We start from the raw sequence: 56,542 nt of genomic DNA, 5'->3' as shown, positions 1-56,542 counted from the left end.
GTGACCTTCACCTTCAGCGCCACCGTCGCCGAGCGCGGATTCGACGTCGACCTCGAGATCGAGCCCGGCGAGACCGTGGCCGTCCTCGGACCGAATGGCGCCGGAAAGTCGACGCTGCTCAACCTCATCGCCGGGCTCATCAAGCCCGATGCCGGTCGCGCGATGCTGCAGGACAGGGTGCTGTTCGACCTGTCACCGGCTGCTGTCGGCAGCGGAGCACGCGGAACAGGACGACGCTGGACACCACCCCATGCGCGAGGGGTCTCCCTCCTTGCACAGGATGCCCTCCTCTTCCCCCATCTCAGCGTGCTCGACAACGTCGCCTTCGGGCCTCGCAGTGCAGGCCTCCCTCGAACCGTTGCCGACGCCCGAGCTCTGGAATGGCTGCACCGAGTGGACGCGGCCGCTCTGAGCGCACGCAAACCCGGCGAGCTCTCGGGCGGCCAGGCCCAGCGCATCGCGGTGGCCCGGGCGCTCGCATCCGATCCCGGACTCCTGCTCCTCGACGAGCCGCTCGCCGCCCTCGACGTGACCGTCGCACCGGCGATCCGACGGATGCTGCGCGACGTCCTCGCCGATCGCACGGCGATCATCGTCACCCACGACATCCTCGACGCCTTCACGCTCGCCGATCGCGTCGTCGTGCTCGAGGCCGGACACATCGTCGACATCGGTCCGACGCGCCAGGTTCTCGACCGACCGGTGACGCCGTTCGCGGCCGAACTGGCGGCCCTCAACCTGCTCACCGGAACTGCATCGGGATCTGGGCTCCGAACGGATGCAGGAAGTCGGGTCGGCGTGAGATCGGTGCAGCCCATCCCCGAGGGCGCACGCGCCGGGCTCGCCATCCGTCCGGCCCTGGTGTCGGTCTCGACCGATCCGCCGGCGGATCCCGGGTTGACCGTACTGGCAGGCACTGTGCGGGATCTGGAGACCCGCGGCGACCTGATCCGCGTGCGGACCGTCGAACTCGCTGCCGACGTCCCGCCGGGTGTCGTCGCCGACCTCGACCTCAGCAGCGGCACCGCCGTCTGGCTCAGCTTCCGCCCCGACGACGCGATCGCCTATCCCCTCTGACCAGAAGCCCGTCGGTGCTGGGGCCGGGCTACTCCTTGTTCTTCCCCTTGCCCTTCCCGTTGCCGGTGTCCTTGTCCTTGTCCTTGCCGCTTCCGGATCCGTTCTTCCCGGAGTTGCCGTCACCCGGTTCCGGCTCCGGCTCCGCGGTCTCCTCGTCCACCGGAGCGACGGTCTGGGCCGGTGCCTCTGTCGCGGGAGTCTGGCTCGGGATGCTGGTCGTCGTTGTCGCGGGGGGCGTCGTCTCCGCCTCCTGTGGGGAACTCGCCCCGGAGACCGCGAGGACTGTCCCCGCGACGAGTGCTCCGATGACCACCAGGGCGCCGGCGGCCACGGTGAGCTTCCGATCCGAGCGCGCAGCAGGCGCGGGCGACGGCGGCAGCCCGACGGTCGCTGCAGCGCCAGGTGCGACCGGTGCGAGCAGTCGCGTCGGCTCGAGCATCGCGGCGGTGCTCTCCGTGTCCAGGCCGCCCTCGTGTCGGCCTCCGGCCCACCCGGCGAGGGCGGACCCGTCGCGGCGGGCCTTGGCGGCGACGTCGATGGCTGTGGGGCGCAAAGCGGGGTCACGCGAGGTCATCTGCGTCAGCAGGCTCGCCCACGCCACCGGCAGGTCGGCAGGGATGGACGGGTCGCGCGACGCACGCGCGCTCATGGCTTCGATCACGGTGCCCGGATATGCGCGGCGGCCAGTCAGGCACTCGAGGAGGAGAAGGCCGAAGGCGTAGATGTCGGACGGCGATCCCGGTTCACCGCCGGCGGCCTGCTCGGGGCTGAGATAGGCGGCGGTGCCGATGACGGTGCCGGCCGTCGTGACTCGATCGGCGCCGATGAGATGGGCGATGCCGAAATCGGTGAGCCTGGCGTGGAACTCGGGGGAGGGAAGCCCCGTCGGGGCGAGGAGGATGTTGGCGGGCTTCAGATCACGATGAACGATCCCCTGGGCGTGCACGACGGCCAACGCCTCCGCGATCTCGGCCGCGAGCAGCGCCGTCGCGGAACCGGAGAGCCCCTCGGCATCGAGCACGTCCCGGAGGTCGGGTCCGTCGACCAGTTCCATCACGATGAAGCTCGGCTCATCGGAGTCGGCCGGTGCCAGGTGTGCGTCGTGGAGGGAGACGAGGTTCGGGTGGTTCACCCGTGCCAGCAGGTCGACCTCGGCGCGGCGACGAGCGTCGTCGATCGCCGTCCCGGCAGCGAAGAGCTTCACCGCAACGAAGCGGCCGAGATTCCCGTCCCGTGCTCGGTAGACGGTGGCCATGCCCCCTCGACCGACGACGCCGACCAACTCGTATCGCCCTGCGAGGACTCGCCCGATGCCACGCTGGTCGCCGGAATCCATCATCCGACCATAAGGGGAAGGAGAGGCTGATTCCAGCCCATGGACGACGCGGCAACCCGTGAGTAGCCTCCCAGGTGGAGAAATTCGCTAGAGAATCTAACGAGTATGCGTTTCAGTGGTGGTGTGACGAGTTCCGAGGATGCCGAGGGCCCGCGTGCCGACGCCACAGCGGGTGACACGCCGAACGTCCTCGAGGCGCTGCAGGTCTATCGTGCGGCCGAGGCCGCGATGAGGCGCCGCACAGGGGCGGCGATGGGCCTGGGAGAGAGCGACATCCTCGCGCTCCGCTTCATCCTCGACGCCCACGCCCTCGGCCGTGTCACAGCGCCGAAGGACATCACCGAGTACCTCGGCATCTCGAGTGCGTCGACGAGCGTGCTCCTGACCCGCCTCGAACGCGGCGGCTTCGTGGAACGCCGGCCGAGCGCCGTGGACCGGCGGTCGATCGAGGTCGTGCCGACGGCGGCAGCCGAGGGCGACACCGGCCCCATGCTCGCTGTCGCCAACGCGCAGATGGCCGATGCGACGCACGAGCTGACGCCCGAGGAGGCTGTCGTCGTGACGAGCTTCCTGGCACGGATGCGCGAGACGGTCGATCGGATCGGTCACCGCACCAAGGGCTAGTGCTATGCACGTCGGGCGTGCGTTTGTCAACGCATTGCTAGACAACTGAACTAGCTGTTTGGATGATCATCACCCGAAGCGGGCCGGCAGAGCGCCGAACCCACGTCCAAGGAACGGATCGATCATCATGAACCTTCTCGTCATCATCATCGCGATAGTCGCGATAGTGCTCCTGCTCACCGGCGGATTCGTGCAGTCCCTGAACTTCCTCCTCTGGGTGGGAATCGTGCTGCTGATCATCGCTGCAGTCGTCTTCCTGCTCCGCTTCATCACCGGCAACCGCCGGGTCTGAGAGCCGCGAGCTTCTCAGCACGACGACACGACTCAACGACCCCACGAAAGCAGGAACACCTCATGAGCCTCGGATCAGGAATCGTCCTCTTCATCATCGGCGCGATCCTCGCCTTCGCCCTGAACGTCCAGGTGGAGTGGATCGACCTCCACCTCATCGGCTACATCCTCATGATCGCCGGTGTCGTGGGGATCATCCTCGGCATCGTCCTCATCACGCGCCGTCGCAGCTCGGTCTCGACGACGCGGTCGGCGGTCGACCCCGCCAGCGGCGAGAGCGTCACCCGCCGCACCTCCGAGAGCGACCCTCTCGTCTGACTCGGAAGCGGCTGACGCCCCCACGTTCATGACGAGGGGGCGTCAGCTTCGCTCATGTTCGGGGCCTCGGCGAATGGATCAGACGGCTACTTGAGCACCTTGTACTGGTATTCGACCTTGAATCGATCGACGACAACGTCGGCATATGCGCCGAGTCCCAGCGCGATATCGAGTTGCGCAGGGTTGCCGTTCAATTTCAGCCAGCCGAGATTTCTGACTCCCTTGCCCATTGATCCGACAACGCTGGTGTCACCGTTGTATCCATACAGCCAGGAGGCGCTACCGCTGAGATAGCTGACATCGGCCGAAATTCGCGTCGAGGCAACGCCATATTTGGACGCCGAGCGCACTGCCGAAGGAATTGACACGTCTCCGATCGCGAATAGAGACAGACTCCCTCCTGAGTATGTGCCCCATCCCGAGCACCAGACGGATTCTGCTCTGTCGTAGGTGCATTCGCCCCACTCGTTCATGTCGTAGGGCTCGTAGTCAGTGATGATCCTCTTGGCGGTCACCCAGGTGCTCGTCGTCGTCGTCACCAGCTTCTTGGCAGAGACGTTGACCGTCGTGCTCGCGGTCTTCGTCGCGCCCTGAGGTCCCTTTTCCGAGACTGTGATCGTGTACTTGCCCGGCACCAGCTTCTTGTTGTTCAGGCCATTCCACGTGAACTTCGTCGTCGACGACTTGGTCAGCTTCCAGCTGGTGATCGTCTTGCCGTTCAGGGTGACCTTGACGGTGCCCGTGACGGCGAGAGTTCCCGTCGGTGAGGCCTTCGCGTTGGTCGTGATGGACACGGAGTCGTTGTATCCGTCCTTCGACGGGTACACGGTGGAGACGGACTTGGCCACCGCGACCGAGGTGATCTGGGTGGCCGCGAACGTCGCCTTCACGGATGCACTGACCTTGGCCGCGCCCGCCGGACCCTTCACCGATGCGTACAGGGTGCCCGAGCCCACCGGGAGGCCGGCGACGGAGAAGGTCGTCTTCGAGGTTCCCGTGGCCTTGGCCATCGCGACGATCCGCTTCGTCGTGCCCGAGATGGCGACCAGGGAACCCGAGATCGGGAGCGCGGTGCCTGTCTCGTCCTTCGCTGAGACGCTACCCACGAACGAGTCGTATCGGCCGTCCTTATAGGGGTAGAAGCTCTTCGTCGACGGGGAGAACGAGACGGTCTTGGCTACACCGGAGCCGACGGTGATCGTCGGCCCGTCGGTGGAAGCAGCGGATGGCTCGGACACGGTCCGTGCGACGACCTCATAGGTGCCTGCAGGCATGGCGGACGCCGGAATGGCGACCTCGGCGCCGTAGCCCTCAGCCTCCTCGACCAGCGCGAGCTCGTCCGTGACGGCAGGGAACGCCTCGCTGGTCGTGGTGTCGACGACATCGATGACCACCGATGTAGCCACGTCCGAGAGGATGTGCACGACGCTGAAGTCCTTGTACCCGTCATCGAACGGGAGCGTCAGAACGGTCGACCCGACGGTCGTGACGCTCAGCACGGGCGCAGGTGCCGGCACCTCGATCGGCTCCTCTGCCAGCGTCTCGGGCGATTCCGGAGTCGGCTCGGTACTCGGAGTCGGTTCCGTCGACTCGTTCAGTGCCGGATCCTGCGACTCCGTCTGTGTCGGTTCCTGCGACTCCGTCGGCGTCGGTTCCGGCGTTGGTTCGTTCGTCGAGTCCGAGGGGACCGACTCCTGCGAGTCCGTGGGAGCGAGGGTGGGTTCGTCGCCCTCGACCGCCAACGCGGGTGGAGCGATGGCACCGAGCACGAGTGCTCCGGCCACGAGCAGGCTCGCGGGCGCGAGCGTGCGGAAACGACGGCGTGATGACATTGATCCCCCTGGAAGACGACTGCCCACCTCTTCGATTGGGATCTCCTTGGAGGTTCCTGAGATGGCTCTGATGCACGCTACAGAGACGCGGCCACGCATGGTCGCCCCAGTCCGGGGGCGAGCCGTCAGGAGGACTCGTCGGTGCGGGCCCGCAGGAGAAATGCGTAACGAATTGACCCGATCTCAAACTCGTACAGCCGCATACCATGTAAATGCGATAGATTGATCGAAGTTGTTGTGTTGCGCATTTCTTGTGACCCAAGTCGCGAGCGTGAAAGCGAACTGTGGACACTATGACTTTGAACCCCGAAGTGCGGGGTTCATTGAAGAAGAATGCGAGAAAGACTGTGGCAACTGGCACCGTCAAATGGTTCAACGCGGAAAAGGGCTTTGGTTTCATTGCTCCTGACGACGGCTCTGCCGACGTCTTCGCCCACTACTCGGCCATCGCGTCGAGCGGGTTCCGCTCCCTCGAGGAGAACCAGCGGGTTGAGTTCGAGACGGCACGTGGCCCCAAGGGTCTGCAGGCGGAGAACATCCGTCCCGTGTAATTACGAGACTTCGTAAAGAACCCCCTTCGGCCTTCGGGCCGGAGGGGGTTCTTCGTATGAGCGGCCTGTTCAGGCGTAGCGCTCGACGAAGGCCTTCAGCAGCAGCCGCGGCACCGACACGGATGTCGCAGCCAGGCGCGCCTGCACGATGTGGAGTTCGTGGGCGTCGAAGTATCCGTGGTGCTGATAGATCCTCGCGCGGGCGGCCAGGTCGGCGGCGGTGACCTCGGGGTGGAACTGCACGGCGTGCAGGCTGTCGCCGAGCCTGAACGCCTGCACGGGGCACGCGGGAGAGCTCGCGAGGAGCACGGCGCCGGTCGGGAGCGTGTTCACGGCCTCCTTGTGCGCCACGAGGGCGTCGAAGGCTGGCGGCAGAGACCCGAGCAGCGGATCAGCGACGCCGTCGGCCGTGAGGGTGACGGGAACCGCTGACGTCGGTTCGCCGAATTCGCGGCCGACCGATCCGCCGTAGGCCTCGGCCACGACGCCGATGCCGTAGCAGGTGAACAGCACGGGCAGCCCGTCGTCGACCGAAGCCGCTGCGATGGTGCGCAGGTCTGCTTCGGCGCGGCGCTGGGCCGAGGTCTTCGCCGCATCCGTCACGCTGAACGGGCTGCCGCCGACGATCACGCCTGCCACTGCGTCGAGGGCGTTGCCGAGCGGGTCGGCCGCCAGGAGATGCTGGGACAGAGCGGATGCCGGCAGCCCTGTGGCGGCGAGCATGGAGTCGTACTCGTCGCGCGCTGCATCGAGCTCTGGCCTGATCGTGACCAGGAGGAATCGGGCGGTCATGGCGCTAGCTCCGACGCTTCTTCCCACGGGAGTTCCGGGCGGCGGCGACCCGGATCTCGGCGGCCGTGCGCTGCTTCTTCGCCGGCTGAGATGCCTTCTTCTTCGCTTTCGCAGCCTTCGCCTGGGCCTCGGCCGCTTTCTTCGCCTCCGCCGCCTGCTCGGCACTGGTTCCTCGTGAGCTGTTCGCGGTGCGTCCACGCACGATGCCGATGAACTCCTCGACGTCAGGTGTCGTCGCAGCCGTTGGCCAGACCAGGGCGATCTGGGTGACGGGGGCATCCGTCACGGTGCGCGAGATGACGTCTTTGCGGGCGTACAGTCGGGCGATCGAGTGCGGGACGACGACGATGCCGACGCCGGCAGCGACGAGTTCCATGATCATGTCGCCATCGAGGGAATCGGTGTCGGCGACGCGCTGCTCACCGGCGATGTCGGCGAGGGTGAGGTCGTCGGCGGCCGCGATGGCATGGTCTTTGGGTGCGACAGCGACTGCCACTTCGTCATAGAGACGGATGACGCTCAAACCGCTGTCGTCGTCGATGGGTAGGCGCACGATGGCGAGGTCGGCTCTGCCGTCCCGGAGCACCGCCGTCTGCTCGACGGGCTCGGTGCGGGACGCCTCCAGCGGGTCGCGTGGGCGCCGATCGTTCCAGGCGCGCAACCACTTCGCGGGCGTGACTCCGGCCACGAAGGCGAGCTTGACCATGCGGGCGCCCTTCGTTCGGCCGGTGACGGATGCCCCTCCGCCGGTCTCAGGCTATACGCTGGGCAGTGTGAGCACCGCACCCGAGACACCGCACGACGCCCAGCCCGAGACGCCGCAGTACACCTTCCCCGAGCCCAAGCCGAAGCGTCCGAAGAAGACGCAGACGATGAAGCCCGAAACGGCGGCCAAGAAGCTCGGAATCCTGCTCGCCGCTGCACCCGCCGAGTTCACCGAGGTCGAGATCTCCCGGGAGCAGCTCGATGACTGGTCCGCGAACCCGCCGGCCTGGCTCGAGGAACTCCGCAAGACCGGGCCGCACCCCCGCCCCGTCGTTGCCGGAAAGCTCGGCGTCTCGACATCCGGCCTCGCACGCGCCGGAATCACGGAGCCCCTCACCACTGCCGAGATCAGCGAACTGCTGCAGCAGCCGCCGGCCTGGCTCGTCGCGGAACGGGCCACGCAGGCCGAGGTGCGCGCCGAGCAGGTGCGTGTGAAGGAGCGTGACGCCGAGCGCGCAGCGCGTCGCGCGGCAGAGGAACGCCAGTAGCTCTCGCCCTCTAGGCGTAGCGCTCGCGCAGGAATCGCGTGAGGTCGTCGAGTTCGGCGTCCGACACGGAGTGTCCCAGGCCCTCGTAGATGCGCTCGGTCAACGTCGAGTGGCCAGGCAACCAGGCTTGAGTGCGATCGATGCGATCGCGGGCGATCACGGCGTCGGCCGTGCCTCGTCCCCAGAACACCGGCGGAGCGACCTCCGCGAGGGCGACGTCGTTGGCGTTCGTCAGCTCGGTCACGAATCCGGCCAGCACGGCCGCGTAGGCGAACTGCCCGGGCCGGGCACGCAACAACTCGATCGCCATGGCACCGCCCTGCGAGAAGCCGAGCAGGCCGACGGATGACGGCGCCACCTCGAGGGCGTCGATCCATGCGAGGAGCGCATCCGTCGCCGCAGCGATGTCGGCGGGAGCCGACGTGAAGCCCGTCGCCGACTCCTGCAAGGGGAACCACGCGTTGCCCGGACCCATGGGGATGGGGGCCCGCAGTGACGCCAGCACGGGTTCGAGCGGCAGGTAGGGGGCGAGTCCGAACAGGTCGCCTTCGTGCGAGCCGTAGCCGTGCAGGAGCACGATGAGCGGCCGTCCGGCGCGGTCGGCTGCACTCGCCGACCAGAGCACGGCGCGATCATCGACCACGAGGGGCGGTGGTCCGTCGGATTCGTCAGTCATCTGCTCGCCCTGTCCTCACGTCGACGCCTGGAGTGCGACGACCAGATCAATCCTTCCATTGCCGCGACGTGTTCGGCCCCGCCGTCGGCTCCCGTGCAGCGTGCGGTGCCAGAATGGCTGGCATGAGCGTGCGCACCCCCGACCCCAATCCCGGCTGGCTGACGGATGTGGAGCTCGCCGAGACGCGGCGCCGCCTTCCGCTGCTGTACGTCGAGGCGGTCCCGGTGCGAGTGGACGGGATGGGCCAGGTGACCGAGGTGGGCGCCCTGCTGCGCGCCAACTCCGTGGGGGAGATCACCCGGACGTTGGTGACGGGCCGGGTCATGTACGGGGAGACCCTGCGCGACGCGCTGTTCCGCCACCTGGAGAAGGATCTCGGGCCGATGGCGTTCCCCCAGTTGCCCCTCAGCCCCGTGCCGTTCACCGTGGCCGAGTACTTCCCGCTCCCGGGCATATCGGCCTTCACCGACGAGCGCCAGCACGCCGTCTCGCTGGCCTACGTCGTTCCCGTCACGGGCACCTGCGATCCCCGCCAGGATGCGCTCGAGATCACCTGGATGACGCCGGTCGAGGCCGCATCCGACGCCATAGTCTCCGAGATGGAGGGCGGGCGGGGAGTGCTGCTCCGCCAGGCCTTGGCCTCGGTAGGCGCGCTGCGCTGATCAGACGGCGGCGTCGGCTCGGGGCTTCGTCTCCGGCCGCAGGCTCTTCAACACGCTGAAGCAGCCGAGGCCGGCGAACAGCACTGACACGGCGAGGTTGATGCCGTAGTCCTGCCACAGCTCCGCCGTGCCGAGCACCGAGACGAAGGCCGACCAGAAGTCCATCGAGGTCACTGCGGCGAGAGGCTCGAGGCCCAGCGCTGTGATGATGTCGGAGGCGACGCCGCCGAGGAACGCCAGGGCGAGTGTCACGGCGATCACCGTGATGAGCGACCAGAGGGCGCCCGTCGTCACTCGGGCGCGCGAGCCGAGACGGTAGAGGAGCACGGCTCCCCACGAGATCGCGAACGCGACGACGGAGGTGATGAAGCCGTAGTTCCAGAGGAGAACCCAGGCGACGATGCCGAGGGGGATGATGAGCAGCGAGAGGAGCACGCCGCGAACGACCTTGCCCGTCAGCCTCTCCTGCCGGGCGGGCGCGGCGGCGGGTTCCAGCGCAGCGTCAGCGGGAGTGGCGACGGACGGGAGGTGGTCCTCAGTCAGAGTGTCGACAGCCGGCGCGGCTGGCGAGGGCTCTGGCCAGGTCGACGCGATGAACGCGGGCGTCGCGCCGCCGGCGATGGCGGGAACCGGCGCCGGCAGAGGCGGCGGTCCGTCCAGGACGGCGGTGGCTGCAGGCGGGGCGGATGTCACGAGCGCCGCCGATTCCGCGGCTGCGGTCACGAGGGTCGCCGGGCCGTCCCACGGCGGCGGCGCCCAGACGGAGGCGGATGGAGTCAGCTGAGCTCCGCTGGTCGCGCGGTCTCCGGATTCATCGGGGTGAGGCTGGGTTGGGGCCGTCGCGACTGCTGGGAGGACGTCGGCAGACGGGTCGCCGACTGTGTCGGCGGAGACGATGCGAGCGATCGGGTCGATCGGGTCGATCTCGATCGCATCGGCGGTATCGCCGGCGACGGCCTCGACGGCGCTCACATCGGCGGTCTCCGCAGCCGCGATTTCGACGAGGTCGACCTCGTCGGGCTCGTCCGGGTCGATCTCGATCACGGCGGGCTCCGCCTCCACGGCGAGGGGCTCCACTGGCGCGGGTTCGAACGCTACGGGTTCGACGGTGACAGGTTCGACTGCGACAGGTTCTACCGTCGCGGGTTCAACCGCCGCGGCATCGGCGGCAGGCATGGCATCGGTGCCGAAAGTCTCGAGTGTGATCTGCGCGGGCGGCGCGACGATCGTGGGCTCGGCCTCCACCCTGGCGGGCACTGGTGAGGTCTGGAAGACGGGGGCGGTCGCCTCTGCGACTGGTGTTGCGGGAGCGGGTGACTCCGACTGCAGCGGAGGAGCCGGTGTCGTCGGAGGGAGTGGTGCCTCATCGACCAGCTGCGGGGGAATGATGGCGGATGCGGCAGTGCTCGGGGCGTCGACGGGCACGTCGGGGTTCGCGTGCCGGCCGCGGGGGCGCACAGCGGGGAGCAGGTCACTCACGTCGGACTCCTTCTGTGGGTCATGCGTCGACAATGGCGCAGCGGCCGGGTCCGCCGCGGACATGTTCCCACGCGATCGGGGGTAGGGGGCTGGCTGCGACACGCGGAACGTCCCCGTTCGGGGGGTGTTTTCGGGCTTGTCGGGCCGTGGCTACGGTGCGACTGCAGCGAGGAAGAGCCGGATCATCCGGTCGGCGTCCACCCCCAGCGCCACCTCCACGCCCACTGTCGTGTGCTGGATGCCGTGCAGCAGGTCTTCGCCCGGCACCTCCCGCCGGTCCACGACGGTCTGGCCGCGCGAGTGGCCGGCGAGTTCGACCCGCACCGGCAGCACCTGGGTGTGAACGGCATCCGGATCGACGATCGCGCACACGGCGCCGGCATCGCCGATGAGACCTGAATAGTCGCCGGCGGCCTTGACGCGATTGCCGAGAAGCTCGCCGACGACCCTGCCGCCGACGTCGGTTCGCGCGGCGAGGGAGCTGGCCGTCTCGAACGGCACGGAGACGTGGTTGAACACGTCGAGACCGTACATGTAGCAGGGCACGCCGGAGTCGAGCACGATGGCTGCTGCCTCCGGATCGTGCCAGACGTTGAACTCGGCCACAGCCGTGGCGTTCCCCACGCTCGCCGAGCCGCCCATGAAGACGATGCGCTCGATGTGCGGGACCACCTCTGGGTGGGTGCGCAGCAGGAGGGCGAGGTTCGTCTGCGGCGCGAGCGCGACGAGCGTCATCGGCTCGGCGCTCTCGAGCAGCAGTCGCCGCATCAGGCTGACGGCACCCTCGCTCGTGGCCTGCCTGGCGGATGCCGCCAGCTCGACTCCGCCGAGCCCGTCGGCGCCGTGCACCTGCGACGCCGAGCGCGCGGCCTCGATCAGCGGACGCCGTGCGCCGGCCGCAACGGGAATGTCGGGCGCACCCGCGGCGTCGAGGATCCGCAGGGTGTTCGCGACCACCTGTTCGAGACCGGCGTTGCCGGCGACACAGGTGATCCCGCGTACATCGATGTCGGGGTGCGCGACAGCGAAGAGGATGGCGAGGGCGTCATCGACTCCGGTGTCGACGTCGAGGATGACGGCTGTGCTCATGCTCTAGCGGACGAGCCGGATCTCGTGGATGATCTCGCCGAGGAACGGTTCGTCATGCGAGGCGCCGTCGGCGGCGAAGCCGTTGCGCTCGTAGAAATGGATCGCGTGGGTGTTCGCCTCGGGCACCCACAGGTAGGCAGGGCCCTCGGGAATCACGGCGTCGAAGAGCTGCTGCCCGATACCGTGACCGTGCCAGGCGTCGAGCAGGTGGATGAAGAACAGCTCGCGCGCACGCGGTGCGTCATCGTCGCGGGCCGGTCCGGCACCGGCGAAGCCGACGATCTCGTGGTCGACGAGGGCGGCGACGTGCGTGTACGACTCGCCCTGGTTCATCCAGTGCGTCCACAGTTCTGCCATGCGAAGCGGCGACAGGTTCTCCAGCACGGCGGTGCTCACGAGGGTGTCGTAATCCTCGTGCCAGCAGGTCGCGTGAACTCGCCCCAGCATCTCGGCGTCGACGTCGCGGACGGGGCGAACAACTACTTCGGTGCTCATGGAATGAGACTAGAGCGGCCTCCCGCCAACGCGAAATCGGCCACTCGCCGAGGACACGCAGAACGCGCGGCCCCTCCCGAAGAAGGAACCGCGCGTTCGTGGAACAGAAGGACTAGCCCTGCGCGCGACGCGGGCCGCGGCCCTGCGAGTTCGAGCGCACGACGCTGCCGACGGTCAGGCCGCCGGAGCGACCCGAACCGGAGCGTCCGGTGCCGGTGCCGGTCGAGCGACCCGAGCCGCCGGTCGCAGCGCCGGAGCGCGAGCGCCCCTGACCCTGCTCGGAGGAACGCGAACGGCCGGCGCCGGAGCCCTGCTCCGAGGGGCGACCGGAGCGGTCGCGGCGCGGGCGAGCCGCTGCATCCGTTCCGCCCGTGCGCTCATCGCGGTTGGCGCGCTTGCGCTGGGCGTTGGCGCCCTGCGAGCGACCGCCGCCGCCCTGCTGCTGGGCAGCAGCGCGGGGAGCGGGCTTGACGTAGGCAGCGACCTCGCCGACGAGGGCGGAAACTGCTGCCGACTCGTGCGTGACCTGCTGCGGCTTCACCTGGATGGCGGCCTTGCGCATGAGCTGCTCGACGTCGCGCTTCTGTCCGGGAGTGATGACAGTGACGACATCGCCCTCGCTGCCGGCGCGAGCCGTGCGGCCCGAACGGTGCAGGTACGCCTTGTGCTCCATGGGCGGGTCGACGTGGACGACCAGCTCGACGTTGTCGACGTGCACGCCGCGCGCGGCGACATCCGTCGCCACGAGGACGCGGGCCGAACCCTCGGAGAACGCGGCGAGGTTGCGGTCGCGCTGCGGCTGCGACAGGTTGCCGTGCAGGTCGACCGAGGGGATGCCCGAGTCGGTGAGCTGCTTGGCCAGCTTCTTGGCGTGGTGCTTCGTCCGCATGAAGAGGATGCGGCGGCCAGTGCCGCTGGCGAGGGTCTCGACGAGCTTCTTCTTGGCGTCGAGGTCGCTGACCTCGAAGACGTGGTGCGTCATCGCGGCGACGGGGGAGTTGGCCTCGTCGACCGAGTGCAGGATCTCGTTGTGCAGGTAGCGCTTCACGAGCTTGTCCACGCCGTTGTCGAGGGTAGCGGAGAACAGCATCCGCTGTCCGCTCTGCGGGGTCTTGTCCATGATGCGGGTCACGACGGGGAGGAAGCCGAGGTCGGCCATGTGGTCGGCCTCGTCGAGGACGGTGATCTCGACGGCGTCGAGGGTGATGAAGCCCTGCTTCATGAGGTCCTCGAGGCGCCCGGGGCAGGCCACGACGATGTCGACGCCGGCGTTCAGGGCGTCGACCTGGCGCTTCTGGTTGATGCCGCCGTAGATAGTGGTGCTCTTCAGGCCGTAGGCGTCCGCCAGGGGCTCGATGACGGCAGTGATCTGGGTTGCGAGCTCACGGGTCGGAGCGAGCACGAGGGCGAGCGGGCGCCCCGCGCGGCGGCGACCGCCGGCGAGCTCTCCGCCGAGGCGGGCGACGAGGGGGAGGGAGAACGCGAGCGTCTTGCCGGAGCCGGTCTTGCCGCGGCCGAGCACGTCGCGGCCCTTCAGCGTGTCGGGGAGGGTGTCGACCTGGATGGGGAAGGCGGTGGCCTTCTCCTGCTTGGCGAGCACGGCGACGAGCGGTGCTGGGACGCCGAGCGAGGCGAACGTAGTGGTGTTGTCAGTCAAGGGGAGTGCCTTTCAGGCTGCTCTGAACGCGAACGATCGCATCGAAAGCGACGGCGCTTCGTTCAGAAGTGTGGCGAAGGTGCCAGTGGGCACATCCGTTCGCCGTATGAATTGTCGATCGCTGGATGCAGCGGGGCGGATGGGCCCGGCGCGCATCGCAAAGAAAGCGTTCTACGACGCAAGGAACGCAGCAATACGTTCGCAAGTGATCCCACTCTAGCGGATGAGCCCTGACGGACGGCTGGGAGCGTCGAATCCACCTCCGCGCGTCCTCCGATCGGGGTACGTGAAGGCACGGGGGTCCCTTGGGGTCGGGCGAAGAATCCGGTCATAGCCGGAACGAAATAGACGAGGATCGCTCACTAGTGTCGAAACAGACTCCTGACACGCCGGGATTCAGGGTTCTGCCCGGCGCGTCGCAGCGAATATCTCGCTTCCCGAGCTCGTTCCATGCCACGATCTAACTGCGCTCATCACCCTTACGGGTGTAGCGGGGGCTCCCCTGTCCGTTCGGGTCGGATCAGGGTGAGCCCCATTTTCTTTGCCCGCTTCCGGGTGTTCACGCCGAACCGGAGTAGAGCTCTCCCACGGGGATCGGCGTCGTGACGGTATTGCCGGGTTGAGCGAGCGGGCACTCCCACGATGGGTCGTAGGCGCACGACGGGTTGTACGCGAAGTTGAAGTCGAGCACGAGGGCGTCGTCATCTGCGCCGGGCCCGAGGTCAGCACCCTTGATGGTGTCGAGCAGGTAGCGCCCGCCGCCGTAGGTGCCGCCTGGCTGGCCGGCGAGGCCATCCCGCACGGGCAGGAACAACCCGCCGCCGTACCCTGTGTGCCGCCAGACGTCCAGTGTGCCGACATAGGGAAGGCGCACGGTGCCGACCAAGGCGAAGTTGACGACGCCGTCGGTGCCGGTCTCGACCGATAGTCGATGCGGTTCCTCGGCCCGACGCACCACCAGCTCGAATCGCCAGTCGGGGTCGTAGGCCGCCACGGGCAACCCGGTGAAGGCGGAGCGGTCGTCGGGGAGCAAAGGCGACGACGGATGGCCGGCGAAGAGCTCGTCGCGTCCGGAGCGCCAGAGCTCATGCCCTGCTGCCGGGTCGTGCACGCTCAACTGCCTCACGCCGGCGTACAGACCGAAGACGCGGCGACGCCAGTCGCTGACCTGCAGAGCACCCTGAGTCGACCCCATGAACGTCACGCTAACCCTCCGCGTCCCGCGGATGTCGGAGGCGTGCACCAGAATCGAGACCGTGGCGATCAGATTCTGGCTCGGAGCGGTGCAGCGCGAGCATGTGCTGCACGGTGTCGCGCAGGGCATCGCCCAGTTCAATCACGGGTCGAAGGCCGCCGTCGCCCGCTTGCGCGAAGCCGACGGACTCATCTACTACTCGCCGCGGGTGAGCTTCCCCGATGGCGAGCCATTGCGCGAGTTCACCGCCATCGGGCGCGTCGCCGACGATGTCGTGTTCGAGGCGACGGGCGGGCACCAGATGACCACAGCCGGCGGCGACACTCTCCGCACCTGGCGCCGCCGCATCGACTACGACCGCGAGGCGCGGCCGGTGCCGATCCGCCCGCTGCTCGGGGTGCTCGACTTCACGACGGCATCACCGAACTGGGGATATCAGCTGCGTCGCGGTCTGATCGAACTGAGTCGGCACGACTTCGACATCATCCGGGCGCAGATGCGTGCGGTCGATCTCTGACCACCCTCATCCCGCTGAGGTCGACGCGGCCGCGCTGCGCAGCTCAGCGTCCACGCCGATGTCATACGCCCAGGTCGGCGCCAACTGCTGCAGGCGCAGGCCCCGCCACTGCCAGAACAGCCACGTCGGATACCACGCCAGCGCCGTCAGGGCGCCGGCGCTGAACTCGAGCCGATCCCGGTAGAGCGTCCTCCCGGTGCCGGCCGGATCGGGTGAGATCGCCATCCGGTGATTCCACGCCGTGATGCCGGCCATGACCCCACTCCGGCCGCCACCGCCGTCCTTCAGTATCCGCACGCCTTCAGGCAAGCCTCCGGGGAAGCTCAGGTCGATGACCTCCTCGCCGACAGGCACAGCGCGCAGGGCCAGGGCATCGACGCGGTGCGGGCCCTCGGACCAGACGGTTGGGAAGCCGCCGGCCTCGAGGGAGTCGAAGCCGAGCCAGGGAGCCGCCACCTCGCGCAGCACCGCCGGGCTCCTGATGGCCCGCCAGGCGGCATCCGGATCGCAGTCCAGCACGAGCTTCAGCATCACCCTCATGGCCGCAAGCGTAGGCGCGGGTCACACGACATGCGAGGGGCTTGCGCCGGTGCCTACGATGGCCGAGTGACTGACGCCGTGACCCACCCCCATGCCCAAACCACCTATCAGGTGCGGTTCGACTGGGGACGTCCCGGTGCCGTCCGCATCGGCGCCGGGGCCGACATCGTCGTATGGGTCGATGTCCTGGGCGGATCCGACGACGGTGCGCCGACAGCCCTCTTCGCCGAGCTGGCGCAGGCCGAGTTCGTGGAGGGCGGGCTGACGGATGCCGCCATCGTCGCAGCTCGCGTGCTCGACCTGCAGGTACAGCTCGGTCGTCGGGTGTTCGTCGCCGTGGTCGCCTCCGGGGATCCGGAGCGGCCCGCCGATGACGGTGCTGAACCCGCTGGCCTCCGCTTCAGCGTGGAGGACCTGCTCGGAGCCGGCGCCGTGATCGATGCCCTCGCCGCCGTCGGACTGGACTTCTGCTCGCCCGAGGCGGCCGCATCCTGCGCCGCCTTCACCGGACTGCGTGGAGCAGTGGCGCACCTGGCCACGGCGTCGGCCGGTGCCCGGGAACTCGTCGCAGCTGGAGTGGCCACGGCCGACATCCGTCGGGCGGCGACTGTCGACCCGAACGCCGAACTCCGGATGCTGCGGCCCTACCCGGCTTGAGCCGCGCGGAACTTGCGCACCTTGGCGCGGTTGCCGCAGCGCTGCATCGAGCACCAGCGCCGCGTTCCTGCCCGCGAGGTGTCGACGTAGACGAGGGCGCAGTCCTCGGCAGCGCATTCGCGCACCCGTCCGACGGCATCCGCCGAGAACACCGACACGGCGTCGCGGGCGAGCGTGGCGAAGGCCTGGTTCGTGCTCGTGGTCTGGCGGCCGGCCCGGCGGGAACCGCCGTCGAGTGCCGGCGGGATGTCGGGGGTGGCGGCGAACAGGTTGACGGCGTCGACGTCGCGGGGGTCGAACGCCTCGCCGCGGCTGGCCTGCACCGTGAGCCGCCCGATGGCGTCGCGCAGCATCAAACCGTCGGTGAGGTGGCGGGGATGCACGATCCCATCGCTCTCGGGAAAGCGCGGGAGGAGCCACGCGGCGAGATCTTCGGGGGAGTGCAGCTGTTCCCACTCGGCGACCCCGAAACCGAGGTCGCCGCTGTAGGCGTAGTCGAGCGAGAGCGCCCCGGAATCGAACCACCACGGCTTGCCGTCGCGGGTGGTGAACCACTGACCCGTGGGAACGGATGCGGATGCGGATGCTGCAGGGGTCGCGACTGGGGTCGATGGCACGAAACCACGGTAGTCGGTTACGGAGCATCTCCCGGCACCGCGCTGCGCGGCCGACGCGCAGGTCGTGTGGACGTGCTCGCCTACTCCGCTGCCGCGGCGGCGGCGCGCCGCCGAGCTGCCGCCGTGATGTCGCGCCGCGACCAGCTGATGACGTTCGCCTGGTTGAAGCCGCGTGAGCACAGGCCGCAGGAGAGCTGCCTGGCCGGCTCACGGTAGCGGAAGTGCGCGTGCCCGGCCGGGCAGACGCCGACCCACGGAGCGAGCTCGTGGGCGATCTCCCCGTCGTGCGTTCGACGCCCCTCGTAACCCAGGTCGCGGGCGATCGAGAGCCAGCGTGCACCGTGTGCCGCGCGCGGTCCGGCGACGGCGTGAGCCACCTCGTGCAGCAGCACCTGGTGGATCTCGTCGTCGTCGTAGCGTGCGGCCAGATAGCGCGACACGGTGATCCGCTTCTCGGTGAAGTTGCAGAGACCGGCGCGCTTCTTCGCATTGTCGAAGCCGAACGACCAGACGGCCGGGTCGAGGTGAAGGGTGATGAGCGCGTTCGCCCACACCTTCACCCGCTCGAGTTCCGCCATGGGATGAGGATAAACCCGCTGGCCGACACGACCGAGGCCCTCTCCACAGCTCAGACGGCCGGGCCGAGCGGCACCTGGAACAGCCTGTCGTCTCCGTCACGCGGATCACCCCGGCCGTCGGTGTTGTTGGTGATGAACCAGAGCGTGCCGTCAGGCCCGGGCACGACGTCGCGGATTCGGCCGAACTCCCCGCTGAACGATGCCTGGGGATCCCGTGCGATGTCCGGCCACGCAGTCCACAGCCGCTCGCCGCGCAGCGCCGCGAGAAAGAGCGTGTCGCTCACGATGGCGAGCCCGCTGGGGCTGGCATCCGTCGTCGCCCACTGCTCGACGGGGTCGACGAACGCGGGATCGCCGGCCGCACCCTCCACGATCGGCCAGCCGTAGTTCGAGCCCGGCGTGATCAGGTTCAGTTCGTCCCAGGTGTTCTGCCCGAACTCGCTCGCCCACATGCGGCCCTGCGAGTCCCAGGCGATGCCCTGCGGGTTGCGGTGTCCGAGACTCCACACCAGGGTGCCGAAGGGGTTGCCCTCCGGCACACCGCCGGTCGGGGTCATCCGCAGGATCTTGCCGTTCAGCGAGCCCTGGTCCTGCGACCTGGAACCGTCACCGGCGTCTCCTGCCGTGGCGTAGAGCATTCCCTCGGGACCGAAGGCGATGCGTCCGCCGTCGTGGTTCCCCGCCTTCGCGATGCCGCTGAGCACGGGCTCGGGGGCGCCGAGACCGAGCGATCCCGCTGCGCCCGAGAGCGGCATCCGTACGATCCTGTTGTCGTCCGCCGCGGTGAAGTAGGCATAGATCCAGACGGATGCGGCATCCTCCAGCGCTGCGAGCCCGAGCAGCCCGCCCTCGCCGTTGGGCACGACATCGGTCACCTGGCCGACGATGCGCGTGCTGCCGTCGGCGAGCAGCTCGAGCACGTTCGCGGTGTCGCGCTCGCTGATGAGGGTCGCGCCGTTCTGCAGGCGGAGGATCGACCACGGGGCGTCGAGGCCCGAGGCGAGCTCGACCGGCTCCCCGGAGATCTGAACGGGCTTCAGGACCGGCTCGGGGGTCGAGGTCCCCGTCGGGCGCGGCGGGGTGGAGGATGCCGGTGGCGAGGGACTGGGAGCGCGCGACGGCCCGCCACCCGGACTGCACCCCGCGAGGGCGAGGACCGCGGCGGTTCCCAGGGCGAGAGCGTACGTGGCGGCGCCGTGGGTCCGAGTCGTCATCGCGCACCTCCTCCCTCCCAGTCTGCGGGTCGCGCCGGCACAAGGCGAGTGGCCAGAATGGGAGCCGTGAGCGACAGCATCGATCTCAACTGCGATCTCGGCGAGGGCGTCGGTGACGACGCCGCACTCTTCCCGCTCATCACGAGTGCCAACATCGCCTGTGGATTCCACGCCGGCGACGCCGAGACCATCGCCGAGAGCTGTCGCCTCGCCGTGCAGTACGGCGTGGCCATCGGGGCGCATCCGTCGTACAACGACCGCGAAGGCTTCGGGCGGCGTGAGCTGGAGGTCGACGACCTCACCCTCCTCGCCGAGTGGTCGGTTCAGGTCCGCGCCGTGCGGGTCGCCGCAGCCGAGGCCGGTGGCGCGCTGGCCTACGTGAAGCCGCACGGTGCGCTCTACAACCGGCTGCAGGTCGACGCTCACCTGGCGACGCTGTTCTGCACGGCGATGGCCGACGCGAACAGAGGCGGCGACGTGGTCCCGCTGCTCGGCATGCCGGGCAGCGCCCTCGAGCTGGCCTCCTCCCGACAGGGCATCGAGTACGTCCGCGAGGCATTCGCCGACCGCGCCTACCTGCCCGACGGCACGCTCGCGCCGCGCAGGCTTCCGGGGGCGCTCATCGACGACGTCGACCGCGTCGCCGAACGCGCCGTCGCGATCGCCACTGGTCGTGGCATCCGTGCCGTCGATGGCACTCGGATCGCCATCGACGCCTCGTCGCTGTGCCTGCATGGCGACACCCCGGGAGCCCCGGCGCTCGCCGCTGCCGTACGCGAGGCGCTCGCCGAGGCGGGCGTCGACATCAGGTCGTTCGCATGAGCCCCGCGGATGCCGCGACGCCAGGTGGCGCGAAAGCCCCGCGCTTCCTCCCCATGGGTGACCGCGCGCTCCTCATCGAACTCGACTCGCTCGACGCTGTCCTCGCCCTGCACTCGGCGTTGCAGCCCGGCCGGCCGGGCGGTGTCATCGACCTCGTTCCGGCGGCCCGCACCGTGCTCGTCACAGTCGATCCAGCGCAGCTGTCGCTCTCCGAAGCCAGGCGCTGGGTGGAAGGGGCCGCGGCCGCACCCTTCGCCGACGTCGCCGCGGTGGGCACGAACCCCGTCGTCATCCCCATGCGCTACGACGGCCCCGACCTCGCCTCCCTGGCCGCCGCCCTCGAACTGCGGCCAGCCGAACTCGTCGAACGCCACCTGGCCGCCACCTGGCGGGTCGCGTTCAGCGGCTTCGCCCCGGGGTTCGGCTATCTCGTCAGCGCCGACTGGACCTTCGACGTGCCGCGTCTGGCCAGTCCTCGTACGAGGGTTCCCGCCGGATCCGTCGGCCTCGCCGGCGAGTTCAGCGGCGTCTACCCGCGGAGCAGCCCCGGAGGCTGGCAGCTCATCGGAACCACCGAGGCGGTGCTGTGGAACCCGGAGGCCGCATCGCCGGCCCTTCTCATCCCGGGCGGAACCGTGCGCTTCGAGGCCGTGCCGTGACGGCGACCATCACCGTCGTCGATGCCGGACCGCTCATCCTGGTGCAGGACCTCGGACGGCCCGGATACGCCCATCTCGGCGTCGGGGCGTCGGGAGCGCTCGACCGCGGAGCTCTCCGCTTCGCCAACCGCCTCGTCGGCAATCCGGAGGGGGCTCCAGGCATCGAGGTCACCCTCGGCGGCCTCAGGGTGCGCGTCGGGGATCCGATCTGGTTCGCGGTGACCGGCGCGTGGGGGCCGGTGCTGCTCGACGGGCGCCGCATCACCCTCGACGACGCCAGGCAGGCGGCATCCGGCAGCGTGATCGAATTCGGAACGGCGGAGCACGGCCTGCGCTACTACCTCGCGGTGCGCGGTGGCCTCGAGAGCGCCGTCGTGCTCGGCTCGTCCTCGACCGACACGCTGTCGGGCCTCGGACCGCCCCCGCTCTCGGCCGGCGACGTGATCGGGGTCGGAGATACGGCCTCGGTCCCCATCCCCGCGCTCGACCCGCTCACCCTCTGGGCGCCCACCGACGGTGCCGTCGACATCCAGGCGCACACGGGTCCGCGTGCCGACGGCTTCGCCCCGGCGGCAGTGGCCGCGTTCTTCGAGGAGGAATGGTCGGTCTCCGCCGACTCGAATCGCATCGGCCTGCGCCTCACCGGTCCGAGGCTCGCCCGCCGCAGCGACGCCGAGCTCCCGAGCGAGGGCATGCTCGCGGGTTCGGTGCAGGTACCGCCATCGGGTCAACCCACGGTGCTGCTCGCCGATCATCCGGTGACGGGCGGCTACCCCGTCATCGCAGTGGTGACGGATGCCTCTCTCGACGCCTTCGCCCAACTGAGGCCCGGCCAGAAGGTGCGCTTCCGTCACGCCCGCTCCGCCGTGTGAAGGCGTGCGCGACAGCGCTTCCGCGCTGTCGTCGGCCTCGCCGAGCGAGCGCCTTCACATCGCGGCCGCGGAGCCTTCACACGGCGGCGCCGGTGCTGCGGCTCAGCGACCGCCGGGCTTGGCCAGGAAGATCGAACGCGCCGGAGGCGGCGACGGGATCGCAGTGGCATCGGTCACGATCGGAGCCCCGGCGATGAAGTTCTCGAGCTCGCGCCCGCTCACCAGCTTGGCGTGCGCCGGATCGGCCGCCAGCAGGCGCGGCATCCGTTCGAACGGCAGCTCGGTGGCCGAGGCGAACATCACGACGTTGCCGAATCGCTTGGCCTTCAGCATCTGGGTGTCCGTCGCGATGGCCACGTGAGCGAACACGCTCTGCAGTGTCGACGCCTGGCCGCGGGCGAAGGCGAGGCCTGCGCCGTCGGCCACGTTCACCGCGACGATCCCGGATGGCGACAGCAGGGGAGCGATGAGCCCGTAGAACTCGCGGCTGGTCACGTGCGCCGGGGTGCGGGCGCCCGAGAAGATGTCGACGACGACGAGGTCGACCGACCCGTGGAGTCCGCTCGGGAGCTTGGCCAGCACCTCGCGGGCGTCGCCGTGACGGATGCGCAGCTGGGCGTTCCGCGGCAGCGGCAGGTTCTCGCGCACGAAGTCGACGAGGTCGCTCTCGAGCTCGACGGCCTGCTGGCGCGAACCCGGGCGGGTCGCGGCGACGTAACGGGGGAGCGTCAGGGCGCCTCCGCCCAGGTGCACGGCGGTGATCGGCTGGCCATCGGGGGCGACGAGGTCGACGGCATGGCCGATACGGCGCACGTACTCGAAGTGCAGCACCTCGGGATGCTCGATGTCGACGCTCGACTGGGGCGTTCCGTCGACGACGAGGGTCCAGACGCCGGGCTCGTGGCGGTCCTCGTCGAGGCGGGCGTTGAATCCGCTGGCGGAGAGGATGCGCGTCGGAGCCGAACTGTCATCCCGGTTGGAGCGCATGCCTCAACGGTACCCGCGAACCGCCACCGGCCGCCCGTGGTGCAGCCTTGGCGGGTTGATGCCTACCCCAGGTCCACCGCGGCCGGATGCGGCCCGCGCTGCTCGAACGCAGGGGCCCACTCGGCGATGCGATCGGCATCAGTGCCCACGAGGACGATGTTGCCGACCTCCTCGCCGGCGAGCACCCGGGGAGGAGCCGTGGCCAGGGTGGCCTCCACGACGCGGCCCAGCTCGAGCCTCTGCGCGTGCGTCTGGATGTGCGTGCGCCCGTCGGCGACGTTGACGACGATCGCGCCGCCGAGAGCGAGCAGGGGCACGAGCTCGTCGAAGAACCCGCGCACCCCGACGTACTCCGGCGACTCCAGGGCTATGTAGATGTCGACGATGATCACGTCGAACGCGATCTCCCCGTCGCGCTCGAGCCGCGACAGGGCGGCCCGGGCGTCGGAGAACACGATGGAGATCCCGGATGGCTCCGCCAGCGGCATCCGCTCGAGAACGAAGTCGGTCTGCTCCCGATCGATCTCGACGACGACCTGCTCGGAACCGGGCCTGGTGGCTGCCACGTAGCGGGCCAGGGTGAAGGCGCCGCCGCCGAGGTGCAGCGCGCGGATCGGCTGGCCGGGGTCCGCCACCAGGTCGATGACGTGGCCGATACGCCTCGTGTACTCGAAGAACAGCCGGGTCGGATCGGCCGGATCGACATGGGACTGACGGATGCCGTCGACGCTCAGGATGAAGCTGCCGGGCACGAACGGATCCTCGTCGAGCCGCATCCGTTGGTCCATCCTTCGACCCTACTCGGGCGGAATGACGGGGGAACGACGGCGGGAATACGCAGCGGACCTCGCGGTTATACCGGAAGAAGCAAAAGAGGTCAAGAAACCGCTGGACATATCGTGATCCAACGGTTATGCTTTTTCTTTGCGCTCCTAGACATCACTCTGCCTTCATATTGCGGTCGGCTCTGCGTGATCGGGTTCATATACCGGTCCCCACGCATCAGAGGGTCTACGAGTACTCCATCATTACCGATCGTAACGAGACCTGACGGGGTCCACGGAGGTTATTTCCTTGGCTGCTGCGCGCAACGCAACCACCAACTCACCCAAGAACGGTCGTAACGCTTCGCGTTTGTCGTTCGCCAAGATCACGGACACGCTGACTGTTCCCGATCTGCTCGCTTTGCAGACCGAGAGCTTCGACTGGCTGGTCGGCAACGACGCGTGGAAGGCACGCGTCGCGGAGGCTCAGGCAGCCGGCCGCAAGGATCTTCCCGAGAAGACCGGTCTGGAGGAGATCTTCGAGGAGATCTCTCCGATCGAGGACCTCGGCGAGACCATGCAGCTCAGCTTCTCGAACCCCGAGCTCGAGCCCGAGAAGTACACGATCGACGAGTGCAAGGAGAAGGGCAAGACCTACTCCGCTCCTCTCTACGTGAACGCCGAGTTCATGAACCACCTCACCGGTGAGATCAAGACTCAGACCGTGTTCATGGGTGACTTCCCGCTCATGACCCCGAAGGGCACCTTCGTCATCAACGGCACCGAGCGTGTCGTCGTGTCGCAGCTCGTGCGCTCGCCGGGTGTCTACTTCGAGCGCACGCCCGAGAAGACGTCCGACAAGGACATCTACTCCGCTCGCGTCATCCCCAGCCGCGGTGCCTGGCTCGAGTTCGAGATCGACAAGCGCGACCAGGTCGGCGTTCGCATCGACCGCAAGCGCAAGCAGAGCGTCACGGTGTTCCTCAAGGCCCTCGGCCTGTCGAGCGAGGAGATCCTCGCCGAGTTCGCCGGCTTCCAGTCCATCGAGCTCACCCTCGAGAAGGACAACATCCTCACGAAGGAAGAAGCCCTCAAGGACATCTACCGCAAGCTCCGTCCGGGCGAGCAGGTTGCCGCCGAGGCCGCGCGTGCGCTCCTCGACAACTTCTACTTCAACCCGAAGCGCTACGACCTCGCGAAGGTCGGTCGTTACAAGATCAACAACAAGCTCGGCCTCGAGGCCCCGCTGACCGACTCGGTGCTGACCGTCCAGGACATCATCGCGACGATCAAGTACATCGTGGCCCTGCACGACGGCCGCACCACCTTCGCCGGCCACCGTGCCGGCAAGGCTGTCGACCTGCGTCTCGACACCGATGACATCGACAACTTCGGCAACCGTCGCATCCGCGCCGTGGGTGAGCTCATCCAGAACCAGGTGCGCACGGGTCTGTCCCGCATGGAGCGCGTCGTCCGCGAGCGCATGACCACGCAGGACATCGAGGCCATCACGCCGCAGACCCTGATCAACGTGCGCCCCGTCGTCGCCGCGATCAAGGAGTTCTTCGGAACCTCGCAGCTGTCGCAGTTCATGGACCAGAACAACCCGCTCGCGGGTCTGACCCACAAGCGTCGTCTCTCCGCTCTGGGCCCCGGTGGCCTCTCGCGCGACCGCGCCGGTGTCGAGGTCCGCGACGTCCACCCGTCGCACTACGGCCGCATGTGCCCGATCGAGACCCCGGAAGGCCCGAACATCGGCCTGATCGGATCGCTCGCATCGTTCGCGCGCATCAACTCGTTCGGTTTCATCGAGACCCCGTACCGTCGCGTCGTCGCCGGCCGGGTCACCGAGGACATCGACTACCTCACGGCGATGGAGGAGGACGACTTCATCGTCGCCCAGGCCAACGCTCCGTTGAAGGCAGACGGCCACTTCTCCGAGGACCGCGTCCTCGCCCGTAAGAAGGGTGGCGAGGTCGACCTGATCCCCGCCGACGAGATCGGCTACATGGACGTCTCCCCGCGCCAGATGGTGTCGGTCGCGACCTCGCTCATCCCGTTCCTCGAGCACGACGACGCCAACCGCGCCCTCATGGGTGCGAACATGCAGCGTCAGGCCGTCCCCCTGCTCCGCAGCGACAGCCCGCTCGTCGGAACCGGTATGGAGGGCTACGCAGCCATCGACGCCGGTGACGTGCTCACCTCCGACAAGTCCGGTGTGGTCGCCGAGGTCTCCGCAGACTTCGTCACCATCCAGCTCGACGAGGGTGGAACCCAGACGCACTACCTGCGCAAGTTTGACCGCTCCAACCAGGGCACGTCGTACAACCACCGCGTCGTCGTCAACGCCGGCGACCGCATCGAGGCCGGCGAAGTCATCGCCGACGGACCTGCGACCGACAACGGCGAGCTCGCCCTCGGAAAGAACCTCCTCGTGGCATTCATGCCGTGGGAGGGTCACAACTTCGAGGACGCGATCATCCTGAGCCAGAACCTGGTGAAGGACGACGTCCTCTCCTCGATCCACATCGAGGAGTACGACGTCGACGCGCGCGACACGAAGCTCGGCAAGGAGGAGATCACCCGTGACCTCCCCAACGTCAGCCCCGACCTGCTCGCCGACCTCGACGAGCGTGGCATCATCCGCATTGGTGCCGAGGTTCGCCCCGGCGACATCCTCGTCGGCAAGGTCACGCCCAAGGGCGAGACCGAGCTCAGCGCCGAGGAGCGCCTGCTCCGCGCGATCTTCAACGAGAAGAGCCGCGAGGTGCGCGACACGTCGCTGAAGGTTCCCCACGGTGAGCAGGGCACCATCATCGGTGTCAAGGTGTTCGACTCGCAGGACGGCGACGACGAGCTCGGCTCGGGCGTCAACCAGCGCGTTGTCGTCTACATCGCCCAGAAGCGCAAGATCACCGAGGGTGACAAGCTCGCCGGTCGTCACGGCAACAAGGGCGTCATCTCGAAGATCCTGCCGGTCGAGGACATGCCGTTCCTCGCCGACGGAACTCCGGTCGACATCATCCTGAACCCGCTCGGCATCCCCGGTCGAATGAACTTCGGCCAGGTGCTCGAGACCCACCTCGGTTGGGTCGCGAAGCAGGGGTGGAAGGTCGAGGGCAACCCGGCGTGGGCCAAGAAGCTCCCCAAGGAGGCCCACTCGGCCCCCGCGGGCACCAAGGTCGCCACTCCGGTGTTCGACGGTGCGTCGGAGGAGGAGATCGAGGGTCTGCTCGACTCGACCTCGGTCACCCGCGACGGCGATCGCCTGATCGACCGCACCGGTAAGACGCGTCTGTTCGACGGCCGCTCCGGCGAGCCGTTCCCCCAGCCCGTCTCGGTCGGCTACATGTACATCCTGAAGCTGCACCACCTCGTCGACGACAAGATCCACGCACGTTCCACGGGTCCCTACTCGATGATCACCCAGCAGCCGCTCGGTGGTAAGGCGCAGTTCGGTGGACAGCGCTTCGGTGAGATGGAGGTCTGGGCGCTCGAGGCTTATGGAGCCGCGTACGCCCTGCAGGAGCTCCTCACCATCAAGTCCGATGACATCCTCGGCCGCGTGAAGGTCTACGAGGCCATCGTCAAGGGCGAGAACATCCAGGAACCCGGAATCCCCGAGTCCTTCAAGGTGCTCATCAAGGAGATGCAGTCGCTGTGCTTGAACGTCGAGGTCCTCTCGGCCGACGGCAGCGTGTTCAGCCTGCGCGACACGGACGACGAGGTCTTCCGTGCCGCCGAGGAGCTCGGCATCAACATCTCCACGCGCTTCGAGTCGTCGTCTGTCGACGAGATCTAAGCCACCTCACCAATTGAAGACTTCGGAAACTTTCCAAGGAGAGAAATTGCTCGACGCAGCCACTTTTGACGAGCTTCGTATTGGTCTGGCCACTGCTGACGACATCCGTCGTTGGTCGTACGGTGAGGTCAAGAAGCCTGAAACCATCAACTACCGCACCCTCAAGCCCGAGAAGGACGGCCTGTTCGGAGAGCAGATCTTCGGACCGAGCCGTGACTGGGAGTGCTCGTGCGGCAAGTACAAGCGAGTCCGCTTCAAGGGCATCGTCTGCGAGCGCTGCGGCGTGGAGGTCACCAAGTCCTCCGTTCGTCGTGAGCGCATGGGACACATCGAGCTCGCAGCTCCCGTGACCCACATCTGGTACTTCAAGGGCGTTCCCTCGCGCTTGGGCTACCTGCTCGACATGGCGCCCAAGGACCTCGAGAAGGTCATCTACTTCGCCGCCTACATGGTGATCGATGTGGATGTCGACGGACGCCACCAGGACATGCCCGGTCTGGAGAACGAGCTCCGGCTCGAGATCAAGACCCTCGGCGACCAGCGCGACTCCCGCATCGCGGCGCGCCTCGCCAAGCTCGAAGAGGACCTCGCGGCCCTCGAGGCCGAGGGTGCCAAGTCCGACGCCAAGAAGCGCACGAAGGACGGCGCCGAGAAGGAGATGGCTCAGACCCGCAAGGCGGCTGACGAGCAGATCGCCCACCTCGAGCGCGTCTGGGAGGACTTCCGCACGCTCAAGGTCGGCGACCTCAAGCCCGAGGACAGCGTCTTCCACGAGCTGCAGGACCGCTTCGGCATGTACTTCGAGGCCTACATGGGCGCCGAGGCCATCAAGAAGCGCCTCCTCGCCTTCGACCTCGCGGCCGAGGCCGAGAGCCTGCACCTGCAGATCACGGAGGGCAAGGGTCAGAAGAAGATCCGCGCCATCAAGCGTCTGCGCGTCGTCAGCTCGTTCCTCGCCACCGGCAACTCGCCGGCAGCGATGGTGCTCGACGTCGTCCCGGTCATCCCGCCGGAGCTGCGCCCGATGGTGCAGCTCGACGGTGGCCGCTTCGCGACCTCCGACCTCAACGACCTCTACCGTCGTGTGATCAACCGCAACAACCGTCTGCGTCGTCTGCTCGACCTCGGTGCTCCCGAGATCATCGTGAACAACGAGAAGCGGATGCTGCAGGAGGCCGTCGACGCACTGTTCGACAACGGTCGTCGTGGTCGCCCCGTCACCGGTACCGGCAACCGCGCCCTCAAGTCCCTGAGCGACATGCTCAAGGGAAAGCAGGGTCGCTTCCGCCAGAACCTGCTCGGAAAGCGCGTCGACTACTCGGGTCGTTCGGTCATCATCGTCGGTCCGCAGCTGAAGCTGCACCAGTGCGGTCTGCCCAAGCAGATGGCTCTGGAGCTCTTCAAGCCGTTCGTCATCAAGCGCCTGATCGACCTGAGCCACGCTCAGAACATCAAGGCCGCCAAGCGCATGGTCGAGCGTTCGCGTCCGCAGGTCTGGGACGTGCTCGAGGAGATCATCCGTGAGCGTCCGGTTCTGCTGAACCGTGCACCAACGCTGCACCGTCTCGGCATCCAGGCCTTCGAGCCTCAGCTCGTCGAGGGCAAGGCCATCCAGCTGCACCCGCTCGTCTGCGCCGCGTTCAACGCGGACTTCGACGGCGACCAGATGGCTGTCCACCTGCCGCTGTCGGTCGAGGCCCAGGCCGAGGCCCGCATCCTCATGCTCGCGTCGAACAACATCCTGAAGCCGTCGGACGGCCGCCCGGTGACCCTGCCCACGCAGGACATGATCATCGGTCTGCACCACCTGACGACCATCAAGGACGGCGTGACCGGTGAGGGCCGTGCGTTCAGCTCGGTCTCCGAGGCGATCCTCGCCTTCGACCAGCACTCGCTCGACCTGAACGCCAAGGTGCGCATCCGTCTGACCGACAAGTACTTCGCCGAGGGCACCCAGCCCGAGGGCGTCGAGCTGGTCGACGGCAAGGCCGAGGGCACCGTCTTGGTGAACACCTCGCTCGGTCGCGCACTGTTCAACGAGACCCTGCCCGCCGATTACCCGTACTTCGAGGACGTCGTCGACAAGGGCGCCATCTCGGCGATCGTCAACGACCTCGCCGAGCGGTACCCCAAGGTGCAGGTCGCCGCGGCTCTCGACAACATCAAGGACGCCGGCTTCCGCTGGGCGACTCGTTCCGGTGTCACCGTCGCACTCAGCGACATCCTGACGCCGCCGAACAAGCCGCAGATCGTCGCCGGTTACGAGAAGCAGGCCGCCAAGGTCACGGCACAGTTCGAGAAGGGTCTCATCACCGACCTCGAGCGTCGCCAGGAGCTCATCCAGATCTGGACCAAGGCCACCGACGAGGTCGCTGTCGCCATGCGCGCCAACTTCCCCGAGGACAACACCATCAACCGCATGGTCACGTCCGGTGCTCGTGGTAACTGGCTGCAGGTGCGCAACATCGCCGGTATGCGAGGCCTCGTGAACAACCCGAAGGGTGAGATCATCCCTCGCCCGATCATCTCGAGCTACCGCGAAGGACTCTCGGTCGCCGAGTACTTCATCGCGACGCACGGTGCCCGCAAGGGACTGGCCGACACGGCCCTCCGTACGGCCGACTCGGGATACCTCACGCGTCGACTCGTCGACGTCTCGCAGGATGTCATCATCCGCGAAGAGGACTGCGGCACGGGCAAGGGCCTCGATCTCGCGATCGTCACCCACGATGCCGACGGCAACGTCGTGCTCGTCGACGGCATGCCGACTCGCGACGACAACGTCGAGAACTCGGTCTACTCGCGCAACCTCGCAGCCGACGCGGTCAACGCCGCCGGTGAGGTCATCGCGGCTGCCGGCGCCGATGTCGGAGACGTGCTCATCAACGAGCTCGTCGCCGCTGGGGTCGAGTCGATCAAGGTGCGCTCCGTGCTCACCTGCGAGTCCGCCGTCGGTGTCTGCGCGAAGTGCTACGGCCGTTCGCTCGCGACCGGCAAGCTCGTCGACATCGGAGAGGCTGCAGGCATCATCGCGGCCCAGTCGATCGGTGAGCCCGGAACGCAGCTCACGATGCGTACCTTCCACACCGGTGGATCCGCATCCGCAGCCGACATCACGCAGGGTCTTCCCCGCGTGCAGGAGCTCTTCGAGGCCCGTACTCCCAAGGGTGCGTCGCCCATCGTCGAGGCCGCCGGCCGCATCACCATCGAGGACACCGACCGTGCCCGCAAGGTGATCCTCACGCCCGACAACGGCGACGAGGCCATCGCGTACCCGGTGCTGAAGCGTTCGACGCTTCTCGTCGAGGACGGCCAGCACGTCGAGCTCGGACAGCAGCTCATCGTCGGAACGCTCGACCCGAAGGAAGTCCTTCGCGTCAAGGGTGTCCGTGAGGTGCAGAAGCAGCTCGTCAACGGTGTGCAGGACGTCTACCGTTCGCAGGGTGTTCCGATCCACGACAAGCACATCGAGGTCATCGTTCGTCAGATGCTCCGCAAGGTGACTGTCGTCGATCACGGTGACACCGACCTGCTCCCCGGTGAGCTGGTCGACCGTTCGAAGTACAACGAGATCAACCGCGCGGCTCTGGCCGAGGGCAAGAAGACGGCTTCGGCTCGTCAGGAGGTCATGGGTATCACCAAGGCTTCGCTCGCGACCGAGTCGTGGCTGTCGGCCGCTTCGTTCCAGGAGACCACGCGTGTTCTCACGCAGGCCGCCATGGAAGGCAAGCGCGACCCGCTGGTCGGCCTCAAGGAGAACGTGATCATCGGAAAGCTGATCCCCGCCGGAACCGGACTTGCGAAGTACCGCAACGTCACGGTCGAGGCGACGGAGGAGGCCAAGGCCGAGCGTTACCCGAACCGGATCTTCGCGGATGACGCGTCGTTCACCGAGGGTGACCTGAGCTTCGTCGACTTCGACAGCTTCTCGTCCGACGACTTCACGCCTGGCAACTACAGCTAGGTCTGAGTCTCACCAGGAAGGGCCCCGCATCCACTCGGATGCGGGGCCCTTCCTGGTTCCCCGGGTGTCGCTGTGGGTTCTCGTCGCCGCCGACATGCCCACTTCCGCCAGTGCAGGAGCCCGCGCACCAGCGGAAGTGGGCAACTCGTTGAAGTCTCAGCGAGTCCGCAACGGCAGCCACCCCAGCACGCGCTGGATCTGCTCGTCCCACCGCGCCCAGTCGTGCCCGCCGGGCCCTTCGCTGGCGGTGAGTGGCAGGCCGGCGGCATCCGCCGCATCACGGAACCGCCGGTTCTCCTCGATCAGGTGGTCCTCGATCCCGCACCACTGGAACAGCGGCGGCACGGATGCCGCATCGAGCGAGGCCGCCAGCGCGAACAGGTCGTCCCCTTTGGCCCGCGCCTGCTCGAGGCTGCCATGGTTCGCCAGCCATTCGGCATCCTGCGGCCTGATGGCGATGTCGAGTGCGCCCGAGAGGCTCGCCGCGGCGGCGACTGTGCCGGGCCTGTTCAAGGCCCACTTGAAGGCGCCGTAGCCGCCCATCGACAGCCCGGCGACGAAGGTGTCCTCTCGCGCCCCCGACAGCGGGAAGAACCCCTGCATCACCCGCGGCAGCTCCTCAGAGATGAACGTGAAGTAGTCGTAGCCGACAACCTGGTCGGTGTAGAAGCTGCGGCCGGCCGCGGGCATGACCACGGCGATGCCGTGTTCGGTGGCGTGCCGCTCGATCGCGCTCCAGCGCAGCCACGCGGTCTCGTCATCCGACCGTCCGTGCAGGAGGTAGAGCACCGGCAGCGGGGCGCCGGTGAGGGTCGCCTCCTGCGGCAGGATGACGTTCGCGTGAGTGGTGACGCCGAGAACGTCGGAGAAGAAGCTGCACTGCATCAGGGCCATGGGGACACCCTACGACCGGGTGATGAGGTGCGCGAGGCGCAGATTCAGCGCCCGCCTGCCACCGCGATGTGAGCTCCGAAGGGTCCGTCGAGGGAGACCGAAGGCAGGAGTGCGACCCCGTCCAGCGGATGCGCGGAGCCGGTCTGGATGTCGGCATCCGGCAGCACCTCACGCACTGAGGCGGCGAAGGCGCCGGCCAGCTCGGCGGAGCGGAACACGCCGCCGATGCCGCGCACACTGGCGGTGCGGTTCGCGTCCTCGCCGACGCGGCGCAGCGCCGTGAGCGCCGAGAGCGCCAGATCATGACCGGCGGCCGTCATGATGCCGGCGGCGACGGCATCCGTCGCCGCCAATTCCCCGACGACGGCGGCGTACGCGGCGATGCGGCGTACACGTCCGTCATCGGACTGCAGGTCGATGTAGGCCTCCTCGAGCTCGGGGAACTCGCGCTGCACCACCGCGGTGAGGGCGGTCTCGGCGCCGCGGCCGTCGTAGGCGCGCATGACGGCGTCGAGGGCAGCGCGCCCGATCGAGTAGCCGCTGCCGGCGTCGCCGATGAGGTAGCCCCAGCCGTCGACGCGCGCGACGGCGGTGACGCCGACACCGAGGGTCACGACGCCGGTGCCGGATGCGACGACGGCGCCGCGTGACGCTCCGAGGGCTCCGAGGTACGCGCCGATGGAGTCGTGCGTGAGTCGAACCTCGCGCACGCGGAACGGCTTGAGCGCCGAGAGCAGCTCCTCGGGGCGGGTCTGCTCCGGGGTGAGTCCCGAGACGCCGAAGCTCACGACGTCGACGTCGCTGCCGGTCTCCTCGGCCACGGCGACGACCACGCCGGCGAGCTGGGGGATGAGCGGGCGGTCGGTGCGGATGCCGGTGAACTCGAAGTCCCGCTGCGAGCCGTCAGCGTCGTCGAGACGCACCTTGATGCCGGTCTGGCCGGCGTCGATGGCGAGGGCGGAACGAGCGGCGGAACCTGCGGTGGAGGCGGGAGAAGTCACCCGTCGATCGTAGTCGCGCGGTCGCTCGCGGGTTCCCTCAGACGGATGCCGCCCGCACCGCTGCCAGCCGTTCCGCCAGCCACGCAGCCTGCTTCACCCAGTGATGCGCCTGGCCGCCCTCGTGCTGGTTGAACGGGTACACCTCGATGGCGGCATCGGTCGCCCACTGGTTGCGAGTGGCGAAGACAGTGGACGGCGGACAGGTCTGGTCGTGCAGCGCGGTGGAGAACAGCGCCGGTGCCGAGGCCCGCTTGGCGAAGTTCACCCCGTCGAAGTACGACAGCGTGCGATGGCTCTGCTCGACCAAGTCGCGGTGAACGGAGAGGTAGGTGACGATCTCCTGGTACGGGAACGCATCCGTCAGACCCACGGCGCGCTCGAAATGCTGCAGGAACGGCACGTCGGGCAGCACGCCGATCAGGCCCTTGGCCAGCCCGGCGACCGCGACGGCGATTCCCCCGCCCTGGCTCACGCCAGTGACCGCCACGCGTGTCGCGTCGATCTGCGGAAGCGTGCGGGCGGCGTCGACGAGACGCACGGCATCGGTGAACACCCGCCGGTAGTAGTAGCTGTCGGGGCTCTCGATGCCGCGGGTCATGAAGCCGGGGGAGGAGGGCCCTGTGCCCACGGGGTCGGGGGTATCGCCGCCGGAGCCCCAGCCGCTGCCCTGACCGCGGGTGTCCATGATGAGATGCGCGTAGCCGGATGCCGCCCACTCGAGCCGCTCGTGCGGCAGTCCGCGTCCGCCGCCGTAGCCGAGGTACTCGACGACGGCCGGGAGCGGGGCGGCGGACTCCCCGCCGTGGCTCGCCGGCAGCAGCAGCCACGCCTTCACGGGCTGCCCGGCGAAGCCGTTGAAGGTCACGTCGTAGACCTCGACCTGCGTGAGCGGCGAGTCCACGCGTTCCAGGACCGGCTCGGCCGGGAAGGCGCGCGCCTCGTCGAGGGTGCGTTCCCAGAAGGCGTCGAAGTCGGCGGGCTCGGTGACCTCGGGACGGTAGAGCTCGAGTTCCGGCAGGGTGAGGTCGAACCGGGCCATGCGACATCCGTTCTCGTCGGTGAAGGTGAGACCTGTCGAGCGTATCGGCGTCGCGGGAGTAGCTCGTCGGGCACGATCACGGGGTACGGCATCCGTCGTCCGAAGGTCGTCGAAACGGCCGACACCGCACGTGCCCCGATTGCGGGACTGGTGGGAGGCGTGCGAACACCGTTAGCTTGCCCTGTTACCTGAACAATTCACCCGAGCTCCCTTTCTTGCCCCTACACAAACTGCGGCCGCTCGGGCCATAGCCGCAGCTTTGGTGTCCCTACCGGGAGGATCGGCGTGGCTGCGCTTTCAGAGATCCTCATTCTGCACGGACACCTGCCCATCGAGCATCTCGACGAGATCATGGGCATGGACGAGACCGATGAGGGCGCCGTGCGCGGCCTCGTCGATCGTGGCGTCATCAACGAGATGCAGCTCGCCAAGGCGCGGGCCGCCCAGGCCGGCGTTCCGTTCATCGAGCTGGTCGACTATCCCGTCGACCGGGCCGCCATCGTGCTGGTCAGTGCGGCGACCTGCCGTCGCTACGAGGTCATGCCGATAGCCCTCGCTCCAGGGCGCATCGTGCTCGCCATGACGAACCCCGGCGACGTCTTCGCGATCGACGATGTCCGTGAGGCATCCGGACTCCAGGTCGTGGCCGTCGTCGCCGAACGCAGCGACCTGCTCGCTGCCATCGCGCGCTACCACCGCGCCGACGACGAGCTCACCGACCTCACGAACACCCTCGAGGAGGAGAACGCCGCCCTCCTGACTGACGCCTTCAGCGTGTCGGACTCGCAGGACGACGACGCCCCCATCGTGCGCTTCGTCAACCTCCTGGTGAGCCAGGCGATCGAGGACCACGCGTCGGACATCCACATCGAGCCGGCCGAGAACAGCGTTCGGGTGCGGTACCGCATCGACGGCGTGCTGCACGAGATGCAGAGCGCGCCCAAGAGCATTCAGAACGGCGTGATCTCGCGGCTCAAGATCATGAGCGACATCGACATCGCCGAGCGTCGCAAGCCGCAGGACGGCCGCATGTCGGTCAACTCCGGTGGCCGCAAGATCGACCTGCGCGTCGCGACCCTTCCCACGGTGTGGGGCGAGAAGGTCGTCATGCGAATCCTCGACAACACGAACACCAGCCTCGACCTGCGCGACCTGGGGCTCAGCGAGGCCAACGCCGGCATCTATCGCGACTCGTACTCGAAGCCGTACGGCATGATCCTCGTGACGGGCCCGACCGGTTCCGGAAAGTCGACGACGCTGTACTCGACGCTCAACCAGGTCGCGCGCACCGAGGTCAACGTCATCACGGTCGAGGACCCGGTCGAGTACCGCATGGCCGGCATCAACCAGGTGCAGGTCAACCCCAAGGCCGGCCTCACCTTCGCCAGCGCCCTGCGCAGCATCCTGCGCTCCGACCCCGACGTCGTGCTGCTCGGTGAGATCCGCGACCACGAGACGGCGCAGATCGCCATCGAGGCCTCGCTCACGGGCCACCTCGTGCTCTCGACCCTGCACACCAACGATGCGCCATCGGCCGTGACCCGTCTCATCGAGATGGACATCGAGCCATTCCTCGTGGGGTCCGCGCTCGATTGCGTCGTGGCTCAGCGTCTGGCGCGCCGCCTCTGCGAGCGCTGCAAGCACCCCATCTACACGGAAGCCCGCCAGCTCGCCGCCCTGCGTTTCGACGTCGACCCCAACGGGGAACCCGTCGGAACCTTCGCCCCCACCGGATGCTCGAGCTGCTCGAACACCGGCTACCGCGGTCGTCTCGCCCTGCACGAGATCATGGCCGTCAACGAGGAGATCGAACGGATGGCCGTGGCCCGTGCCGCGTCATCCGACATCGCGCGCGCCGCCCAGGCGAACGGGATGCGCACACTCCGCCAGGACGGCTGGCTCAAGGTGCAGGCAGGACTCACATCCGTTGAAGAGATCATGCGTGTCGTCGTCTGACGACCCGCGCGAACAAGGAGACGTCATGACGAACCAGAACAACGACCTGCCGGTCAACCCTCCGGGCATCTCGTTCGAGGACTGGGCCGCCCTGCTCACGGGTGGCACCGGGGGAGCGGCGCCCATGTCGCCGCCTCCGGCGAGTGCGCCCGTGCCTGCGCAGCCGCCTGCCGCTGCCGTGCCGCCCGCGGTCGTGCCACCTGTGGCCGCTCCTGCTGCTCCGCCGGCCGCGGTATCCGTGCCGCCGCTGCAGCCGTCGCAGGTCTCGCCCGCTGCGTCCGACCCGCTGGCCGAGGCCCTCGAGGCATCGTGGCGTGAGAGCCTGCGTCAGGAAGCCCTCCGCGACGCGTCGCAGGTGCAGAACCCCGAGCCCGTCGCCTTCGCCGCGCCCGCTCCTGTTCCGGCTCCGGTCGTTGCTCCAGTGGTCGCACCCGTGGAGGCTGCAGCATCGGTGGCGCCGCTCGCTGTGCCCCTCCCTGCCCCGGTGGCTCCGCCCGTCGGTGAGTCACGTCGTTCGCGACGCGCCGAGATCGCGGCCGAGACCGGCAACCCGTTCACCGACGGACTCGTGGGCGGTACGGATGCCGCAGCTCCCGCCGCGCCCGCTGCTTCTGCCGTGCCGGCCGACGCTGCCGAGCCCGTGCACCCTGCCGTGCCCGACTTCTCGAAGACCGCGCCCCTCGACTCCGGTCTCTTCCGCACCGAAGCCGCTGAGCCGCACCCCACCACGGCTGTGCTGCCGGTGCTGCCGACCGAGGTGCTCGATCTGACGCCGCCGGTCGCGCCTGTGGCGCCGGCAGACGCGGACGCGCCGACGGGTGACGCCGCCGCAGCGCCGGCAGCTGACCTGGCTGTTGCCGACCTCGTCCGGACCCCTCCGACGCATGCACCGGCGCGCGAGCCGCAGGACGGTCGGCCCGCAGCATCCGTTCCCGCCGAGGAATCGGCACCGCGGGCGGACGCCGACCGCGACCTCGTCCACTCCCTCACCGAGGTGGTGCTGCAGGGCGCATCCGACCTCCACGTCACGGCCAACTCGGCGCCGACCATCCGCATCCACGGTGGCCTGACGCAGCTGCCCGGCCCGGTGTGGACCAGCGACAAGACGAAGCAGGCGATCTACAGCATCCTGTCACCGGCGCAGAAGCAGAAGTTCGAGCGCGAGCTCGAGCTCGACTTCGCGTACGCGATCTCGGAGAACGCTCGCTTCCGTGTGAACATCTACCAGCAGCGCGAGAACGTCGGCGCTGCCTTCCGTCTCATCCCGACGGAGATCAAGACCCTCGACCAGCTCGGCATCCCGACGACGGTGTCACGCTTCTCGACGCTGGCCCGCGGTCTCGTGCTCGTCACCGGCCCGACCGGTTCGGGTAAGTCGACGACTCTGGCTGCCCTGATCGACCTGGTCAATTCGACCCGCGCCGACCACATCGTGACGGTCGAGGACCCGATCGAGTTCATGCACAACCACAAGAAGTCGTTGGTCAACCAGCGCGAGGTCGGGCACGACACGCACAGCTTCGCCGCCGCGCTCAAGCACGTGCTGCGCCAGGACCCCGATGTCATCCTGGTGGGCGAGCTCCGCGACCTGGAGACCATCTCCGTCGCCCTCACCGCAGCCGAGACCGGCCACCTCGTCTTCGCCACGCTGCACACGCAGAGCGCGGCGCAGACCATCGACCGCATCATCGACGTCTACCCGCCACACCAGCAGAACCAGGTTCGCGCGCAGCTCGCAGCGACTCTGCAGGGCGTGGTGACTCAGACGCTGGTGAAGAAGGCCAGCGGCATCGGGCGTGCTGTGGCCACCGAGGTGCTCGTCATGACGCCGGCCATCAGCAACCTCGTGCGCGAGGGCAAGACCTACCAGATCGACTCGGCCATGCAGGCCGGTCGCGGTCTCGGTATGCACACCCTCGACCAGCACCTTGCAGAGCTCGTGGATGCCGGCACCATCACGCGCGCGGCCGCCGTCGAGAAGTCGCACGACCTCGAAAGCCTGAAGCGCCTCATCCAACGCGATGAGCGGCACGAGGCCGGCGGCTCGGTCGACGGTATCGACTATGGAGATGCGTTCTCCGGATCGGGGCACTAGCCGATGGCTGCGCCGGCGACGCTCGCGTTCAACTACACGGGCCGTGATACCGAGGGCAAGTCAGCGAAGGGCCGCATCGAGGCCCCCAACCAGTCCGCGGTCGTGAGCAAACTCAAGGCCCTGGGCGTGACGCCCATCGACATCACGGAGGCGCCGGCCGGTACCGGCCTCGGCCGTGAGATCAAGATCCCCGGCTTCGAGAAGAAGGTCAAGCTCAAAGACCTCGCAATCGCCGCGCGTCAGATGGCGACCATGACCTCGGCCGGCTTGTCTCTCATCCGCACCCTCAACATCCTGGCCGACCAGACCGAGAACCCCGCTCTGGCCAAGGTGCTGGGTGAGGTGCGCAGCGATGTCGAGACCGGACTGTCGCTGTCGGATGCCATGCGCAAGCATCCCCGGGTCTTCCCTCCCATCATGCTCAATCTCGTGAAGGCGGGTGAGACGGGCGGGTTCATCGACGAGGCACTCGAGAAGATCGCGAAGAACTTCGAGGACGAGGCGAAGCTGCGCGACACCATCAAGTCCGCTCTCACCTACCCGGTGATCGTGCTCCTCATGTCAGTCGTGGGCGTGATCATCATGCTCATCTTCGTCGTGCCCATCTTCAAGACGATGTTCGAGCAGTTGGGCGGCCAACTGCCGCTGCCGACGCAGGTACTCGTCGTGTTGTCCGAGAACATGACCTGGCTCGCGCCAGTTCTCATCGTGGGATCGATCGTCTTCTCGATCTGGTGGGGGCAGAACAAGCACACCGAGAAGGTGCGTGCTGTCGTCGATCCACTCAAGTTGAAGCTTCCCGTCTTCGGAAAGATCCTGCAGAAGCTCTCGATCGCCCGCTTCGCCCGCAACTTCTCCACGATGATGGCGTCCGGCGTGCCGATCCTTCAGTCCCTGACCATCGTGGGGGAGACGAGCGGCAATATCGTCATCGAACGGGCTCTGCAGAAGGTGCAGGATTCGGTGCGTCAGGGCAAGTCGATCGCCGGCCCGTTGGCCGAGGAAGCGATCTTCCCGACCATGGTGGTGCAGATGATCGCCGTGGGAGAGGACTCCGGCTCGCTCGAGGTCATGTTGAGCAAGGTCGCGGATTTCTATGACCAGGAGGTGCAGGCGGCGACCGAGCAGCTGACCGCACTCATCGAACCCCTCATGATCGCCTTCATCGGAGTCGTCATCGGCGGCATGGTCGTTGCGCTGTACATGCCCGTCTTCCAGATCTTCACCCTCATCAAGTAGTCACGACCGCGAAATACATGCCTCAGTCCGCATGTGACCCTTCGATGCCTGCGGGGCGGCCGCGACCCCCGAGAACTGGGGCCACGAATATCCCGCATCCCCCCTGTTCGCGGGATTCTGCCCGTGAATATGCCGCGAATAGCATCACAAGTGACGGCCCCGAGCTCGTCACTCCATCACTCCCTACATTGATTGGACCAATCACATGACTCGTCTCCTCAACGCGCTGAACAAGCGCCGCGCAGACCTCGAGGGCAACGAAAAGGGCTTCACCCTCATCGAGCTCCTCGTCGTCGTCCTCATCATCGGCATCCTCGCCGCCATCGCCATCCCGGTCTTCCTGGGAATCCAGAACAGCGCGAAGGACTCGGCTACGCAGTCCGGGCTGAACAACCTCAAGACTGCGATCATCGCCAACTACACGGCGAACCCGGGCGACACCGACGCACCCGACATCACCGCACTCGGCGACTACGGCTACACCGACGACACCGACGCTGTCGTCATCACCGCGGGTACCGCGGCGAGTGGCCCCGGGTCCGAGTGGTGCTACGAGGGCTACAACGCCGATTTCACCGCGACTGACACCGATCACGTGTACTCGGTCACTTCAGATGGTGGCGTTGTTAAGGGCGAGTGCTCCTAAACATCACCCACTGTCAGGTGGGGTGCCGGCCGTCGCCGGTGCCCCACCTCTCATCGTTTCACCGCGGTATCAGGGACGGAGGTCCAAACGTGTCCGCTCGCGATTCCAGGCGCCGCGTGACTCTCCGTGCTGCAGGGGAAAATGGCATGGGCCTCGTCGAGATCATCGTCGCAGTACTCCTCCTGGCCGTCGTCGCCCTCTGCATGTTCCCCCTCTTCGCTAACACCATGCAGCTCTCGCGCACGAACATCCTCGTGGCCAGGGCCGCCCAGATCGTGAACACCCAGACCGATCTCGCCAGGCAGCAGGCGAAGCTCACGGCCACCTGTGTAGCGATGTCGAGCCTCTCAGTGGCGACACCCACAGCAGTGCCCGCGATGAATGCCGAGGGACTCACCTACACGCGTACAGTCTCAACCTGCCCGGCGGTCTACCCCGCGACCATGCAGGTGGGTGTCCGTGTCTTCTCCGCGAAGACCGGCGAGGAACTCGCGAGCGCCAGGGCGCTCGTCGTCGTTACGGCGGCGAGCTGACCATGGATCGCCTCAAGCAGCACGACGAGGGCTATACGCTCATCGAGCTGCTCATCTACGTCGGTCTGTTCCTTCTCGTGGCCTTCATCGTCGGCAGCATCCTCCTGAACAGCCTGCGTATCAGTGCGACGGTGACGAACTCGACCTCGACTGTGCAGGGTGGGCAGCTCATCGCACGATCCGTCGATGCCGGCATCCGGAATGCGACCAGCCTCAATGTGGCGTCGGTTCCAGGTCGTCCCAACGATCAGCTGCTCCGGGCGCGAAGTTCCATCGTGAAACTCACCGGATCCGTCAAGACCACGACGTGGCGCTGCCTCGCCTGGTACTACGACTCGGTGAACCAGAAGGTCTACACGAAATCGAACTCGTCAGCAGCTGTGCCGGTTCCAGCGATTTCAGACCTGACGGGACACGGCTGGACGCTGTTGTCGGCCGGCGTGACGTCGTCCACGACGCCATTCGTCAACTCCACCGACTCGAACGGCCCGAAACTCACCACGAACTACAACGTGAGGGCCGGCGACGTGGCCGGGGCGACCTATCAGACGATCATCATCACACTGCAGCAACCTGACACCACGACGGGGCCGACGACATGCTTCTGACACGCGTGCTCAACCGCATTCGTTCCTCCCGACTTCATCAGGACGAGGGCGGAGTCGCGATGGCGGCCGTCATCGGGCTGCTGTTCATGCTCATCGTCGTGAGCCTCGTCGTCACCTCAGCAGCTGCGTCAGCGGCTGGTTTCTCCACCTCCACGCGCGCTCTCATCCAGTCGCAGGCCAACGCCAACTCCGGCATCGAGGCCGTCCGTGCGCAGCTGATGGCGGGCAACTTCGTCTGTGCTAAGACGAACGCCTCGACTGAGCCGCCCTTCTCGGCCGTCGTCACGTACACGGGAATCACCGGCCCTCTCGCCTGCGCCGGAGGCATGGTGGCAGGAACCCCGACCTCCGCGCAGATCGTGTCCACCGGGTTCGCAGATTCCCAGGGAGTCGCGGGAGCCTCGAACGGAAACCAGGCGAAGGTCGGCGCGACGATCGACATCCAGATCGTCCCCGGCGGCATCTCGCTCGACAAGGCGATCTTCACCGAAGGCTCGATGCTGCTCGACAACAGCTCAGAGGTGCACGATTCCGCCGACAACGCCCTCGACGGCAACGTGTACAGCAACAACAAGGTGACCTGCAAGACGGACGGCATCATCGAGGGCACGATCTACGCCCGCGGTGGTCTCGAGATCACGAACACCTGCAAGGCGCTCGGTACGATCTGGGTGGATGGCGACGTGCAGCTCAACGCCTCCGACGTCAACCTCAGCGGCAGCGTCTTCGCCACAGGCAAGGCAGACCTCGGCAAGTCCCACATCGGCGGCAACGTCGTGGTCAACAACAACGTGACCGCCGGCGACTCCTCGGGCTTCACGTGCACCAGTGGCGTGGCGGCCAACGTGTGCGGCTCCATCTACTCGCTCGGCGGCAAGATCACGCTGGGTAACAACGGCACCGTCGTCAAGGGAAGCCTCTACGCCCGCGGTGACATCGGCATCGGTGGCGGCAACAAGACCGTCGCAGGCAATGTCGTGTCTCTGACCGGCCAGGTCACCTCGAGCAACGACGGCGGCGCGCTCGGTGTAGTTGCCACCGGCGGAAAGATCGCCCTCAACAAGGTCCCGAATCCGGCAACCGGCTACTGCGATGCCGACGCCGGCACAGTGTTCCCCGCATGCGCGGCGAACAGCGTCTTCCTGCCGACTCCGTCGACGGCAACGCCGAGCTTCGTGGTCGAATTGCCGATGTTCTCCCCGGCCACCACATTGAACCTCGGCACAGCATCGAGCGTCGTCAAGGTCACGGCACCGCCGCGCCAGGGGATGCCGCAGATCTTCGCCTCGGAGTACGCCACGAAGTGGGCCGGGTGGACGATCGTCACGGCGCCGGCGAACATGTGCAGCAGTAACAACTCGGACTGGACACCGCGCCTCGACACGCTGCTGAGCACCTACCAGGTCAACCCGACGATCAAGCTGCTGGTGAAGTTCAACTGTGCCAACGCGGTCACCCTCGGAAATGACACGGTCAAGCTCCGCGGAGACCTCGCCTTCTCGAGCATGACCGGGTTCGACTCGCAGAACGACCTCACAATCAAGTCGAACGATGGCGCCGTGCACAACATGATGTGGATCGTCCCATCGGATTCCCCCGGCGTGACCTGGAGTGACGCCGACCCCGTCAACGCCCCGGGCCAGAAGAAGGCGGCGTGCTCGCCGTCGCGCGACATCACCCTGAACAAGGCCGCACCCGACAGCAAGACGAGTGTCTTCTTCTACACTCCGTGCTTCTTCAAGCTCACGAACGGCGCGACCTTCAATGGGCAGATCTACTCGGGCAGCTCGTCCTATCCGACAGGTTTCAAGTTCACCCGCGCCGTCATGACCGTTCCCGGTGTGAGCATCCCCGGCGGACCGGCGAGCGCGGGCTCGGTCTCGGTCAACATCACTTCGCGCTTCGACGTGACGGGGTAGCGGATGATCTGGGCAGTACTGATCCTGGTGGCGATCCTCGGTGGAGCGATCGGCTCCTTCCTCAACGTCGTGATCTATCGCGTTCCCATCGGCGCCTCGATCGTCTCCCCGCCCAGCGCCTGCCCGGGCTGTGGCAGCGAGATCAAGCCGTACGACAACATCCCTGTTCTGTCGTGGATGCTCCTGCGAGGGCGTTGCCGTTCCTGCGCTGAGCCGATCTCCATCCGCTACCCGCTCGTCGAAGCGGGAACCGCGATCCTGTTCGTGCTCGCGGCGCTGCGATTCGTTCCACCGCTGTTCGACGTCGACACAGTTCCCGCTGTCGTCGGCGGCATCCTCGCCCTGGTGGCGTACCTCTATCTAGCATCGATCAGCGTCGCCCTGGCTCTCATCGACATCGATACGCACAGGCTGCCGAACGCCATCGTGCTCCCGGCGTACGCCGTTGGGGTCGTCGCCTTCGTCGCCGCGGCCTGGCTGAGCGGCGACTGGACTTCGCTCGTGACCGCGGGCATCGGACTGCTGAGCCTCGGCGGCTTCTACCTGGTCCTCTTCCTCATCTCGCCCGCGTGGATGGGAGGAGGAGACGTGAAGCTCGCCGGAGTGCTCGGTCTCTTCCTCGGCTTCCTCGGCTGGGGCCCGCTCGTGATCGGCGCCTTCTCTGCTTTCCTTTTGGGCGGACTCTTCGGCGTCGCGGTCCTGATCGCCAAGCGGGGTCAGCGCGGGCAGGGGATCCCCTTCGGGCCATGGATGCTGCTCGGCGCCTGGATCGGAATCCTCGTCGGTGAGCCCATCGCCGCGTGGTACTTGAGTCTGTTCGGCCTGGGAGTCTGAAATGCACACGATGAATGAGAGCGAGGGCGTCGTATGGCCACGTCGATAGTCGGAGTCGATTTCGGGGGAGGGATGCTGCGGGCCGTCGAGTTGTCGGATGCGGACAAGTCCCGCCCCACCATCGAGCGGTACAACGAGATGCCGCTGCCGGAGGGTGCCATCGTGCGCGGCGAGGTGGTCGAGCCCAACACCGTCGCAACAGCGCTCAAGAGGCTGTGGTCCACCGGTGGTTTCACCTCCAAGTCGATCGCGATCGGCGTCGGAAACCACAAGGTTCTCGCCCGTGACCTGACGGTGCCGCGGATGCCGCTCCAGCGCATCCGCGAATCACTGCCGTTCCAGGTGCAGGAGATGCTGCCCATGCCCGTGGCGGAAGCGCTTCTCGACTTCTACCCCGTCGCAGAGATCGAGACCGAGCAGGGCCCCCAGGTGCAGGGTCTCCTGGTCGCTGCAGCGAAGGACGCGGTGATGGCCAACATCCGCGCCGCGAAACTCGCGGGCCTCTCCACCGTCGAGGTCGACCTCATCCCGTTCGCGCTGTCGCGTGTGTTCCTGCGCGACGAGCGAGGGTCGGGCACAGTGATGCTCGTCGAGGTCGGTGGTGGAACGACGAGCGTCGTCATTGCGACGAACGGTGTTCCCCAGTTCCTGCGAATCATCCCCACCGGCAGCGTCGACCTCACGCAGACTCTGGCTGCGCGCCTCGAGATCCCTGTCGAACAGGCCGAGACCTTCAAACGCACGATCGGGCTCTCGAGTTCCCCCGTCGAGCCTCAATATCAGCGCGCACTCGAGACGGTCTACGAGCTGACCGGGGAGCTGCTCACCAGCATCCGGAACACGCTGACATACTTCGTGAACACGCGGCCTGCGCAGCAACCGAGTCGCATTCTCCTCAGCGGCGGTGGTGCCGCGGTTCCCGGTTTCGACAGGGTGCTGCAGGAGTTCACGCGGCTCCCCGTGCACATCGCCGACCCGTTCGAGCGGTTCGCCGTCTCGCGGAAACTCGATGAAGCCGAGATGCGCAGGCAGGGCCCGTCGGCAGCAGTGGCGCTCGGCCTCGCGATGGCGGCAGCAGCATGACCGCCACCGAGGAACGCGTCGAGCCGAAGTCGTCGAAGAAGGACAAGGCTGCAGTCGCTCCCAAGCAACGGTCCGGATCAGATATCGCGATCGGCGGGGTACCCCGAGTCGATCTGCTGCCGGCCGAAGTGCGCTCCGAGCGCACCTCCAAGCGTCTCCACCGCCGTATTGCCGTCGGGGTCGTCCTGCTCGCCGTCCTCGTCGTCATCGGCATTGCTGCATCCACCCTTGCCGCCATCACCAGTGCGGCGAATCTCGCGATCGAACAGCAGCGCACGAATGACCTCCTTCTCGAGCAGCAGAAGTACTCGGAGATCCGCCAGGTGCAGCAGCAGACCACTGCGCTGACAGATGCCCAGCGAATCGGAGCATGGACGGAGATCGACTGGAAGGACTACCTCCAGGCGTTGACCGCCACCCTGCCCGCCACGGCCGTGATCACGGACGTCAGCGTCGACTCCGCGAGTCCACTCGCCGAATACACCCAGGCGACAGCGCCGCTTCAGGGGCCGAAGGTCGCATCCGTGGCGCTCAGCGTCACCAGCACCGAACTGCCATCAGTCCCTGACTGGATCGACCGGCTGGCGACGCTGCCGGGCTTCGCCGATGCGGTGCCGAGTGCCATCACCGGCGACGCAACGACGGGCCAGTATCAGGTGAGCGTCGTCATCCATGTGAACAAGGACGCATTCAGGAGCCGCTTCAAGCCAGAACCCGCGGCCACCGACTCCGATGCAACAGCCACGACTGGAGACTCCGAATGAACGCGACCAGGCTCTGGATCATCGGGGCGACGCTGGTCGCGGTTCTCCTTGTCGCTGGAGGCTGGTTCCTCGGCATCTCACCGCAGCTCGCGGCGGCCGCAGCGGCAGACAGCCAGCGTGCATCAGTCCTCGTTCAGAACACGGGCCTCGAGGCAGATCTGGCCAGCATGATTGCCGACTCCAAACACATCAAGGAGGAGAAGGCGAAGCTCGCTGCTCTCCAGAGATCGATTCCCGCGGATGTCGACATCAGCGACTTCATGCGTGAGGTGCTCGCCTCGGCAACCCAGCGCACAGTGGCGATCACCGGTGTGACAGTGGGCGAGGGGCAGCCGTATGCCGGCGCTGTCGAGAAGCCGGCCGCTGCTGCGGCGACGCCTGCGGCTGAAGGGTCGACGTCGACTCCCACGCCGAGTCCGAGCGCCTCTCCGGCGGCGACGCCCGCACCTGCAGCAGCTGCGTCGACGGACTCAGCCGCGATGGGGGAGCCGACCAGCTCTCTCGTCACTCCGACGAACTTCGTCGCGATTCCCATCTCCCTCACGGTGAGTGGCGAGAACGCCAACGTTCTCGACTTCGTCGAGTCGTTGCAGAGCGGCTCTCGACTCATGCTCGTCAACGTCCTCACCACGAAGCAGGCTGCGGCCGCGGCGACGGCCGACTCCGGCGACGGCGACGCCCCCGTCCAGGCCACCCTTCCCACCGGCACCGCCGTCGACAGCACGATCAGCGGCTACGTCTACGTGTACCTGAGCGGCGGCGCGGCGGCTCCGGCACCCGCTGCGGCCGGCTGACGCCGCCACCCGCACGCCTAACGCCCCACCGGGCGCCCCGTTGCTAGTGTGAGCAACGACGGGCGCCCGCTGGGCGCGGGAGGAGTACGCCAGATGAGCACGACGGAGCCGAACGGGGCTGAGGAGCCCACGACCGAGGCCGCGCCCACCACAGGGGCGAACCACGTCGCCGACGCACCCGTCGACGCCCCGACCGGTGCCACGACGGTCATCGACACCCCGGCAGCACCGGTGGCCGAGCCCGCGGCCGAGCCTGTCGTCGAGCCAGAGCCCCTCATCGAGCCGCCGGCGCCCGAACCCGCCGCCGCTTATGTCGCTCCGGCCGTCGACACTGTTCCGGATGCCGCTCCCGCTGAGGAGCCCATCGACTACGACTCCGCGGCCGAACCCGAGCCCTACGTCTCCCCGTCGACGATCGCGGCCCCTGCCGCTGCCGGCGCCACCGCCGTCGCAGCCGAGCCCGTCATCGCCGAGCCCCCGGCTGCGGAGTACCCGAACGACGCCTACCCGGCGCCAGCCACTCCCATCTACGTCCAGGCGCCCACGCCGCCGGTCGACAAGGGCAACCGTGGCTTCGGCATCCTCGTCGGTCTCATCGCCACAGCCGTGTTCGCACTGCTCTACTCGATCGTCGCGCTCATCACCGCAGGCGTGTTCACCGGGGACGGGGCCGCCCAGGCGTTCCAGGACTTCGCCGTCCGCCCGGTGTTCTACGTGCCGATCATCGCCTTCTTCCTCGCCTTCGCCCTGCTGTCGGCCATCATCAACCGTTCGGGCTGGTGGTCGTGGGTGCTCGGTGCGTTCTTCGGCGCAGTTCTGGTCTACTTCTCCTACATCGGCGCCTCGCTGCTGACGGTCGGGGCGTGGAACCTCACCTACGACGAGTCGGTCGCCTTCCTCGCCAACCGCTGGTTCGACCCGCTCGCGATCGGCGCCGCCGTCATCGCCCGCGAGGTCCCCATCTGGTTCGGCGCCTGGATCTCCGCGCGCGGCCGCAAGGTCTCCGAGCGCAATGTCGCCGCCCGCCAGGAGTACGACCGCGTTCTCGCCGAGGGCCCGACCCTCAGCCGCTAGCCCCCGAAGGACCCCGCGAGAACGCAGCTCGCGCGGGTGCCATCCACCGAAACCGCAGAAACCGCGGGTGCCGACTCACTGGCACCCGCGGTTTTCTCCGTTCTCGGCGACCACCGAACGCATGCAGCCACCGCTTCGAGCCGCGGATGCCGCTCCCACCCCGCGTAGCCTGAAAGCATGTCCGTCCCCGCATCGCAGCAGGCCCCGCGCCGCATCGTGCTCACTCTCGCGGTGTTCGCGCTGGCGGCGTTCCTCGCGGCTGTCGTCTGCGCCTTCGGGTTCGCGAGCCTCATCACAGATGTCGCCGTCATCGACGAGACGGATGCCGGCCCCCTGGTCGGACCGCTCATGGTCGCTGCTGCGGCGGTCGTCCTGTTCTGCGCCCTCATCGTCGTCGGCATCCGCGTCGATGCGACCTCGCGCTTCATCTCGCTGTGGGCGATCCTCGCCACGGGCGTGGCCACCACCGCCGCCTACCTGCTCGCCGGCGCCCTCGCCTACTCCGCCACGACGGGCGACGCGGTGGACGCGGTGCTGTTCCTCGGCCATCACATCCTGCGCCTGTTCACCCTCGTCGTGTTCCTGCTCGCCGTCGTGACGGCCGTGCTCTACCTGCTCGTACTGCTCCGCCAACTGCACGGCGGTCTGCGTCCGCTCTGGCCTTGGGAGAAGCCCGGCGCCAACTGACGCAGCCCGCCCGCGTCAGCGAGTTGCGCCCAATCTCCCCGGAATCACACGCCGAACGGTACGGTGAGAGTCGTGGAAGGCTCGATCGAAGCCCGTGTGAGCCACGAAGTCGACAACTGGCTCCGGTGGTTGCCAAAATGGCGCCCCGGCACCCATCGCTCACGCACACGACTCTGTCGCCGCTGCTTCGGCTCTCCGATCATCGCCGCGGCCGGCCTGTCCACCGACGTTCCGCACGCCGTGCAGCACGCGCTCTCCATGCGCATGAAGCTCATCATCGACTCCGCCGTCGACGACTACACCGACCGCAACCTGCCGTTGCTGCGCCGTGAGATCCGGCTGTCGGAGGAGCGCAAGGCGCACCGTCCGTATCGTCCGGGGGAGGGGCTGCCTCCCGAGGTCGCCGGCCTCGAGCTCGACCCGGAGCCGGAACCGGGCCAGCCCTACCTCTTCACCCTCGGCGAGCTCGCCAGCCAGACCGCGGCCGAGCAGGCTCCGCCTCCGCCCGAGCCGCTGTCGGAGCCCGAGAAGGAGGCGATCCGCGCCGAGGTCAAGCTCGCCGACCAGTACGCCAAGCAGATCGGTCGTCGCGTGTGCGTCGAACTCGTGCAGCATCGCGACCGCATCGAGAAGGCCGTCGGCGACATCGTCGAGCCGCAGATCGCGCAGCTCCTGGCCGACCTCGACCGGGAACTCGACTCCCCGCTCTGGCCCGGCCTCTGACGGAATGCGGATGCCGCCCCGCGCGTTGCATTCATGGTGAGCCCCGCATCCACGCTGTCTGAACGGACGCCGTGAGAGGTCGGCCCTCGTTTGACCGGCTGTGCGCCGGGCGGTAGAGTGGGGAGGGTGTGCGCTCCTGTGCGCGCTCGTTCCATGCCACGGCTTCGGCCGGGTCGGAGAACGGGCGACGAGGGCCACGCGGGAAGGGAGCCCTGAACGGGCTGCCCCCACGGCATACCCACCATACAAAAGGCGTCGCTCGTCTGCGATGCCGGTGGGTCGTGATGTGAAACAAATCATCAAGCTGTCACCGTGCAGCACAACAAGGAGAAATAGTGCCAACCATTCAGCAGTTGGTCCGTAAGGGGCGCACGCCGAAGGTCTCGAAGACCAAGGCTCCCGCCCTGAAGGCCAACCCCCAGCAGCGCGGCGTCTGCACGCGCGTCTACACGACGACGCCGAAGAAGCCGAACTCGGCTCTCCGCAAGGTCGCCCGTGTGAAGCTCTCCAACGGAACCGAGGTCACGGCCTACATTCCCGGCGAGGGTCACAACCTGCAGGAGCACTCGATGGTGCTCGTGCGCGGCGGTCGTGTGAAGGACCTCCCCGGTGTGCGCTACAAGATCGTTCGCGGCGCACTCGACACCCAGGCGGTCAAGAACCGTAAGCAAGCGCGTAGCCGCTACGGAGCGAAGATGGACAAGAAGTAATGCCTCGTAAAGGACCCGCGCCCAAGCGCCCCGTCGTCGCAGACCCCGTCTACGGCGCCCCGATCGTCAGCCAGCTCGTCAACAAGATCCTCAAGGATGGCAAGAAGGCCATCGCTGAGCGCATCGTGTACGACGCTCTCGAGGGTGTCTCGGCCAAGAACGGCCAGGACGCTGTCGTCACCCTGAAGAAGGCACTCGACAACGTGCGCCCGACCCTCGAGGTCCGGTCGCGTCGCGTCGGTGGCTCCACCTACCAGGTGCCCGTCGAGGTCAAGCCTCACCGTGCGAACACCCTGGCGCTGCGCTGGCTCACCAGCTACGCCAAGGCTCGCCGCGAGAAGACCATGACCGAGCGCCTCACCAACGAGATCCTCGACGCGTCCAACGGCCTCGGTGCCGCTGTGAAGCGTCGTGAGGACACTCACAAGATGGCCGAGTCGAACAAGGCATTCGCCCACTACCGCTGGTAGTCGGCAGGCGGATGCCGCGGCTCACCGTCGCGGCATCCGCCCATCTTCACCCCAACAACTTTTTTCGGAGGACTCCCCGTGGCACAAGACGTGCTCACCGACCTGAGCAAGGTCCGCAACATCGGCATCATGGCCCACATCGATGCCGGCAAGACGACGACAACTGAGCGCATCCTGTTCTACACGGGCGTCAACCACAAGATCGGCGAGACCCACGACGGCGCCTCGACGACCGACTGGATGGAGCAGGAGAAGGAGCGCGGCATCACGATCACGTCCGCCGCCGTGACCTGCTACTGGAACAAGAACCAGATCAACATCATCGACACCCCTGGACACGTCGACTTCACCGTCGAGGTGGAGCGTTCGCTCCGCGTGCTCGATGGCGCCGTCGCCGTCTTCGACGGCAAGGAGGGCGTCGAGCCCCAGTCCGAGACCGTCTGGCGTCAGGCCGACAAGTACAACGTCCCGCGCATCTGCTTCGTCAACAAGATGGACAAGCTCGGCGCCGACTTCTACTTCACCGTCGACACCATCGTGAAGCGCCTCGGCGCCAAGCCGCTGGTGCTGCAGCTCCCGATCGGCTCCGAGTCGAACTTCGAGGGCGTCGTCGACCTCATCGAGATGCGCGCACTCACCTGGCGTGGAGACGCCAAGGGTGACGTCCAGATGGGCGCCAAGTACGCCATCGAGGAGATCCCCGCCGACCTCGTCGAGAAGGCTGCCGAGTACCGCACCCTCCTCCTCGAGACCGTCGCCGAGACCAGCGATGACCTCATGGAGAAGTACTTCGGTGGCGAGGAGCTGACCGTCGCCGAGATCAAGGCCGCGATCCGCAAGCTCACCGTCAACTCGGAGATCTACCCGGTCCTCTGCGGTTCCGCGTTCAAGAACCGCGGCGTGCAGCCCATGCTCGACGCCGTCATCGACTTCCTCCCCTCGCCCCTCGACGTCCCCGCCATCGAGGCGCACGACGCTCGCGACGAGGAGAAGGTCGTCATGCGTCACGCGGATGCCGCCGAGCCGTTCACGGCCCTGGCCTTCAAGGTCGCCGTGCACCCGTTCTTCGGTCGCCTCACTTACGTGCGCGTCTACTCGGGTCGTCTCGACTCCGGCGCCCAGGTCATCAACTCGACCAAGGGCAAGAAGGAGCGCATCGGCAAGATCTTCCAGATGCACGCCAACAAGGAGATCCCCGTCGACTCGGTGACCGCCGGCAACATCTACGCCGTCATCGGCCTCAAGGACACGACCACGGGTGACACCCTGTGCGACCCCGACCACCAGGTCGTGCTCGAGTCGATGACCTTCCCCGAGCCCGTCATCGAGGTCGCCATCGAGCCGAAGACCAAGGCCGACCAGGAGAAGCTCGGCACTGCGATCCAGAAGCTCGCCGAGGAGGACCCGACCTTCCGCACCGAGCAGAACCAGGAGACCGGTCAGACGGTCATCAAGGGAATGGGTGAGCTGCACCTCGACATCCTGGTCGACCGCATGAAGCGCGAGTTCAACGTCGAGGCCAACGTGGGCAAGCCCCAGGTCGCCTACCGCGAGACGATCAAGAAGACCGTCGAGCGTCACGACTACACCCACAAGAAGCAGACGGGTGGATCGGGCCAGTTCGCCAAGATCCAGTTCGCGCTGGAGCCCCTCGAGGTCACGGCCGAGCAGACCTACCTGTTCGAGAACAAGACCACCGGTGGACGCGTTCCCCGTGAGTACATTCCTTCGGTGGACGCCGGATTCCAGGACGCCATGCAGTACGGCATCCTGGCCGGATACCCGATGGTCGGCGTCAAGGCAAGCCTGCTTGACGGCGCCGCACACGACGTCGACTCCTCGGAGATGGCGTTCAAGATCGCCGGCTCGATGGGCTTCAAGGAAGCCGCTCGGAAGGCGAACCCGGTTCTGCTCGAGCCGCTCATGGCCGTCGAGGTGCGCACCCCTGAGGAATACATGGGTGACGTCATCGGTGACCTGAACTCGCGCCGCGGTCAGATCCAGTCCATGGAGGACGCCAGTGGTGTGAAGGTCATTCGCGCCAACGTCCCCCTGTCGGAGATGTTCGGATACATCGGCGACCTGCGCTCGAAGACCTCGGGCCGCGCCGTGTACTCGATGACGTTCGACAGCTACTCGGAGGTCCCGAAGGCAGTCGCCGACGAGATCGTCCAGAAGAACAAGGGCGAGTAACACCACCTGCGTTCACCGCGCTGGAGCACTGACAGCAATGTCGGCGCCGGGGGAGCCCAGCTCCCCCGGTTCACGCCCCGGTTGATGAAGTAACATGACAACACAAACCCCCGTAGAAACCGAGTGCAATCCAGCGCCCGGCGCTTCTACACGAGTCCTGAGGAGGACCCACAGTGGCTAAGGCCAAGTTCGAGCGGACCAAGCCGCACGTCAACATCGGAACGATCGGTCACGTCGACCACGGCAAGACCACGCTCACCGCCGCTATCTCGAAGGTGCTCGCGGACAAGTTCCCGTCTGCCACCAACGTGCAGCGCGACTTCGCGTCGATCGACTCCGCTCCCGAGGAGCGCCAGCGCGGCATCACGATCAACATCTCGCACGTCGAGTACGAGACGCCGAAGCGCCACTACGCGCACGTCGACGCTCCCGGTCACGCCGACTACATCAAGAACATGATCACCGGTGCTGCACAGATGGACGGCGCGATCCTCGTGGTCGCCGCCACCGACGGCCCGATGGCTCAGACGCGTGAGCACGTGCTGCTCGCCAAGCAGGTCGGCGTTCCCTACCTGCTCGTCGCGCTGAACAAGTCCGACATGGTCGACGACGAGGAGATCCTGGAGCTCGTCGAGCTCGAGGTTCGCGAGCTGCTCTCCAGCCAGGGCTTCGATGGCGACAACGCCCCCGTCGTCCAGGTCTCGGGCCTCAAGGCTCTCGAGGGTGACGAGAAGTGGGTCCAGTCGATCCTCGACCTCATGGACGCCGTCGACGAGTCCGTTCCGGACCCGATCCGCGACAAGGACAAGCCGTTCCTCATGCCCGTCGAGGACGTCTTCACGATCACCGGTCGTGGCACCGTCGTCACCGGCCGCGCCGAGCGTGGAACCCTCAAGATCAACTCCGAGGTCGAGATCGTCGGCATCCGCCCGACGCAGAAGACCACGGTCACTGGTATCGAGATGTTCCACAAGCAGCTCGACGAGGCATGGGCCGGCGAGAACTGTGGTCTGCTCCTCCGCGGCACCAAGCGCGAGGATGTCGAGCGCGGCCAGGTCGTCGTCAAGCCGGGTTCGGTCACGCCGCACACCGACTTCGAGGGCACCGCGTACATCCTGTCCAAGGATGAGGGTGGGCGTCACAACCCGTTCTACGCGAACTACCGTCCGCAGTTCTACTTCCGCACCACCGACGTCACCGGCGTCATCACGCTGCCCGAGGGCACCGAGATGGTCATGCCCGGCGACACCACAGACATGACGGTCGCGCTGATCCAGCCGATCGCCATGGAAGAGGGCCTCGGCTTCGCCATCCGTGAGGGTGGACGCACCGTGGGTGCCGGTACGGTCACCAGCATCATCAAGTAGTAACTCTCGTTACTCCTGAAAAGGGGGTCGGGCCTTCGGGCTCGGCCCCCTTTTCGCATGCGTCGCGCTGGTGACGATTGGGTGAGAGTCGGCCCACGATCCTTGCGTTCGCATGGGGGTTCATGGTTACCGTGGCGGGATGCAGCGCGAATCGGCGGTCCCCTCCGACCGTCGTCCTGCGCGCCCGGAGATCCAGGCCCTCCGCGCCCTGGCCGTCGGTGTCGTGGTGCTCTACCACTTCTGGCCCGCTCTCGCCCCCGCCGGTTATGTCGGCGTCGACGTCTTCTTCGTCGTGTCTGGCTTCCTCATCACGGGCATCCTGCTGCGGGATGCCGCCCAGAACGGACGCATCCGCTTCGCGCGCTTCTACGGGCGTCGTGTACGCCGCATCCTGCCCTCCGCTCTCCTGGTGCTCGCCGTCACAGCCGTGACGACGGCCATCGTCGTGCCGCCGGCGGAGGCCGCACGCTGGTTCCGCGAGATCCTGGCGAGCACGCTGTTCATCGAGAACTGGACGCAGGCGGTCGACTCGCAGCAGGCGGCGACGGCGGCCCTCGAGTCGACGCCCGTGCAGCACTACTGGTCGCTCTCGGTCGAGGAGCAGTTCTACCTGCTCTGGCCGCTCGTCATCCTCGCCGGGGTCTGGATCGCAGCCCGTCTCGTCCGCCCCAGGATGTGCGTGGTCGTCATCCTGCTCGCGACGGTCACCGCACTCTCCTTCGCCTCGTCCATCCTGCTCGTGAGCATTGACAACAACCTCGCCTACTTCTCCACCCTCAGCCGTGCGTGGGAGTTCGGGGTCGGCGGACTGCTCGCCTGTGCGCCACTGGCGGTGGGGCGTGACCGGCTCCGTGCTGCAGCATCCTGGTTCGGGCTCGCCCTGATCGTGGCATCCGTCTACGTCGCGACTGACATCGACGCGTTCCCCGGGCTGGCGGTGCTGATGCCCGTGCTCGGGACCGCTGCTGTCATCTGGGCAGGCACTCCCGCCGTCGGCTGGTCGACCAGCCGGCTGGTGTCGCTGGCACCAGTGCTGTGGGTCGGCGGCATCTCCTACGCGCTCTACCTGTGGCACTGGCCCGTCGTGCTGTTGACGCCCTACATCACCGGCCGGCCCAGTGAGAACCCGGTGATGCTGCTCCTGCTGGCCATCTCGGTGCTGCTCGCCTGGGGCACGACGTGCTTGATCGAGGACCCGATCCGCTTCGGGACGGCCAGCCACCGGCTCCGCACCCGCACCATCATCGCCGGCGCCGCAGCCATGGCCGTCGCACTCGTCGGAGGCTCGGCCCTCGCCGCTGACGCCCTCACCGAGGAGGCCGAGCACCTCGCCTGCCGCAGCGGCGCTCCGTGACACCCAGTGCGGCCGTGGGCGTGGTGCTCAGACCTCGGTGCCGTTGATCGTCGTCGACAGGTCGATGGCGCTCCCGACGCTGCGCGCGACGGTGCAGGACTTCTCGATGGAGCGCTCGATGAGGCTGATGAGCCTGGCGCGGTCCTCGACGCTCATCTCGTCGAGGCCGTCGATCACGATCTCCTCGTCGATGGCCTTGTACCGGTTCTCCGCCTCGTCAGACGTCCCGTGCGCCCAGTAGGTCGCCGTGAAGTCGTCGCCGAGGCGACGCGCGATCACGGTGTCGGCGCTCATGCCGGCGCATCCGGCCAGGGCGGCCTTCAGCAGCTCACCGGGCGTGAAGGCGCCGTCCACGGCCGCCGGGCCGATCAACACTGTCGCGCCGCGGTCGTTCCTGCCCTCGAAGGTGCGAGCGCCCACCCGGGTGGCCGAGACGCTGCCCGGCGCCACGCGCACCCCGGTCGGAATCCTGTCGTTCGTCATGCGCCATCCCCACCGTCGATCTGTCTGTACCGTTGAGCGTATGACGGATGCGGCCACTCAGCGACGCTTCGACGCCGCGTTCCTGCCGGCCCTGCAACTCCTGACCTTCTCGACGGGCGTCGTCGACGCCGTCAGCTACCTCGCCCTCGACAGGGTCTTCACCGGCAACATGACCGGGAACGTGCTCTTCATCGGGTTCGGACTGGCCGGCACGGGCACCACCCCGCTGCTCAACAACGCCGTCGCGCTCATCGGCTTCCTGATCGGAGCGCTGCTCTGCGCGCGCATCGTGCGGGGCCGGGTGCATGCCAGTCGCCTGCCGACGGCGAACATCGTCGTGCTCCTCGGATCGGCCATCCTCGCCCTCGTGCTCGGCATCGTCTGGCTGACCGCGCAGACCCTCGGAGGCGCCCTCCTGCTCGCTGTCACCGGACTGCTCGCCGTGGTGATGGGCGCACAGGCCGCCAGCGTGCGGGCGACCGGCATCACCGACGTCACCACGATCGTGGTCACCTCGACACTCGCGAACCTGGCCATCGACAGCCGTCTGGCCGGTGGCACCGGCGACAAGTGGCGCCGTCGCCTCGGTGCCGTGCTGGCGATGGGGCTCGGGGGCGCATCGGGAGCGTTGCTCATCCGGCTCACCGGGGGAGCGCCGGCGCTCCTCGGTGCGGCCGTTCTGATGCTCGTCGCCGTCGCCCTTCTGCACGTCGCGCGCACCCGTGAGATCGCGGCCGCCGACGCCCTGCGCGCCCC

The 56,542-nt window shown here is 67.5% G+C and carries 55 protein-coding genes (2 of these 55 running past the window's edge); 35 read left to right on the top strand and 20 right to left on the bottom strand.

Going from position 1 to position 56,542, the window contains the following annotated elements; all coding sequences use genetic code 11:
* Positions 1-4 carry the final stretch of an ABC transporter permease gene (locus ASF30_RS13680; protein WP_055907589.1) on the top strand. Its footprint begins 818 nt before the window's first position, so 4 of the gene's 822 nt are visible here — the last part of the coding sequence; the start codon falls outside the window, past its left edge; it ends in the stop codon at positions 2-4.
* Positions 1-1,077 (top strand): sulfate/molybdate ABC transporter ATP-binding protein, encoded by a 1,077-nt coding sequence (locus ASF30_RS13675; RefSeq protein WP_055907586.1) that lies wholly within the window; start codon positions 1-3, stop codon positions 1,075-1,077. The genes ASF30_RS13680 and ASF30_RS13675 overlap by 4 nt, the downstream gene beginning before the upstream one ends.
* 28 nt (positions 1,078-1,105) lie before the next feature.
* On the opposite strand, the gene ASF30_RS13670 is transcribed toward ASF30_RS13675, so the two are convergent.
* Positions 1,106-2,413: a serine/threonine-protein kinase gene (locus ASF30_RS13670; RefSeq protein ID WP_162240765.1), complete on the bottom strand. Its 1,308-nt coding sequence runs from the start codon at positions 2,411-2,413 to the stop codon at positions 1,106-1,108.
* A 123-nt stretch (positions 2,414-2,536) separates the two neighbouring features.
* On the opposite strand from ASF30_RS13670, the gene ASF30_RS13665 reads away from it, so the two are divergent.
* From ASF30_RS13665 to ASF30_RS13660, 3 genes are all read left to right on the top strand, one after another.
* Entirely contained in the window at positions 2,537-3,037 is a 501-nt protein-coding gene (locus ASF30_RS13665; protein WP_235480336.1) for a MarR family winged helix-turn-helix transcriptional regulator, read from the top strand.
* Between the two features lie 127 nt (positions 3,038-3,164).
* A complete protein-coding gene (locus ASF30_RS23200) occupies positions 3,165-3,329 on the top strand; it encodes a hypothetical protein (RefSeq protein ID WP_183060656.1) in 165 nt (54 codons plus the stop codon).
* A 62-nt stretch (positions 3,330-3,391) separates the two neighbouring features.
* On the top strand, positions 3,392-3,646 hold the full coding sequence (locus ASF30_RS13660; RefSeq protein ID WP_055907579.1) for a DUF6458 family protein: 255 nt from the start codon (positions 3,392-3,394) through the stop codon (positions 3,644-3,646).
* An 86-nt stretch (positions 3,647-3,732) separates the two neighbouring features.
* Here the strand turns inward: ASF30_RS13660 and ASF30_RS13655 are convergent, their stop codons facing one another.
* Entirely contained in the window at positions 3,733-5,478 is a 1,746-nt protein-coding gene (locus ASF30_RS13655) for a hypothetical protein (RefSeq protein WP_055907576.1), read from the bottom strand.
* 347 nt (positions 5,479-5,825) lie between these two features.
* Between ASF30_RS13655 and ASF30_RS13650 the strand changes: the two genes are divergently transcribed.
* Positions 5,826-6,029, top strand: a complete 204-nt coding sequence (locus ASF30_RS13650; protein ID WP_055821513.1) for a cold-shock protein — start codon at positions 5,826-5,828, stop codon at positions 6,027-6,029.
* 69 nt (positions 6,030-6,098) lie between these two features.
* Here ASF30_RS13650 and ASF30_RS13645 read toward each other — a convergent pair whose 3' ends face one another.
* Entirely contained in the window at positions 6,099-6,821 is a 723-nt protein-coding gene (locus tag ASF30_RS13645) for a glutamine amidotransferase (RefSeq protein ID WP_055907573.1), read from the bottom strand.
* 4 nt (positions 6,822-6,825) lie between these two features.
* Positions 6,826-7,527 carry a LysR family transcriptional regulator substrate-binding protein gene (locus ASF30_RS13640; RefSeq protein ID WP_055907570.1) on the bottom strand — a complete coding sequence of 234 codons (702 nt, stop codon included), beginning with the start codon at positions 7,525-7,527 and terminating at the stop codon, positions 6,826-6,828.
* A gap of 166 nt (positions 7,528-7,693) precedes the next feature.
* On the opposite strand from ASF30_RS13640, the gene ASF30_RS13635 reads away from it, so the two are divergent.
* Complete coding sequence (locus tag ASF30_RS13635; protein WP_055908709.1) at positions 7,694-8,074, top strand: DUF5997 family protein; 381 nt, start codon at positions 7,694-7,696, stop codon at positions 8,072-8,074.
* Between the two features lie 10 nt (positions 8,075-8,084).
* Here the strand turns inward: ASF30_RS13635 and ASF30_RS13630 are convergent, their stop codons facing one another.
* Complete coding sequence (locus ASF30_RS13630; protein WP_055907567.1) at positions 8,085-8,750, bottom strand: alpha/beta hydrolase; 666 nt, start codon at positions 8,748-8,750, stop codon at positions 8,085-8,087.
* A gap of 122 nt (positions 8,751-8,872) precedes the next feature.
* Between ASF30_RS13630 and ASF30_RS13625 the strand changes: the two genes are divergently transcribed.
* Positions 8,873-9,412 carry an NUDIX hydrolase family protein gene (locus ASF30_RS13625; RefSeq protein ID WP_055908706.1) on the top strand — a complete coding sequence of 180 codons (540 nt, stop codon included), beginning with the start codon at positions 8,873-8,875 and terminating at the stop codon, positions 9,410-9,412.
* Here the strand turns inward: ASF30_RS13625 and ASF30_RS13620 are convergent, their stop codons facing one another.
* The 5 genes from ASF30_RS13620 to ASF30_RS13600 form a co-directional block, all read right to left on the bottom strand.
* Positions 9,413-10,891, bottom strand: a complete 1,479-nt coding sequence (locus tag ASF30_RS13620) for a hypothetical protein (protein WP_055907565.1) — start codon at positions 10,889-10,891, stop codon at positions 9,413-9,415. It abuts the gene before it with no gap.
* 150 nt (positions 10,892-11,041) lie between these two features.
* A complete protein-coding gene (locus ASF30_RS13615) occupies positions 11,042-11,980 on the bottom strand; it encodes a nucleoside hydrolase (protein WP_055907562.1) in 939 nt (312 codons plus the stop codon).
* A 3-nt stretch (positions 11,981-11,983) separates the two neighbouring features.
* Positions 11,984-12,475 carry a GNAT family N-acetyltransferase gene (locus tag ASF30_RS13610; RefSeq protein ID WP_055907559.1) on the bottom strand — a complete coding sequence of 164 codons (492 nt, stop codon included), beginning with the start codon at positions 12,473-12,475 and terminating at the stop codon, positions 11,984-11,986.
* A gap of 112 nt (positions 12,476-12,587) precedes the next feature.
* A complete protein-coding gene (locus ASF30_RS13605) occupies positions 12,588-14,132 on the bottom strand; it encodes a DEAD/DEAH box helicase (RefSeq protein ID WP_055907556.1) in 1,545 nt (514 codons plus the stop codon).
* Between the two features lie 559 nt (positions 14,133-14,691).
* The gene (locus tag ASF30_RS13600; RefSeq protein ID WP_055908703.1) at positions 14,692-15,327 is read right to left on the bottom strand and encodes a DUF1684 domain-containing protein; all 636 of its coding nucleotides are present in this window, start codon (positions 15,325-15,327) and stop codon (positions 14,692-14,694) included.
* A 61-nt stretch (positions 15,328-15,388) separates the two neighbouring features.
* Between ASF30_RS13600 and ASF30_RS13595 the strand changes: the two genes are divergently transcribed.
* Complete coding sequence (locus ASF30_RS13595; RefSeq protein WP_235480335.1) at positions 15,389-15,844, top strand: EVE domain-containing protein; 456 nt, start codon at positions 15,389-15,391, stop codon at positions 15,842-15,844.
* Between the two features lie 6 nt (positions 15,845-15,850).
* On the opposite strand, the gene ASF30_RS13590 is transcribed toward ASF30_RS13595, so the two are convergent.
* Positions 15,851-16,384 (bottom strand): hypothetical protein, encoded by a 534-nt coding sequence (locus tag ASF30_RS13590; protein ID WP_055907550.1) that lies wholly within the window; start codon positions 16,382-16,384, stop codon positions 15,851-15,853.
* Positions 16,385-16,450: 66 nt separating this feature from the next.
* On the opposite strand from ASF30_RS13590, the gene ASF30_RS13585 reads away from it, so the two are divergent.
* Positions 16,451-17,041, top strand: coding sequence for a hypothetical protein (locus tag ASF30_RS13585; RefSeq protein ID WP_157497399.1), 591 nt, complete (start codon positions 16,451-16,453; stop codon positions 17,039-17,041).
* On the opposite strand, the gene ASF30_RS13580 is transcribed toward ASF30_RS13585, so the two are convergent.
* The 3 genes from ASF30_RS13580 to ASF30_RS13570 all read right to left on the bottom strand — a co-directional run bounded on the left by ASF30_RS13580 (position 17,029) and on the right by ASF30_RS13570 (position 19,450).
* Positions 17,029-17,658 (bottom strand): CGNR zinc finger domain-containing protein, encoded by a 630-nt coding sequence (locus ASF30_RS13580; protein ID WP_055907545.1) that lies wholly within the window; start codon positions 17,656-17,658, stop codon positions 17,029-17,031. The genes ASF30_RS13585 and ASF30_RS13580 overlap by 13 nt on opposite strands.
* Before the next feature lie 80 nt (positions 17,659-17,738).
* A complete protein-coding gene (locus ASF30_RS13575; protein ID WP_055907541.1) occupies positions 17,739-18,236 on the bottom strand; it encodes a SprT-like domain-containing protein in 498 nt (165 codons plus the stop codon).
* A 50-nt stretch (positions 18,237-18,286) separates the two neighbouring features.
* Positions 18,287-19,450 carry a PQQ-dependent sugar dehydrogenase gene (locus ASF30_RS13570; RefSeq protein WP_055907537.1) on the bottom strand — a complete coding sequence of 388 codons (1,164 nt, stop codon included), beginning with the start codon at positions 19,448-19,450 and terminating at the stop codon, positions 18,287-18,289.
* Positions 19,451-19,507: 57 nt separating this feature from the next.
* Here ASF30_RS13570 and ASF30_RS13565 point away from each other — a divergent pair, with 57 nt between their 5' ends.
* The 3 genes from ASF30_RS13565 to ASF30_RS13555 are packed head-to-tail and all read left to right on the top strand — an operon-like array spanning position 19,508 to position 21,803.
* Positions 19,508-20,272 (top strand): LamB/YcsF family protein, encoded by a 765-nt coding sequence (locus ASF30_RS13565; RefSeq protein ID WP_055907534.1) that lies wholly within the window; start codon positions 19,508-19,510, stop codon positions 20,270-20,272.
* On the top strand, positions 20,269-20,931 hold the full coding sequence (locus tag ASF30_RS13560) for a 5-oxoprolinase subunit B family protein (protein WP_055907531.1): 663 nt from the start codon (positions 20,269-20,271) through the stop codon (positions 20,929-20,931). The genes ASF30_RS13565 and ASF30_RS13560 overlap by 4 nt, the downstream gene beginning before the upstream one ends.
* Positions 20,928-21,803, top strand: a complete 876-nt coding sequence (locus ASF30_RS13555; RefSeq protein WP_082467809.1) for a biotin-dependent carboxyltransferase family protein — start codon at positions 20,928-20,930, stop codon at positions 21,801-21,803. The genes ASF30_RS13560 and ASF30_RS13555 overlap by 4 nt, the downstream gene beginning before the upstream one ends.
* Positions 21,804-21,905: 102 nt before the next feature.
* On the opposite strand, the gene ASF30_RS13550 is transcribed toward ASF30_RS13555, so the two are convergent.
* Together ASF30_RS13550 and ASF30_RS13545 are read right to left on the bottom strand one after the other, a co-directional pair.
* Positions 21,906-22,790: a spermidine synthase gene (locus tag ASF30_RS13550; protein ID WP_055907529.1), complete on the bottom strand. Its 885-nt coding sequence runs from the start codon at positions 22,788-22,790 to the stop codon at positions 21,906-21,908.
* 62 nt (positions 22,791-22,852) lie between these two features.
* Positions 22,853-23,578 carry a spermidine synthase gene (locus ASF30_RS13545; protein ID WP_157497397.1) on the bottom strand — a complete coding sequence of 242 codons (726 nt, stop codon included), beginning with the start codon at positions 23,576-23,578 and terminating at the stop codon, positions 22,853-22,855.
* A 286-nt stretch (positions 23,579-23,864) separates the two neighbouring features.
* On the opposite strand from ASF30_RS13545, the gene rpoB reads away from it, so the two are divergent.
* A complete protein-coding gene (gene rpoB / locus ASF30_RS13540; protein ID WP_055907523.1) occupies positions 23,865-27,356 on the top strand; it encodes a DNA-directed RNA polymerase subunit beta in 3,492 nt (1,163 codons plus the stop codon).
* A gap of 46 nt (positions 27,357-27,402) precedes the next feature.
* Positions 27,403-31,320 carry a DNA-directed RNA polymerase subunit beta' gene (locus ASF30_RS13535; RefSeq protein ID WP_055907520.1) on the top strand — a complete coding sequence of 1,306 codons (3,918 nt, stop codon included), beginning with the start codon at positions 27,403-27,405 and terminating at the stop codon, positions 31,318-31,320.
* Between the two features lie 156 nt (positions 31,321-31,476).
* On the opposite strand, the gene ASF30_RS13530 is transcribed toward ASF30_RS13535, so the two are convergent.
* Genes ASF30_RS13530 through ASF30_RS13520 form a run of 3 tightly spaced genes read right to left on the bottom strand, consistent with a single transcriptional unit; the run spans position 31,477 to position 34,254 of the window.
* The gene (locus ASF30_RS13530) at positions 31,477-32,214 is read right to left on the bottom strand and encodes an alpha/beta hydrolase (RefSeq protein ID WP_055907517.1); all 738 of its coding nucleotides are present in this window, start codon (positions 32,212-32,214) and stop codon (positions 31,477-31,479) included.
* 44 nt (positions 32,215-32,258) lie between these two features.
* Positions 32,259-33,215, bottom strand: a complete 957-nt coding sequence (locus tag ASF30_RS13525) for an N-acetylglucosamine kinase (protein WP_055907514.1) — start codon at positions 33,213-33,215, stop codon at positions 32,259-32,261.
* 37 nt (positions 33,216-33,252) lie between these two features.
* A complete protein-coding gene (locus tag ASF30_RS13520) occupies positions 33,253-34,254 on the bottom strand; it encodes an acetylxylan esterase (RefSeq protein ID WP_055907511.1) in 1,002 nt (333 codons plus the stop codon).
* 285 nt (positions 34,255-34,539) lie between these two features.
* Here ASF30_RS13520 and ASF30_RS13515 point away from each other — a divergent pair, with 285 nt between their 5' ends.
* The 19 genes from ASF30_RS13515 to ASF30_RS13425 all read left to right on the top strand — a co-directional run bounded on the left by ASF30_RS13515 (position 34,540) and on the right by ASF30_RS13425 (position 55,303).
* On the top strand, positions 34,540-36,210 hold the full coding sequence (locus tag ASF30_RS13515) for a GspE/PulE family protein (protein WP_055907508.1): 1,671 nt from the start codon (positions 34,540-34,542) through the stop codon (positions 36,208-36,210).
* Between the two features lie 25 nt (positions 36,211-36,235).
* The gene (locus tag ASF30_RS23385; RefSeq protein WP_235480334.1) at positions 36,236-38,305 is read left to right on the top strand and encodes a type IV pilus twitching motility protein PilT; all 2,070 of its coding nucleotides are present in this window, start codon (positions 36,236-36,238) and stop codon (positions 38,303-38,305) included.
* Between the two features lie 3 nt (positions 38,306-38,308).
* Positions 38,309-39,544, top strand: a complete 1,236-nt coding sequence (locus tag ASF30_RS13505) for a type II secretion system F family protein (RefSeq protein ID WP_055907505.1) — start codon at positions 38,309-38,311, stop codon at positions 39,542-39,544.
* Positions 39,545-39,749: 205 nt separating this feature from the next.
* Complete coding sequence (locus ASF30_RS23530; RefSeq protein WP_082467808.1) at positions 39,750-40,190, top strand: type II secretion system protein; 441 nt, start codon at positions 39,750-39,752, stop codon at positions 40,188-40,190.
* A 146-nt stretch (positions 40,191-40,336) separates the two neighbouring features.
* On the top strand, positions 40,337-40,723 hold the full coding sequence (locus ASF30_RS13495) for a hypothetical protein (protein WP_055907502.1): 387 nt from the start codon (positions 40,337-40,339) through the stop codon (positions 40,721-40,723).
* Between the two features lie 2 nt (positions 40,724-40,725).
* A complete protein-coding gene (locus ASF30_RS13490) occupies positions 40,726-41,331 on the top strand; it encodes a PilW family protein (protein WP_055907498.1) in 606 nt (201 codons plus the stop codon).
* Positions 41,322-43,250 carry a hypothetical protein gene (locus ASF30_RS13485; protein ID WP_157497395.1) on the top strand — a complete coding sequence of 643 codons (1,929 nt, stop codon included), beginning with the start codon at positions 41,322-41,324 and terminating at the stop codon, positions 43,248-43,250. Before ASF30_RS13490 ends, ASF30_RS13485 begins: the two co-directional genes overlap by 10 nt.
* 3 nt (positions 43,251-43,253) lie before the next feature.
* Positions 43,254-44,084 carry a prepilin peptidase gene (locus ASF30_RS13480; protein WP_055907491.1) on the top strand — a complete coding sequence of 277 codons (831 nt, stop codon included), beginning with the start codon at positions 43,254-43,256 and terminating at the stop codon, positions 44,082-44,084.
* Positions 44,085-44,117: 33 nt separating this feature from the next.
* Positions 44,118-45,167 (top strand): type IV pilus assembly protein PilM, encoded by a 1,050-nt coding sequence (gene pilM / locus ASF30_RS13475; protein ID WP_055907488.1) that lies wholly within the window; start codon positions 44,118-44,120, stop codon positions 45,165-45,167.
* Positions 45,164-45,931, top strand: coding sequence for a hypothetical protein (locus tag ASF30_RS13470; RefSeq protein WP_055907485.1), 768 nt, complete (start codon positions 45,164-45,166; stop codon positions 45,929-45,931). Before pilM ends, ASF30_RS13470 begins: the two co-directional genes overlap by 4 nt.
* Positions 45,928-46,725, top strand: a complete 798-nt coding sequence (locus tag ASF30_RS13465) for a hypothetical protein (RefSeq protein WP_055907482.1) — start codon at positions 45,928-45,930, stop codon at positions 46,723-46,725. The genes ASF30_RS13470 and ASF30_RS13465 overlap by 4 nt, the downstream gene beginning before the upstream one ends.
* A gap of 93 nt (positions 46,726-46,818) precedes the next feature.
* Positions 46,819-47,799, top strand: coding sequence for a CvpA family protein (locus tag ASF30_RS13460; protein ID WP_055907478.1), 981 nt, complete (start codon positions 46,819-46,821; stop codon positions 47,797-47,799).
* A 177-nt stretch (positions 47,800-47,976) separates the two neighbouring features.
* A complete protein-coding gene (locus ASF30_RS13455) occupies positions 47,977-48,486 on the top strand; it encodes a DUF6121 family protein (protein WP_055907474.1) in 510 nt (169 codons plus the stop codon).
* 72 nt (positions 48,487-48,558) lie between these two features.
* Positions 48,559-49,209 (top strand): hypothetical protein, encoded by a 651-nt coding sequence (locus ASF30_RS13450; RefSeq protein ID WP_055907471.1) that lies wholly within the window; start codon positions 48,559-48,561, stop codon positions 49,207-49,209.
* 335 nt (positions 49,210-49,544) lie between these two features.
* A complete protein-coding gene (gene rpsL, locus ASF30_RS13445) occupies positions 49,545-49,919 on the top strand; it encodes a 30S ribosomal protein S12 (protein ID WP_055821401.1) in 375 nt (124 codons plus the stop codon).
* Entirely contained in the window at positions 49,919-50,389 is a 471-nt protein-coding gene (gene rpsG, locus ASF30_RS13440; protein ID WP_055821398.1) for a 30S ribosomal protein S7, read from the top strand. Before rpsL ends, rpsG begins: the two co-directional genes overlap by 1 nt.
* A 78-nt stretch (positions 50,390-50,467) precedes the next feature.
* Positions 50,468-52,582, top strand: coding sequence for an elongation factor G (fusA, locus tag ASF30_RS13435; RefSeq protein ID WP_055907468.1), 2,115 nt, complete (start codon positions 50,468-50,470; stop codon positions 52,580-52,582).
* A gap of 173 nt (positions 52,583-52,755) precedes the next feature.
* Positions 52,756-53,949, top strand: a complete 1,194-nt coding sequence (gene tuf / locus ASF30_RS13430; protein WP_055907465.1) for an elongation factor Tu — start codon at positions 52,756-52,758, stop codon at positions 53,947-53,949.
* A 139-nt stretch (positions 53,950-54,088) separates the two neighbouring features.
* A complete protein-coding gene (locus tag ASF30_RS13425; RefSeq protein WP_055907462.1) occupies positions 54,089-55,303 on the top strand; it encodes an acyltransferase family protein in 1,215 nt (404 codons plus the stop codon).
* Between the two features lie 27 nt (positions 55,304-55,330).
* On the opposite strand, the gene ASF30_RS13420 is transcribed toward ASF30_RS13425, so the two are convergent.
* Positions 55,331-55,786, bottom strand: a complete 456-nt coding sequence (locus ASF30_RS13420) for an OsmC family protein (protein ID WP_055907459.1) — start codon at positions 55,784-55,786, stop codon at positions 55,331-55,333.
* Between the two features lie 40 nt (positions 55,787-55,826).
* On the opposite strand from ASF30_RS13420, the gene ASF30_RS13415 reads away from it, so the two are divergent.
* A protein-coding gene (locus tag ASF30_RS13415) for a YoaK family protein (RefSeq protein ID WP_055907457.1) crosses the window boundary here: on the top strand, positions 55,827-56,542 show its 5' portion. Its footprint extends 7 nt past the window's final position; only the first 716 of its 723 coding nucleotides appear in the window; its start codon is at positions 55,827-55,829; the stop codon falls past the right edge of the window.

The sequence above is a fragment of the Leifsonia sp. Leaf264 genome (assembly GCF_001422325.1).
Taxonomy (GTDB): domain Bacteria; phylum Actinomycetota; class Actinomycetes; order Actinomycetales; family Microbacteriaceae; genus Orlajensenia.
This window is presented reverse-complemented; position numbering and strand designations above follow the sequence as displayed.

What these genes read in the sequence shown, in the direction of transcription:
- ASF30_RS13490 (WP_055907498.1), top strand. Translation starts at nt 40,726, where the DNA reads ATGGATCGCCTCAAGCAGCACGACGAGGGCTATACGCTCATCGAGCTG.
- ASF30_RS13615 (WP_055907562.1), bottom strand. Translation starts at nt 11,980, where the DNA reads ATGAGCACAGCCGTCATCCTCGACGTCGACACCGGAGTCGATGACGCC.
- ASF30_RS13590 (WP_055907550.1), bottom strand. Translation starts at nt 16,384, where the DNA reads ATGAGGGTGATGCTGAAGCTCGTGCTGGACTGCGATCCGGATGCCGCC.
- ASF30_RS13470 (WP_055907485.1), top strand. Translation starts at nt 45,164, where the DNA reads ATGACCGCCACCGAGGAACGCGTCGAGCCGAAGTCGTCGAAGAAGGAC.
- ASF30_RS13550 (WP_055907529.1), bottom strand. Translation starts at nt 22,790, where the DNA reads ATGCGCTCCAACCGGGATGACAGTTCGGCTCCGACGCGCATCCTCTCC.
- ASF30_RS13530 (WP_055907517.1), bottom strand. Translation starts at nt 32,214, where the DNA reads ATGGCCCTGATGCAGTGCAGCTTCTTCTCCGACGTTCTCGGCGTCACC.
- ASF30_RS13455 (WP_055907474.1), top strand. Translation starts at nt 47,977, where the DNA reads ATGTCCGTCCCCGCATCGCAGCAGGCCCCGCGCCGCATCGTGCTCACT.
- ASF30_RS13420 (WP_055907459.1), bottom strand. Translation starts at nt 55,786, where the DNA reads ATGACGAACGACAGGATTCCGACCGGGGTGCGCGTGGCGCCGGGCAGC.
- ASF30_RS13610 (WP_055907559.1), bottom strand. Translation starts at nt 12,475, where the DNA reads ATGAGCACCGAAGTAGTTGTTCGCCCCGTCCGCGACGTCGACGCCGAG.
- ASF30_RS13460 (WP_055907478.1), top strand. Translation starts at nt 46,819, where the DNA reads ATGAGCACGACGGAGCCGAACGGGGCTGAGGAGCCCACGACCGAGGCC.
- ASF30_RS13640 (WP_055907570.1), bottom strand. Translation starts at nt 7,527, where the DNA reads ATGGTCAAGCTCGCCTTCGTGGCCGGAGTCACGCCCGCGAAGTGGTTG.
- ASF30_RS13645 (WP_055907573.1), bottom strand. Translation starts at nt 6,821, where the DNA reads ATGACCGCCCGATTCCTCCTGGTCACGATCAGGCCAGAGCTCGATGCA.
- ASF30_RS13600 (WP_055908703.1), bottom strand. Translation starts at nt 15,327, where the DNA reads ATGGGGTCGACTCAGGGTGCTCTGCAGGTCAGCGACTGGCGTCGCCGC.
- ASF30_RS13505 (WP_055907505.1), top strand. Translation starts at nt 38,309, where the DNA reads ATGGCTGCGCCGGCGACGCTCGCGTTCAACTACACGGGCCGTGATACC.
- ASF30_RS13465 (WP_055907482.1), top strand. Translation starts at nt 45,928, where the DNA reads ATGAACGCGACCAGGCTCTGGATCATCGGGGCGACGCTGGTCGCGGTT.
- ASF30_RS13565 (WP_055907534.1), top strand. Translation starts at nt 19,508, where the DNA reads ATGGGAGCCGTGAGCGACAGCATCGATCTCAACTGCGATCTCGGCGAG.
- ASF30_RS13480 (WP_055907491.1), top strand. Translation starts at nt 43,254, where the DNA reads ATGATCTGGGCAGTACTGATCCTGGTGGCGATCCTCGGTGGAGCGATC.
- ASF30_RS13660 (WP_055907579.1), top strand. Translation starts at nt 3,392, where the DNA reads ATGAGCCTCGGATCAGGAATCGTCCTCTTCATCATCGGCGCGATCCTC.
- ASF30_RS13545 (WP_157497397.1), bottom strand. Translation starts at nt 23,578, where the DNA reads ATGGACCAACGGATGCGGCTCGACGAGGATCCGTTCGTGCCCGGCAGC.
- ASF30_RS13575 (WP_055907541.1), bottom strand. Translation starts at nt 18,236, where the DNA reads ATGGCGGAACTCGAGCGGGTGAAGGTGTGGGCGAACGCGCTCATCACC.
- ASF30_RS23530 (WP_082467808.1), top strand. Translation starts at nt 39,750, where the DNA reads ATGACTCGTCTCCTCAACGCGCTGAACAAGCGCCGCGCAGACCTCGAG.
- ASF30_RS23385 (WP_235480334.1), top strand. Translation starts at nt 36,236, where the DNA reads ATGACGAACCAGAACAACGACCTGCCGGTCAACCCTCCGGGCATCTCG.
- ASF30_RS13495 (WP_055907502.1), top strand. Translation starts at nt 40,337, where the DNA reads ATGGGCCTCGTCGAGATCATCGTCGCAGTACTCCTCCTGGCCGTCGTC.
- ASF30_RS13635 (WP_055908709.1), top strand. Translation starts at nt 7,694, where the DNA reads ATGAAGCCCGAAACGGCGGCCAAGAAGCTCGGAATCCTGCTCGCCGCT.
- ASF30_RS13630 (WP_055907567.1), bottom strand. Translation starts at nt 8,750, where the DNA reads ATGACTGACGAATCCGACGGACCACCGCCCCTCGTGGTCGATGATCGC.
- ASF30_RS13485 (WP_157497395.1), top strand. Translation starts at nt 41,322, where the DNA reads ATGCTTCTGACACGCGTGCTCAACCGCATTCGTTCCTCCCGACTTCAT.
- ASF30_RS13655 (WP_055907576.1), bottom strand. Translation starts at nt 5,478, where the DNA reads ATGTCATCACGCCGTCGTTTCCGCACGCTCGCGCCCGCGAGCCTGCTC.
- ASF30_RS13670 (WP_162240765.1), bottom strand. Translation starts at nt 2,413, where the DNA reads ATGGATTCCGGCGACCAGCGTGGCATCGGGCGAGTCCTCGCAGGGCGA.
- ASF30_RS13625 (WP_055908706.1), top strand. Translation starts at nt 8,873, where the DNA reads ATGAGCGTGCGCACCCCCGACCCCAATCCCGGCTGGCTGACGGATGTG.
- ASF30_RS13560 (WP_055907531.1), top strand. Translation starts at nt 20,269, where the DNA reads ATGAGCCCCGCGGATGCCGCGACGCCAGGTGGCGCGAAAGCCCCGCGC.
- pilM (WP_055907488.1), top strand. Translation starts at nt 44,118, where the DNA reads ATGGCCACGTCGATAGTCGGAGTCGATTTCGGGGGAGGGATGCTGCGG.
- ASF30_RS23200 (WP_183060656.1), top strand. Translation starts at nt 3,165, where the DNA reads ATGAACCTTCTCGTCATCATCATCGCGATAGTCGCGATAGTGCTCCTG.
- rpsG (WP_055821398.1), top strand. Translation starts at nt 49,919, where the DNA reads ATGCCTCGTAAAGGACCCGCGCCCAAGCGCCCCGTCGTCGCAGACCCC.
- ASF30_RS13520 (WP_055907511.1), bottom strand. Translation starts at nt 34,254, where the DNA reads ATGGCCCGGTTCGACCTCACCCTGCCGGAACTCGAGCTCTACCGTCCC.
- ASF30_RS13425 (WP_055907462.1), top strand. Translation starts at nt 54,089, where the DNA reads ATGCAGCGCGAATCGGCGGTCCCCTCCGACCGTCGTCCTGCGCGCCCG.
- ASF30_RS13570 (WP_055907537.1), bottom strand. Translation starts at nt 19,450, where the DNA reads ATGACGACTCGGACCCACGGCGCCGCCACGTACGCTCTCGCCCTGGGA.